The 42690-nt window shown below is 61.9% G+C and carries 43 protein-coding genes and 2 pseudogenes (1 of these 45 cut by a window edge); 23 read left to right on the top strand and 22 right to left on the bottom strand.

What is annotated here, in order from left to right:
- The 4 genes and pseudogenes from CRO75_RS19970 to CRO75_RS19955 form a co-directional block, all read left to right on the top strand.
- Window positions 1-141, top strand: a pseudogene (locus CRO75_RS19970) (IS5/IS1182 family transposase); the annotation flags it as partial.
- A gap of 341 nt (window positions 142-482) precedes the next feature.
- On the top strand, window positions 483-1109 hold the full coding sequence (locus CRO75_RS19965; protein WP_007931447.1) for a response regulator transcription factor: 627 nt from the start codon (window positions 483-485) through the stop codon (window positions 1107-1109).
- A gap of 107 nt (window positions 1110-1216) precedes the next feature.
- Window positions 1217-3322 carry an ATP-binding protein gene (locus CRO75_RS19960; protein ID WP_239990614.1) on the top strand — a complete coding sequence of 702 codons (2106 nt, stop codon included), beginning with the start codon at window positions 1217-1219 and terminating at the stop codon, window positions 3320-3322.
- A 206-nt stretch (window positions 3323-3528) separates the two neighbouring features.
- Window positions 3529-6477, top strand: a complete 2949-nt coding sequence (locus CRO75_RS19955; protein WP_097137645.1) for an HD domain-containing phosphohydrolase — start codon at window positions 3529-3531, stop codon at window positions 6475-6477.
- A gap of 6 nt (window positions 6478-6483) precedes the next feature.
- Here the strand turns inward: CRO75_RS19955 and CRO75_RS19950 are convergent, their stop codons facing one another.
- Both CRO75_RS19950 and CRO75_RS19945 read right to left on the bottom strand, forming a co-directional pair.
- Window positions 6484-6966, bottom strand: coding sequence for a GAF domain-containing protein (locus CRO75_RS19950; protein ID WP_085531688.1), 483 nt, complete (start codon window positions 6964-6966; stop codon window positions 6484-6486).
- Window positions 6963-7853, bottom strand: coding sequence for an ATP-binding protein (locus CRO75_RS19945; protein ID WP_097137643.1), 891 nt, complete (start codon window positions 7851-7853; stop codon window positions 6963-6965). Before CRO75_RS19945 ends, CRO75_RS19950 begins: the two co-directional genes overlap by 4 nt.
- Before the next feature lie 164 nt (window positions 7854-8017).
- Here CRO75_RS19945 and CRO75_RS19940 point away from each other — a divergent pair, with 164 nt between their 5' ends.
- The gene (locus tag CRO75_RS19940; RefSeq protein WP_097137641.1) at window positions 8018-10339 is read left to right on the top strand and encodes a response regulator; all 2322 of its coding nucleotides are present in this window, start codon (window positions 8018-8020) and stop codon (window positions 10337-10339) included.
- Here the strand turns inward: CRO75_RS19940 and CRO75_RS19935 are convergent.
- From CRO75_RS19935 to msrB, 3 genes are all read right to left on the bottom strand, one after another.
- Window positions 10323-10784 (bottom strand): MarR family transcriptional regulator, encoded by a 462-nt coding sequence (locus tag CRO75_RS19935; RefSeq protein ID WP_097137638.1) that lies wholly within the window; start codon window positions 10782-10784, stop codon window positions 10323-10325. The two genes, CRO75_RS19940 and CRO75_RS19935, sit on opposite strands and share 17 nt — an antisense overlap.
- Window positions 10781-11266: a glutathione peroxidase gene (locus tag CRO75_RS19930; protein ID WP_097137636.1), complete on the bottom strand. Its 486-nt coding sequence runs from the start codon at window positions 11264-11266 to the stop codon at window positions 10781-10783. The genes CRO75_RS19935 and CRO75_RS19930 overlap by 4 nt, the downstream gene beginning before the upstream one ends.
- A gap of 113 nt (window positions 11267-11379) precedes the next feature.
- Window positions 11380-11772, bottom strand: coding sequence for a peptide-methionine (R)-S-oxide reductase MsrB (gene msrB / locus CRO75_RS19925; protein ID WP_007931439.1), 393 nt, complete (start codon window positions 11770-11772; stop codon window positions 11380-11382).
- Between the two features lie 224 nt (window positions 11773-11996).
- On the opposite strand from msrB, the gene CRO75_RS19920 reads away from it, so the two are divergent.
- Window positions 11997-13208: a pyridoxal phosphate-dependent aminotransferase gene (locus tag CRO75_RS19920; protein ID WP_025805478.1), complete on the top strand. Its 1212-nt coding sequence runs from the start codon at window positions 11997-11999 to the stop codon at window positions 13206-13208.
- A gap of 301 nt (window positions 13209-13509) precedes the next feature.
- On the top strand, window positions 13510-14400 hold the full coding sequence (htpX, locus tag CRO75_RS19915; protein WP_007931437.1) for a protease HtpX: 891 nt from the start codon (window positions 13510-13512) through the stop codon (window positions 14398-14400).
- A 69-nt stretch (window positions 14401-14469) separates the two neighbouring features.
- On the opposite strand, the gene CRO75_RS19910 is transcribed toward htpX, so the two are convergent.
- Complete coding sequence (locus CRO75_RS19910) at window positions 14470-15126, bottom strand: thiopurine S-methyltransferase (RefSeq protein WP_097137634.1); 657 nt, start codon at window positions 15124-15126, stop codon at window positions 14470-14472.
- A 100-nt stretch (window positions 15127-15226) separates the two neighbouring features.
- On the opposite strand from CRO75_RS19910, the gene CRO75_RS19905 reads away from it, so the two are divergent.
- The gene (locus tag CRO75_RS19905) at window positions 15227-15994 is read left to right on the top strand and encodes a class III extradiol ring-cleavage dioxygenase (RefSeq protein WP_009044945.1); all 768 of its coding nucleotides are present in this window, start codon (window positions 15227-15229) and stop codon (window positions 15992-15994) included.
- 113 nt (window positions 15995-16107) lie between these two features.
- On the opposite strand, the pseudogene CRO75_RS19900 reads toward CRO75_RS19905, so the two are convergent.
- Window positions 16108-17815: pseudogene (locus CRO75_RS19900) on the bottom strand (DEAD/DEAH box helicase).
- Window positions 17816-17900: 85 nt separating this feature from the next.
- Here CRO75_RS19900 and CRO75_RS33020 point away from each other — a divergent pair.
- Together CRO75_RS33020 and CRO75_RS19890 are read left to right on the top strand one after the other, a co-directional pair.
- Window positions 17901-18236 carry a hypothetical protein gene (locus CRO75_RS33020; RefSeq protein WP_164485843.1) on the top strand — a complete coding sequence of 112 codons (336 nt, stop codon included), beginning with the start codon at window positions 17901-17903 and terminating at the stop codon, window positions 18234-18236.
- A complete protein-coding gene (locus tag CRO75_RS19890) occupies window positions 18202-18993 on the top strand; it encodes a crotonase/enoyl-CoA hydratase family protein (protein WP_097137632.1) in 792 nt (263 codons plus the stop codon). Before CRO75_RS33020 ends, CRO75_RS19890 begins: the two co-directional genes overlap by 35 nt.
- A gap of 77 nt (window positions 18994-19070) precedes the next feature.
- Here CRO75_RS19890 and CRO75_RS19885 read toward each other — a convergent pair whose 3' ends face one another.
- A complete protein-coding gene (locus CRO75_RS19885) occupies window positions 19071-19826 on the bottom strand; it encodes a spermidine synthase (protein ID WP_007931432.1) in 756 nt (251 codons plus the stop codon).
- A 161-nt stretch (window positions 19827-19987) separates the two neighbouring features.
- On the opposite strand from CRO75_RS19885, the gene CRO75_RS19880 reads away from it, so the two are divergent.
- Window positions 19988-21334 (top strand): 3-deoxy-7-phosphoheptulonate synthase class II, encoded by a 1347-nt coding sequence (locus tag CRO75_RS19880; RefSeq protein WP_007931431.1) that lies wholly within the window; start codon window positions 19988-19990, stop codon window positions 21332-21334.
- Between the two features lie 46 nt (window positions 21335-21380).
- On the opposite strand, the gene CRO75_RS19875 is transcribed toward CRO75_RS19880, so the two are convergent.
- Together CRO75_RS19875 and CRO75_RS19870 are read right to left on the bottom strand one after the other, a co-directional pair.
- Window positions 21381-22592 (bottom strand): winged helix-turn-helix domain-containing protein, encoded by a 1212-nt coding sequence (locus CRO75_RS19875; RefSeq protein ID WP_097137630.1) that lies wholly within the window; start codon window positions 22590-22592, stop codon window positions 21381-21383.
- A gap of 64 nt (window positions 22593-22656) precedes the next feature.
- Entirely contained in the window at window positions 22657-22878 is a 222-nt protein-coding gene (locus tag CRO75_RS19870) for a DUF1127 domain-containing protein (protein ID WP_009044950.1), read from the bottom strand.
- A gap of 97 nt (window positions 22879-22975) precedes the next feature.
- On the opposite strand from CRO75_RS19870, the gene CRO75_RS19865 reads away from it, so the two are divergent.
- Window positions 22976-23830 carry a LysR substrate-binding domain-containing protein gene (locus CRO75_RS19865; protein ID WP_162136185.1) on the top strand — a complete coding sequence of 285 codons (855 nt, stop codon included), beginning with the start codon at window positions 22976-22978 and terminating at the stop codon, window positions 23828-23830.
- On the opposite strand, the gene CRO75_RS19860 is transcribed toward CRO75_RS19865, so the two are convergent.
- Window positions 23820-24569: a sulfite exporter TauE/SafE family protein gene (locus CRO75_RS19860; protein ID WP_009044951.1), complete on the bottom strand. Its 750-nt coding sequence runs from the start codon at window positions 24567-24569 to the stop codon at window positions 23820-23822. The genes CRO75_RS19865 and CRO75_RS19860 overlap by 11 nt on opposite strands.
- Window positions 24570-24676: 107 nt before the next feature.
- Here CRO75_RS19860 and CRO75_RS19855 point away from each other — a divergent pair, with 107 nt between their 5' ends.
- The 4 genes from CRO75_RS19855 (at window position 24677) to CRO75_RS19840 (ending at window position 27919) form a co-directional block, all read left to right on the top strand.
- Window positions 24677-25627 (top strand): LysR family transcriptional regulator, encoded by a 951-nt coding sequence (locus tag CRO75_RS19855; protein WP_053262160.1) that lies wholly within the window; start codon window positions 24677-24679, stop codon window positions 25625-25627.
- 75 nt (window positions 25628-25702) lie between these two features.
- Complete coding sequence (locus CRO75_RS19850) at window positions 25703-26164, top strand: MarR family transcriptional regulator (protein ID WP_062825082.1); 462 nt, start codon at window positions 25703-25705, stop codon at window positions 26162-26164.
- A 280-nt stretch (window positions 26165-26444) separates the two neighbouring features.
- The gene (locus CRO75_RS19845; protein WP_009044954.1) at window positions 26445-26864 is read left to right on the top strand and encodes an organic hydroperoxide resistance protein; all 420 of its coding nucleotides are present in this window, start codon (window positions 26445-26447) and stop codon (window positions 26862-26864) included.
- Between the two features lie 41 nt (window positions 26865-26905).
- Window positions 26906-27919 (top strand): alpha/beta hydrolase, encoded by a 1014-nt coding sequence (locus CRO75_RS19840; protein WP_097137628.1) that lies wholly within the window; start codon window positions 26906-26908, stop codon window positions 27917-27919.
- A gap of 81 nt (window positions 27920-28000) precedes the next feature.
- Here the strand turns inward: CRO75_RS19840 and CRO75_RS19835 are convergent, their stop codons facing one another.
- Both CRO75_RS19835 and earP read right to left on the bottom strand, forming a co-directional pair.
- Complete coding sequence (locus tag CRO75_RS19835; RefSeq protein ID WP_007931398.1) at window positions 28001-28573, bottom strand: elongation factor P; 573 nt, start codon at window positions 28571-28573, stop codon at window positions 28001-28003.
- 48 nt (window positions 28574-28621) lie between these two features.
- The gene (earP, locus tag CRO75_RS19830) at window positions 28622-29755 is read right to left on the bottom strand and encodes an elongation factor P maturation arginine rhamnosyltransferase EarP (protein ID WP_097137626.1); all 1134 of its coding nucleotides are present in this window, start codon (window positions 29753-29755) and stop codon (window positions 28622-28624) included.
- 122 nt (window positions 29756-29877) lie between these two features.
- Between earP and CRO75_RS19825 the strand changes: the two genes are divergently transcribed.
- Both CRO75_RS19825 and CRO75_RS19820 read left to right on the top strand, forming a co-directional pair.
- On the top strand, window positions 29878-30273 hold the full coding sequence (locus tag CRO75_RS19825; RefSeq protein WP_062825079.1) for a hypothetical protein: 396 nt from the start codon (window positions 29878-29880) through the stop codon (window positions 30271-30273).
- 2 nt (window positions 30274-30275) lie between these two features.
- Entirely contained in the window at window positions 30276-30758 is a 483-nt protein-coding gene (locus tag CRO75_RS19820; RefSeq protein ID WP_097137624.1) for a transcription elongation factor GreAB, read from the top strand.
- Between the two features lie 7 nt (window positions 30759-30765).
- Here CRO75_RS19820 and cysB read toward each other — a convergent pair whose 3' ends face one another.
- From cysB to CRO75_RS19795, 5 genes are all read right to left on the bottom strand, one after another.
- Window positions 30766-31740, bottom strand: coding sequence for an HTH-type transcriptional regulator CysB (gene cysB, locus CRO75_RS19815; RefSeq protein ID WP_007931387.1), 975 nt, complete (start codon window positions 31738-31740; stop codon window positions 30766-30768).
- 112 nt (window positions 31741-31852) lie between these two features.
- A complete protein-coding gene (locus tag CRO75_RS19810) occupies window positions 31853-32353 on the bottom strand; it encodes a universal stress protein (RefSeq protein WP_007931386.1) in 501 nt (166 codons plus the stop codon).
- Between the two features lie 93 nt (window positions 32354-32446).
- Window positions 32447-33352 carry a 5'-nucleotidase gene (locus tag CRO75_RS19805; RefSeq protein ID WP_007931385.1) on the bottom strand — a complete coding sequence of 302 codons (906 nt, stop codon included), beginning with the start codon at window positions 33350-33352 and terminating at the stop codon, window positions 32447-32449.
- 23 nt (window positions 33353-33375) lie between these two features.
- Window positions 33376-34332 carry a putative 2-dehydropantoate 2-reductase gene (locus CRO75_RS19800; RefSeq protein WP_097137622.1) on the bottom strand — a complete coding sequence of 319 codons (957 nt, stop codon included), beginning with the start codon at window positions 34330-34332 and terminating at the stop codon, window positions 33376-33378.
- On the bottom strand, window positions 34332-34718 hold the full coding sequence (locus tag CRO75_RS19795; protein WP_097137621.1) for a thioredoxin: 387 nt from the start codon (window positions 34716-34718) through the stop codon (window positions 34332-34334). The genes CRO75_RS19800 and CRO75_RS19795 overlap by 1 nt, the downstream gene beginning before the upstream one ends.
- Here CRO75_RS19795 and CRO75_RS19790 point away from each other — a divergent pair.
- Both CRO75_RS19790 and CRO75_RS19785 read left to right on the top strand, forming a co-directional pair.
- On the top strand, window positions 34717-35160 hold the full coding sequence (locus CRO75_RS19790) for a pilus assembly protein PilZ (RefSeq protein ID WP_009044962.1): 444 nt from the start codon (window positions 34717-34719) through the stop codon (window positions 35158-35160). The two genes, CRO75_RS19795 and CRO75_RS19790, sit on opposite strands and share 2 nt — an antisense overlap.
- Window positions 35161-35291: 131 nt before the next feature.
- Window positions 35292-36368, top strand: coding sequence for a 3-deoxy-7-phosphoheptulonate synthase (locus CRO75_RS19785; RefSeq protein ID WP_009044963.1), 1077 nt, complete (start codon window positions 35292-35294; stop codon window positions 36366-36368).
- 60 nt (window positions 36369-36428) lie between these two features.
- Here the strand turns inward: CRO75_RS19785 and CRO75_RS19780 are convergent, their stop codons facing one another.
- Window positions 36429-36710 (bottom strand): GNAT family N-acetyltransferase, encoded by a 282-nt coding sequence (locus CRO75_RS19780; protein WP_007931380.1) that lies wholly within the window; start codon window positions 36708-36710, stop codon window positions 36429-36431.
- A 676-nt stretch (window positions 36711-37386) separates the two neighbouring features.
- Between CRO75_RS19780 and oprI the strand changes: the two genes are divergently transcribed.
- Complete coding sequence (gene oprI, locus CRO75_RS19775) at window positions 37387-37638, top strand: outer membrane lipoprotei OprI (RefSeq protein ID WP_003448337.1); 252 nt, start codon at window positions 37387-37389, stop codon at window positions 37636-37638.
- 126 nt (window positions 37639-37764) lie between these two features.
- Here oprI and CRO75_RS19770 read toward each other — a convergent pair whose 3' ends face one another.
- The 3 genes from CRO75_RS19770 to CRO75_RS19760 form a co-directional block, all read right to left on the bottom strand.
- Complete coding sequence (locus CRO75_RS19770; RefSeq protein WP_097137619.1) at window positions 37765-38733, bottom strand: L,D-transpeptidase family protein; 969 nt, start codon at window positions 38731-38733, stop codon at window positions 37765-37767.
- Between the two features lie 115 nt (window positions 38734-38848).
- The gene (locus CRO75_RS19765; protein ID WP_007931378.1) at window positions 38849-39142 is read right to left on the bottom strand and encodes a hypothetical protein; all 294 of its coding nucleotides are present in this window, start codon (window positions 39140-39142) and stop codon (window positions 38849-38851) included.
- Between the two features lie 56 nt (window positions 39143-39198).
- On the bottom strand, window positions 39199-39804 hold the full coding sequence (locus CRO75_RS19760) for an arylesterase (RefSeq protein WP_009044965.1): 606 nt from the start codon (window positions 39802-39804) through the stop codon (window positions 39199-39201).
- 10 nt (window positions 39805-39814) lie between these two features.
- Here CRO75_RS19760 and CRO75_RS19755 point away from each other — a divergent pair, with 10 nt between their 5' ends.
- Complete coding sequence (locus CRO75_RS19755; protein ID WP_007931376.1) at window positions 39815-40498, top strand: ABC transporter ATP-binding protein; 684 nt, start codon at window positions 39815-39817, stop codon at window positions 40496-40498.
- Window positions 40498-42690, top strand: partial view of an ABC transporter permease gene (locus tag CRO75_RS19750; RefSeq protein ID WP_097137618.1) — the 5' portion only. The gene runs 312 nt beyond the window's last position; the window shows 2193 of its 2505 coding nt (coding positions 1-2193); its start codon is at window positions 40498-40500; its stop codon lies off the right edge, out of view. Before CRO75_RS19755 ends, CRO75_RS19750 begins: the two co-directional genes overlap by 1 nt.

Raw genomic sequence — 42690 nt, 5'->3', positions numbered from 1 at the left:
AAGCGCGAGTTTGGTTCTACCAAGGTGCGGTTCCGAGGCTTGGTCAAGAACACCGCGCAGATGGTGATGCTGTTCGCGCTATCGAACCTGTGGATGGCTCGTCGGCATTTGCTATCGAAGACAGGAGAGGTGCATCTGTAGTACGCGAAATGGTTGCTACGAGGTGCTCGCAACGGCGAAAAAATATGAAATAGACAGCAGATCTGATCGCATCTTGACCTGCTGCCGCTTTTGGCATCGAGGATGAAGAATTAGCCAGTAAATATTGGGCTACTTCAGACCATCCCTAAACCTCCAACATCTCCTTACCTTTTACATGGCTGGATACTCATTCCTACTTTCAACTGAAAAACCGCTGTAATCCGAAACCGTCTTTCATGTAAGAACTGCCTTATTGTCCCCAACCCCGCCTTAACCCGCATATATCCACTGTCCTGCCTGCGTTAAGGTCCAGACCTGTATTTATTTCCACGGGTTTGACCATGAGTTCTGTTTTCATCATCGACGACCATCCCGTTATCCGACTGGCCATCCGCATGTTGCTGGAACATGAGGGTTATAAAGTCGTCGGCGAAACCGATAACGGTGTCGATGCCCTGCAAATGGTTCGCGACAGCATGCCGGACCTGATCGTGCTCGATATCAGCATCCCCAAGCTCGACGGGCTGGAACTGCTGCTGCGTTTCGGCGCCCTGGACAAGTCCTTGCGGGTGCTGGTGCTGACGGCGCAGTCGCCGGCCCTGTTCGCCGCGCGCTGCATGCAGGCCGGGGCCTGCGGCTATGTGTGCAAGCAGGAAGACCTGAGCGAAGTGCTCAGCGCCATGAAGGCGGTGCTGTGCGGCTACAACTACTTTCCGAGCCATGCCCTGCAAACGCCGCGTCAGGATGAAACGGCAAACAACGAACTGAGCCGCTTGATGTTGCTCAGCGATCGGGAATTGATGGTGTTGCAACTTTTTGCCAAGGGCAGCACCAGTACGCAAATAGCCAACAGCATCTTTCTCAGTGGCAAGACCGTCAGTACCTATAAAAAAAGAATCATGCACAAACTTCGCGCGACTTCCATGGCGGAACTTATCGAGTTGGCACAACGTCACGAACTGGTGTGAGAAACAGGATGTTCAAACCCATTCTTTATTATTTAACCCTGACGGCCATGGCAGTTTCGCTGTTCCTGTTGTTTGGCCTGGTCGAGGCCGGGCAACCAGAGTTGGCAATGACTTCCCTCCCTCAGTGCCCTGACACGGCGCCTTGTCTTGAATCGGCCGCCGCCCCGCCTCTCGATAACGGCCATCGCGGGCTGCTCCTGCTCACAGGCCTGGGGCTCGGCGTGCCGTTGCTGGCGTCCCTGGGCTGGAATGCCTGGCTGCACCGGCGACTGACCCAGCAGCAACAGGCCACCCATGACGTCAGGCAGCAGCTCGCCTTCATGCAGGCCTGGATCGACGGCGTGCCGCATCCGACTTACGTGCGCAACCGCCAGGGCCTGCTGCAAAGCTGCAATGCCAGCTACCTGGAAAGCTTCGCCGCCCGGGGCGAAGAGGTCATCGGCAAAAGCCTGTTGCAGGGACTTTTGGACGATCCCGAGCAGGTCCGCGCCTATCACACCGACTACCAGCGCGTCATGGCGCAAGACAGCCCGCTGCTGCGTGACCGGCCACTGCGCCTGAACGGAGCGGAGCTGACCGTCCAGCACTGGCTCCTGCCCTACCGGGACGCGAACGGCGAGGTCCAGGGCATCATCGGCGGTTGGGTCGATATCAGCGAACGCCATCGGCTCAGCGACAGCCTCAAGGCCGCCCTACAACAGGCCGAAGCGGCCAGCCTGGCGAAAAGCGCTTTCCTGGCCAGTACCTGCCACGAACTGCGCCGCTCCATGAATGCCCTGATCGGTGCGCTGGAACTGCTGCGGCAGCGCTCCGACAGCCAGTCCCAGGATCGTCCGGTCATTAAAATGGCTTATCGCTCGGCCCGGGCAATGCAGGACCTGGTCGACGACACCCTCGATATCGCCCGCATCGAATCGGGGTGCCTGGACCTGGCGCCCGAATGGCTCGAGCCGCGCGCCCTTGTCGAATCCATCGTCAGGGAGTTCGACAGCCAGGCCCGGGAGAAACACCTCAAGCTGCTACCGACCTTCCACTCCAGCGTCGAGCCGGTCGATGTGCTACTCGACCCACTGCGTTTCAAGCAGATCCTGGGCAACCTGCTGCACAACGCGATCAAGTTCACCGAACAGGGTCAGGTCAAAATCCATCTCGACCTGCAAGCGGCCGCGCAGCCGCAACAGGCGCGGCTGATGCTGCAAGTGACGGACAGCGGCATCGGCATCGACGAGCAAGATCAGCACAAGCTGTTCGAACCCTTCTTCCAGGCCCAGGCTCGCACCCCACCCAGACCTGACGGCGCAGGGCTGGGCCTGACCATTTGCCGCCACCTCTGCGAGCTCATGCAGGGCACGCTGCAACTGACCAGCCAGCCGGGCATAGGCACGGAAGTCCGGGTCCTGTTGCCGCTGGCCTGTCAGCCAGCGCGAAAACCCGCGCCCCTCGTCGAGCCACTCATTGCCCCTGCCACCCGGGCCCTGAACGTACTGGTGATCGATGACCATGCGGCGGACCGCCTGCTGCTGAGCGAACAACTGCACTTTCTCGGGCACCGTTGCCGCACCGCCGAAGACGTCGAGCAAGGCTTCGAGCGCTGGTGCAAGGGGTTCTTCGACTTGCTCATCGTCGATTGCAACATGCCGGGCATGCACGGCTACGACCTGGTCCGCGCCATCCGCGAGCATGAACGCCTGGAGCCCCGCGCGGCTTGCCGGGTATTGGGGGTGACCGCCAGCCCCAGGCCACGAGAGAGGCAGCAGTGCGAACAGGCCGGCATCGACGACTGCCTGTTCAAGCCTGTCGGCCTGGCGACCCTCGGCCATAAACTGGCGGGCCTGCAACCGCGGCCCTGGAATGGCGTGTTCAGCCTGAAGGCGCTGCGCACCCTGTCCCGCGGCAAACCGCAGTTCGCCCTGCGCATCCTTACCGAACTGCTGCATTGCAGCTACCGGGACCGCCAGCAACTGATGGCCCTGCCCTGCGAGCCCCCGCCCCAGGCACTGGCGGAACTCGCCCACAAGATCAAGGGCTCGGCCCTGATGGTGCAGGCCAAAGACCTTGAAGCGCAGTGCGAAGCCCTTGAGCAGGCTGTTTTGCAAGACGCGGACAGGCAAACCCTGATGCAGCGCAGAACCGCCCTGGAACAGGCCATGCTCAAGCTCGAACGGGCCCTGCTGTGGCAAATCGATCAACAGCAGAGTCCGGCCACGACCTGATCCCCATCACCAGCGCAGCAACTTGTGGTGCGGATAGTTGCCAGACAAATATCAAAAAGCCACTATCCTGTCAGTCGGCCCCAAACACCTCATAGCAATGCAATTCGCAACGCCCCCCGGAGCTGCCTCACCTGAGCGCAATGCACCTGCCTTAACTATGCTCAAACGTTGAGTTGCGCATCACGCGCCCCCTGGAGAGAGCTGCAATGCCAAGCACGCTGTCGTTCGATAAACGCCGATTTCCTCTCCATGTGCATATCAGCGTGATGTTCACCTGCCTGCTTCTGCTGACCGGCGTGGTGCTGGGATTTTTCAATTACCAGCAGACCACTCGCATCATCCTTTCCAGCAGTGAAAAACTGTTCCAGCGCATCGAACAGGACGTGCAACTGGACCTGAAAGCGACCTACGAACCGATTCGCCATCTGCTCAGCCTGCTGGTGGGCAATCCGGCCGTCCAGGCCGGCGATCTCGAGCAACGCCTGGCGCTGCTCGGGCCTTTCAGCCAATCGCTCAAGGACAATCCCGACCTGGCCTCACTCTATGTGGGTTATGCCGATGGGGATTTTTTCATGGTCCGGCCCTTGCGCACCCAGGCTTTGAAACAAGCTCGCCAGGCCCCTGAAGCCGCGGCCTACGAAGTCTGGAGCATCGAGCGTGACCGCCACACCGGGCAACTGCATTCGCAGTCGCTGTTCTACAACACCGACCTCGCCCTGGTCAGCCGCCGGGACAATTCCCAGGAAGCCTACGACCCGAGCAGCCGCAACTGGTTTGCCAACGCCAAGGACGACACCGATCAGATCACCACCGAGCCCTACGTCTTTTTCTCGACCCGCAACGTCGGCACCACCCTCGCCCGCCGCAGCGGTAACCATGCGGTGATCGGGGCCGACCTGACCCTGGAACAACTCTCGGCGACCCTGGCCAAACATCGGGTCACGCCCAGCACCGAAATCGCCCTGGTGGATGGCAATGGCCATGCCGTGGCCTACCCGGACAGCCGTCGCCTGATCGTCGAAGAACAGAGTGCCCGGCTGATCCGCGCCAACGACCTGAACCCGGCCCTCGACGCGCTGCTGCAAGGCAAGGCCCAGGGCAACCGCCTGCGGCTCGGGGATCGCCAATGGATAGTTGCCAGCCGGCACCTGCAGGAAGGTGGACCCGGTGGGTTGCAGCTGGCACTGCTGGTGCCCGAGGACGAGTTGCTGGCGGACGCCTATCGCATGCGCTGGCAAGGCGCATTCATCACCTTGGGCATTCTGCTGTTGTGCCTGCCGCTCGGCTGGTTGACATCGCGCGTGCTGGTCAGGCCGCTGCGCGCCCTGGTGCAGGAAGCCGATGCCATCCGCAGCTTCGATTTCGATTACCCGCTGACGCGCCGCTCACCGGTACTGGAAGTCGACCAGTTGAGCGTGTCGATGGCCCGCATGAAGGACACCCTCGCCAGCTTTTTCGAGATCACTGCCAGCCTTTCCGCGGAAACCCGCTTCGACCCGCTGCTGCAACGGGTGCTGGTTGAAACCATGAAGATCGGCCAGGCCCAGGCCGGGCTGATCTACCTGCGCGAAAACGATGGCATGAACCTCAAGCCCCACGGCCTGATCATCGCCGGTGTTGTCCAGGAGTTGCAGGCGTTCGATGTACGCAGCCAGGACATCCAGCACGAGGCAAGCCCCGCATGGCTGCGGCAACTGGCGAACGGCGAGAGCCTGGTCACGACCCTGGGGTTCGAGCAGGCGGCCGACCTGCAAGGCGTGCTGCTGGCGATGAACTGCCCCAGCGTGCACCTGATCGGTATCCGCCTGCACAATCGCCACAACGAAACCGTCGGTATCCTTGTGCTACTGCTGGCCGACAGCGGCCAGGAAGCCGACCTGGAAAAACTCGGCCCGGACCGCGTCGCGTTCCTGCAGGCGGTTTCCGGCGCCGCGGCGGTCAGCATCGACAGCCAGCGCCTGCAGAACCGGCAAAAACAATTGCTCGACGCCTTCATCCAACTGCTGGCCGGGGCGATCGACGCCAAGAGCCCTTACACCGGCGGGCATTGCCAGCGGGTGCCGGCGCTGACCCTGATGCTGGCCCAGGCCGCCGCGGCCAGCCAGCAGCCGGCGTTCAGCGCCTACCAGCCCAGCGAAGATGAGTGGGAGGCCTTGCATATCGCCGCCTGGTTGCACGATTGCGGCAAGATCACCACCCCCGAGTACGTGGTCGACAAGGCCACCAAGCTGGAAACCCTGAACGACCGCATCCATGAAATCCGCACCCGCGTCGAGGTGCTCAAGCGCGATGCCTGGATCGACTACTGGCAGGCCCGCGCCCAGGGTGGCGATGAGGTTTCCCTGGCGGCGATCCGCGATGCCGGCCTGGCAGAACTGGACGACGACTTTGCCTTTATCGCCCGCTGCAACCTCGGTAACGAAGCCATGGCCGAAGCCGATCTGCAACGGCTGGAAAGCATTGCCCGGCGCACCTGGAGCCGCACCCTGGACGACCGCCTGGGCGTGTCATGGGAAGAAAACCACCGCCAGCAACGCACACCGGCGCCGACCCTGCCGGTCACCGAACAGTTGCTGGCCGACAAGCCCGAGCAGCTGATCGAACGCAACCCCGCCGAGCTGATCCCGGCGGACAATCCCTGGGGCTTCAAGCTCGATGTGCCGCCCTACAAGTACAACCGTGGCGAGCTGTACAACCTGAAAATCGGCAAAGGCACGCTGACCCGGGAAGAGCGCTACGTGATCAATCACCATATGGTGCAGACCATCCTGATGCTCAACCACCTGCCCTTCCCCAGTCACTTGAGCAGCATTCCCGAGATCGCCGGCGGCCATCACGAGAAAATGGATGGCAGCGGTTATCCCAAGCAACTGAAACGGGAGCAGATGAGCCTGCCGGCGCGGATGATGGCGATCGCCGATATCTTCGAAGCGCTAACGGCAGCGGATCGCCCCTACAAGAAGGGCAAGACCCTGAGCGAAGCGCTGGGCATCATGGCAACCATGTGCCGCACTGCCCATATCGATCCGGAACTGTTCGAGCTGTTCATCCAGACCGGGATCTACCAACAGTACGCCGACCGCTTCATGGAACCGCAGCAAATCGACGGGGTAGACCCCGAGGCCGTGCTGGACAAGGCCGGACTCAGGGGCTGACGAGGCTCAGCAGTCGGTCAGGCGCAGGAAGATCGCCGCCAGGCGTTCGATGCCGGCCTGGTCCTCGAGGGTGAAGCGGGCGATTTTCGGGCTGTCCAGGTCCAGCACGCCGATCAACCGCCCTTCTTTGACCAGGGGCACCACCAGTTCACTGTTGGAAGCGCTGTCGCAGGCGATATGCCCGGGGAACGCGTGCACATCCTCGACCCGCTGGGTCTGCAGGCTCGCCGCGGCCGCGCCGCACACACCGCGACCGAAGGGAATGCGCACACAGGCGATCTGGCCCTGGAACGGGCCGAGCACCAGTTCCTCGTTGCGGTTGAGGTAGAACCCGGCCCAGTTCAAGTCGTCCAGCTGGTTGAACAGAAACGCCGAGAATTGCGCGGCGTTGGCGATGAAATCGCGCTCGTCGGCCAGCAACGATTCCAGCTGGGCGCACAGCAAGGCATAGCCGTCCAGGCCTTTGCCGGTGTTCTGCAGATCGATCATGCTTTTTGCTCCAACAACTTCAAACCTACCCAGTAGCGCGCGAACTGATACGCGCAGCGACCATTGCGATTGCCACGGCCGGTGGCCCAGCGCACGGCGAGGATGTCCAGGGCTTCGTCACGCTGCCATTGCAGGCCGGCCTTGCTTCCCAACTCGCCGATCCAGTGCTCGACCACGTTCAGGTAGTGCTCCTGAGTGAAGGGGTAGAACGACAACCACAGGCCAAAACGGTCCGACAAGGCAATCTTGTCTTCCACCGCTTCGCTCGGGTGCAACTCGCCATCGACGCGCTTCCAGTTCTCGTTGTCGCTTTCCTTCTCCGGAACCAGGTGCCGGCGGTTGGAGGTGGCGTACAGCAGCACATTGTCCGGAGCCTGTTCCAGCGAGCCGTCGAGCACGCTCTTGAGTACCCGGTAGTCGCCCTCGCCCGACTCGAACGACAGGTCGTCGCAGAACAGCACGAAACGCTGCGGCAGCTTGACCAGTTGCTCCACCACCCGCGGCAAGTCAGCCAGGTGATCGCGCTCGATCTCGATCAGGCGCAGGCCGTGCTGGGCATGCTCGGCCAGCAGCGCGCGGACCAGCGACGATTTACCGGTGCCGCGCGAGCCCCACAGCAAGGCGTGGTTGGCCGGCAGGCCGTCGAGAAACTGCCGGGTATTGCGCCCCAACTGGTCGCGCTGGTTATCGACCCCGATCAGGTCGGACAGGCGCATGTCCAGGCTGACCTCCAGCGGCAGCAGGAAACCGCTGCGGCCTTCACGCTGCCAGCGCGCGGCCAGGCATTGGGTCCAGTCGATGGCTTGTCGCGGCGCGGGCAACAGCGGCTCGATACGCGCCAGAACCGCATCGGCGCGCTCAAGAAAAGCATTCAATCGAGATTCCACGACTTCTCCTCGGGCAGGTTCCCAGTAATGATGTGGCACGCAGACGCAACGACCTTGCGCATGCCTGGTCTACCGCAGGCGAACGGCGCCGGGCCCTGCCGGCACACACTGACGATCAGCTATGCTTGCCCAGCGAAGGGAAACGGAAATTGGTTCAACACCCCATGGACATCAAGTTCACCAACCGCCTGTCTTACAAGCAAGCCAGGCTCACTGTGCTGGTCGGGTTTGTCCTGGGGACGGCGCTCAGTCTGCTGCAGATCGGCATCGATTATGCCAGTGAAGATGCCTCCATCAACCGGGAAATCAACGCCCTTCTGGAAATCAGCCACAATCCGGCCTCGCGTATCGCCTATAACATCGACGCCGAGCTCGCCCAGGAGCTGACCCTCGGCCTGCTGCGCTCGCCGGCGATCATCCGCGCCCGGCTGATCGACAACAACGACACTTTGCTGGCCAACGTCACCCGGCCGGCCCAGCAAAGCCCCTACCGGATGCTCAGCGACTTCCTGTTCGGCGCCAAGCGCGAGTTCCAGGACCGCCTGTACCTCGATCACCTGCCCTCGGAATCCCTCGGCGTCCTGCACCTGGAAGTCGACACCTACTCGTTCGGCAGCCGCTTCCTGCGCCGTGCGGAAATCACCCTGATCAACGGTTTCGTGCGCAGCCTGATCCTCACCGGGCTGCTGCTGGCGCTGTTCTACGTGATGCTGACCAAACCCCTGGTCGGCGTCATTCGCGAACTCAGCGGGCGCGACCCGCGCAGCCCCGACCAGACCCGGCTGGACTTCCCGCCCAGCCACGAACAGGACGAGATCGGCGTGCTGGTCAAGGTCGCCAACCAGCAGTTCGACAACATGGCCACCGAGATCCAGCAACGGCGCAATGCCGAAAACCGCCTGACCGACTATCTCGGGCAGCTGGAAAACATCGTCTCGGCGCGCACCACCGAGCTCAAGGCGATCAACGACCGGTTGAGCCAGTCCAACGAAGAACTGGAAGTCGCCCGTAGCACCGCCCTCGACATGGCCCAGGCGCGTGCCGCCTTCCTGGCCAACATGAGCCATGAAATCCGCACGCCGCTCAACGGCCTGCTGGGCATGATCGCCCTGTCGCTGGACAGCCCGCTGAACGCCGAACAACGCCAGCAACTGTCGATCGCCCACGACTCCGGCAAAGTGCTGGTGGAGTTGCTCAACGATATTCTCGACATGTCCAAGTTCGACGCCGGCCAGCTGGAGCTGGAGCGCATCCCCTTCGATCTCGGGGTACTGGTGGAAGACACCGCCAACCTGCTGTCGCAGAACGCCGCGCCGAGCGTCGAGCTGGCCTGCCTGATCGAGCCGGAGTTTCCGGCCCTGGTCCTCGGCGACCCCACGCGCGTGCGGCAGATCGTCAGCAACCTGCTGTCCAACGCCCTCAAGTTCACCCGCTTCGGCCGTGTCGATGTGCGCCTGCGTACGTTCGAGGACGGGGTCAGGATCGAAGTCTGCGACACCGGCATCGGGATCGCCCGCGAGGCCCAGGTGAAGATCTTCCAGCCCTATACCCAGGCCGGTGCCGGGATCACCCGGCAATACGGCGGCACCGGCCTGGGCCTGGCCCTGACCTACAACCTCTGCGAAGCCATGCAGGGGCGCCTGAGCATCAGCTCGGAAGTGGGTTTCGGCAGCCAGTTCTGTGCCGACCTGCCGCTGCCCTGCCACACGCCAGCCAGCCCACCGCCGCCGCTGCACGGCCAGATACTGGCCATTACCTCCGAAGGCAGCGGCCTGGCCGAGTTGTTGAGCGTGCAGTTGCCGTTCTGGGGGCTGGAGTATCGGCGCTGCGATCTCGATGAGTCACTGCTCGGGCAGAAGCCGGACCTGTTGATCACCGACTGCCCGGAATGCCTGTTCGGCCTGCGCCCGAGTATCAGCGCACCCATTCTGCTGGTCACCGCCTACGGCAGTTTCCTGCCCAGCGAAGAAGCCAGCGCCCTGGCGCCGTTGCAACAACAGGCGCGGCCATTGGCGCGCAACGCCCTGTATCAGACCCTGCGCCGGGCCCTGCTGGCCGAAACCGCGGTGATCAATGAAACCCAGCTGGAAACCCTGGCGCCCCTGCGCCGCGCCTTCATCCTGCTGGTGGAGGACAACCCGGTGAACCAACTGGTGGCCAAAGGCATGTTGAGCAAGCTCGGCTGCGAGGTGACGGTCGCCTCTCAGGGTGCCGAGGCCCTGGACGTGCTGGAGCACCAGCATTTCGACCTGGTGCTGATGGACTGCAACATGCCGGTGATGGATGGCTACGAGGCCAGCCGGCAGATCCGCCGCAGCGGCCGCTGGCCGGACCTGCCGATCGTCGCCCTGACCGCCAATGCCATGCCCGAGGAGCGCGAGCGCTGCCGAGCGGCGGGCATGAGCGACTACCTGTCCAAGCCCTTCCGCCGTGAAGAGCTGATTGCCCTGCTGGACCTCTGGGTGCCGACTACGACAGCGCTTTGACCTGGGCCAGCAGCCGGTCCAGGCCATGGCGCAATTCGCTCAGGCCGTCGAGGTCGACCCCGCTGTCGCATAACAGCGCGGCCTTGAGCGGCGGCACCTGATCGCGCAGCGCCAGGCCGGCCGCGCTCAGGCTCAGGTGTACTTCGCGCTCGTCGCGGGGCGAACGCTGGCGTTGCACCAGTTGCAACTGCTCCAGGCGTTTGAGCAACGGCGTCAGGGTCCCGGAATCCAGCGCCAGGCGCTCCCCCAGCGCCTTGACCGTCGGCAGCTCGGGGGGCGTGGCCTGCCATTCCCAGAGCACCAGCATCACCAGGTACTGCGGGTAGGTCAGCCCCAACTGGTCGAGCATCGGCTTGTAGCCCCGCACCACGGCCCGCGAGGCGGCGTACAGCTTGAAGCACAGCTGGCTGTCGAGTTTCAGCGAATCGGCGAACAGGTCGGTCATTTGAGCAGGGCTTCGATCTCGTCGGTCAGGTCCTGGGGCTTGGTGGCCGGGGCGAAACGCTTGACCAGCGCGCCGTCCTTGCCGATCAGGAACTTGGTGAAGTTCCACTTGATGCCCTGGGAACCCAATACCCCCGGCGCGCGTTTTTTCAACTGCACGAACAGCGGATGCGCCTCGGCGCCATTGACGTCGATCTTCTTGAACAGCGGAAAGCTGACGCCGTAGTTCAGCTCGCAGAACTCGGAAATGGCCCCTTCGTTGCCCGGCTCCTGCTTGCCGAACTGGTTGCAGGGAAAGCCCAGCACCACCAGGCCCCGGTCCTTGTAGATCTGCCACAGTTCTTCCAGGCCCTTGTACTGCGGGGTGAAACCGCACTTGCTCGCAGTGTTGACCACCAGCACGGCCTTGCCGGCGAAGTCGGCCAGGGTCTTTTGCTCACCCTTGATGGTGGTGCACGGAATGTTCAGCAATGTGTCACTCATGGCGCGGACTCCGAAAAATGAAAGGTCCGATAAAAGTAGTACTCAATTAAATTGTGTGCAATTTAATAAATCGAAAAGCGATTCCGAAAAATCGCCTTGGCCGCTCGCTCCGGTCAGCGTGGAACCAGGTCCAGGCACACCGAGTTGATGCAGTAGCGCAGGCCGGTCGGCGGCGGACCGTCCGGGAACACATGCCCCAGGTGCGCATCGCATTTGGCGCAGACCACTTCGGTACGGATCATGCCGTGGCTCAGGTCACGGATCTCGACCATGGCGCTCTCGCCGATCGGCTCGTAAAAGCTCGGCCAGCCGCAACCGGAATCGAATTTGGCCCTGGAGTCGAACAACGGCGCATTGCAACAGATGCAGTGATACACACCGTCGGTCTTGGTGGCGTTGTACTTGCCCGAGAACGGTCGTTCGGTGCCTTTGAGGCGACAGACGTTGTACTGCTCCGGATCGAGCATGGCACGCCATTCTTCAAGGGTTTTTTCCAGCTTTTCCATGGTCCTTCCTCTGCAACTGAAAAAGCCCGATCTGTATCTTTTCCACGGATCGGGCGGCACGTATGATTGCGCCTCGTTAGACGCCAGTCTGGCAGCCGTGTTACACGGGTTCAAACGGATTTTGCCGCCGCGAACCCAGGCTTCAGGCCTGTGTGCAAACGCAGGATTCCCAGTACGGTAGCTCACTCACCGTCTGGATCGTTCATTTTCGGGAACACATCGCCATGCAGGTCAGCAAATCGAACAAGCTCGCCAACGTCTGTTATGACATTCGCGGCCCAGTGCTCAAGCACGCCAAACGCCTGGAAGAGGAAGGCCATCGCATCCTCAAGCTGAACATCGGCAACCCGGCGCCTTTTGGTTTCGAAGCGCCGGACGAAATCCTCCAGGACGTGATCCGCAACCTGCCGACCGCACAGGGCTACAGCGACTCCAAGGGTCTGTTCAGCGCGCGCAAGGCCGTCATGCAGTACTACCAGCAAAAGCAGGTGGAAGGCGTCGGCATCGAAGACATCTACCTGGGCAACGGCGTTTCCGAACTGATCGTCATGGCCATGCAGGCCCTGCTCAACAACGGTGACGAAGTGCTGGTCCCGGCCCCGGACTATCCGCTGTGGACCGCGGCCGTGAGCCTGGCCGGCGGCAACCCGGTGCACTACCTGTGCGACGAGCAGGCCAACTGGTGGCCGGACATCGCCGACATCAAGGCCAAGATCACCCCGAACACCAAGGCCCTGGTGATCATCAACCCGAACAACCCGACCGGCGCGGTGTACCCCAAGGAAGTATTGCTGGACATGCTCGAACTGGCACGCCAGCACAACCTGGTGGTGTTCTCCGACGAGATCTACGACAAGATCCTCTACGATGATGCCGTGCACGTCTGCACCGCCTCCCTGGCGCCTGACCTGCTGTGCCTGACCTTCAACGGCCTGTCCAAGTCCTACCGGGTGGCCGGTTTCCGTTCCGGCTGGGTGGCCATTTCCGGTCCCAAGCACCACGCCCAGAGCTACATCGAAGGCATCGACATGCTGGCCAACATGCGCCTGTGCGCCAACGTGCCGAGCCAGCACGCCATTCAAACGGCGCTGGGTGGCTATCAGAGCATCAACGACCTGGTGCTGCCACCGGGCCGTTTGCTGGAACAGCGCAACCGCACCTGGGAACTGCTCAACGACATCCCCGGCGTCAGTTGCGTCAAGCCCATGGGCGCGCTGTACGCCTTCCCGAAAATCGACCCGAAAGTCTGCCCGATCCACAACGACGAGAAGTTCGTCCTGGACCTGCTGCTCTCGGAGAAATTGCTGGTGGTTCAGGGCACCGCCTTCAACTGGCCATGGCCGGACCACTTCCGCGTCGTGACCCTGCCGCGGGTCGATGACCTGGAACAGGCGATCGGCCGTATCGGCAGCTTCCTCAAGTCGTATCGCCAGTAAGCCTTGCGACGCAGTGCGGCCGCCCCGGTCGCACTGCGATTAATTCAGCAACACTTCTGTACTCCCTGCTACGCCTACCCTTCTGTATCTTTGCCTTGCGCCTTGTGCCCAGTGGTTGCATGCCTCTGAAGTGCGGCTCGGCTTCCGGTGGCTGCCCAACTGCGACAGAAAGCTCATGCAAGCGTCTAAAATCAGCCTGCAGGACACAGTTTGAAATAGTCACCCGGTTGAATAGGCCGGTGCCGCACCTTATATACCCCGCAGAACGCTACATCTTTAGCATGAGGAGATTTCTACAACCATGATGCGCATCCTGCTGTTCTTGGCCACTAACCTGGCGGTCGTGCTGATTGCCAGCATCACCCTGAGCCTTTTCGGCTTCAACGGGTTCATGGCGGCCAATGGGGTTGATCTCAACCTCAATCAGCTGCTGGTTTTCTGTGCGGTCTTTGGTTTCGCCGGTTCCCTGTTCTCGCTGTTCATCTCCAAGTGGATGGCGAAAATGAGCACCAGCACCCAGATCATTACCCAGCCTCGTACTCGTCATGAGCAATGGCTGCTGCAAACCGTCGAGCAACTGTCCCGCGAAGCCGGGATCAAGATGCCCGAAGTCGGTATTTTCCCGGCCTACGAGGCCAACGCCTTCGCCACCGGCTGGAACAAGAACGACGCGCTGGTTGCGGTCAGCCAGGGCCTGCTCGAGCGTTTCTCGCCCGATGAAGTGAAAGCCGTGCTGGCCCACGAAATCGGTCACGTGGCCAACGGCGACATGGTCACCCTGGCGCTGATCCAGGGTGTGGTGAACACCTTCGTGATGTTCTTCGCGCGCATCATCGGCAACTTCGTCGACAAGGTGATCTTCAAGAACGAAGAAGGCCAGGGTATTGCCTACTACATCGCGACCATCTTCGCCGAGCTGGTCCTGGGCATCCTGGCCAGCGCCATCGTCATGTGGTTCTCGCGCAAGCGCGAATTCCGTGCCGACGAAGCCGGTGCGCAACTGGCCGGTACCGCGGCAATGATCGGCGCCCTGCAACGCCTGCGCTCGGAACAGGGCCTGCCGGTGCACATGCCCGACACCCTGAATGCCTTCGGCATCAACGGTGGCCTCAAACAAGGCCTGGCTCGCATGTTCATGAGCCACCCTCCGCTGGAAGAGCGTATCGACGCCCTGAGCCGTCGTCGCGGCTGATAACGCTGGCAAACACAAAAAAGGGCGACGCAAGTCGCCCTTTTTCATGGCCTGGAAAAAGGCCGGGGCTCAGCGCGCCAGCAAGCGATAGACCCGTTCTTCGAGGCGGGTCACGCCGCCCTGGAGAAACTTCCAGCTCTCGCCAAGAATGTCCCGCACCTCCTCGACCCGCAGCTGCCAGCGCTTACCGAGCAAGGCCTTGACCTCGTCATCGAGCACGGCGAAAGGCGGCCCCGCCATCAGCGCCTGGTCGTAGTCCAGGGTGATCAGCAGCCCCTGGCAGCTCTGGGGCAGGATGGACTGCAGATGCGCCGCATACCGCTCACGCATCTGTGGCGGCAAGGCGATCAACGCCGCGCGGTCGTACAAGGCCTGGCAGTCGGCGACATCCGTGGCCTGCAGGGCAAAAAAGTCGCCGCACCAGAGCTGGATCGGACCGTACTCATAGACCTTGAATCCACCTCGAAGGCTGACCTGCGGCTGCACCTGCTGCTCGCTGAAAAAGTCCTGGATGGCCTTCTCCGACAACTCGATACCCAGCACCTGATGACCCTGGCTGGCCAGCCAGCTCAGGTCCAGGCTCTTGCCGCACAGCGGCACCAGCACCCGCGAACCCGACGCCAGCTCCAGCTGGGGCCAGTAGCGTTGCAGGTAAGGATTAACCTCGGACAAATGGAAGCCGATCTGATTCTGTTCCCACCGTTTGTGCCAAAACTCCGGCTGCATAAATCACCCTGAAATTCGATCAAAAACCACAAAAACTTATATTAGATTTAGATCAATGTCTGATTGAAGATGGTGCATCTTAACGCTCAGGACCTTATTCATGCTCCCTAGCCTGTTCATCTCCCACGGATCACCGATGCTCGCCCTGGAACCCGGCGCCAGCGGCCCGGCCCTCGCCCGCCTGGCCGCCGAGCTGCCGCGCCCCAAGGCCATAGTGGTGGTGTCGGCCCACTGGGAAAGCCAGGATCTGCGGGTCAGCAGCAACCCGCGACCGCAAACCTGGCATGACTTCGGCGGCTTTCCCGCCGCGCTGTTCGCCGTGCAGTACCCGGCCCCCGGCCAGCCTGAACTGGCGGAACAGGTGGCGCAGCTGCTCAGGGCCGACGGCCTGCCGGCGCAGCTCGACGACCAGCGCCCGTTCGACCATGGGGTCTGGGTGCCGCTGTCGCTGATGTACCCACAGGCGGATATTCCGGTGGTTCAGGTTTCCCTGCCCAGCCGAATGGGCCCGGCCTTGCAGACCCAGGTCGGCCATGCCCTGTCCAGCCTGCGGCAACAGGGGGTGTTGTTGATCGGCTCGGGCAGCATTACCCACAACCTGCGCGAACTGGATTGGCACGCCGGCCCGGAAAGCATCGAGCCGTGGGCCAAGGCGTTCCGCGACTGGATGATCGAGAAGCTCGCCGCCAACGACGAAGCCGCGCTGCACGACTACCGTCGCCAGGCGCCGAATGCCGTGCGCAGCCACCCCAGCGATGAACACCTGCTGCCGCTGTACTTCGCCAGAGGCGCCGGTGGCGACTTCAGCATCGCCCATCAAGGCTTCACCATGGGCGCGCTGGGCATGGATATCTATCGCTTCGGCTGATGCCACTGCCGGGCCTGGCGCATCACGATGCGACAACTGATCCGCCCCCCAGGCAAAAAAAATCCCCGCACCAGGCGGGGATTTTTTCGTTCAACCAATCAGCTCAGCACTGATCAGTCTTCGCGATAGCGACGCAGCTTCAACTGCTTGCCGGCCACGCGAGTGTCCTTCAGCTTGGTCAGCAGACGCTCCAGACCGTCCTCCGGCAGCTCGACCAGGCTGAAGCTGTCACGCACCTGGATGCGACCGATGGCTTCGCGGGCCAGGCCGCCTTCGTTGAGGATGGCGCCCAGCAGGTTCTTGGCCGCGATACCGTCACGCGCGCCCAGCGCGGTACGGCAACGGGCACGACCTTCAGCCAGAGGCATCGGCGCGCGACGCTCACGCTCACCGCGATCAGGACGATCGCCGGAACGCTCAGGACGGTCGCCACGTGGCGCGCTGTTCGGCACCAGTGGACGTTCCTTCTCGATCGCTGCCAGATTCAGCGCCTGACCGTTGGTGGCCTTGCGCAGCAGGGCCGCGGCCAGGGCACGTGGGCTGCAACCGATATCGGCGGTCAGGCGATCCAGCAGATCACCGTGGGTCGATTCAGCGTCAGCGACCAGCGGCGACAGGCTGTTGGTCAGCTTCTTGATGCGCGCGTCGAGAACGGCTTGAGCGTCCGGCAGGCGAACCTCGGCAACCTTCTGACCGGTTACACGCTCGATCACTTGCAGCATGCGGCGCTCGCGTGGAGTCACCAGCAGCAGCGCACGACCTTCGCGACCGGCACGGCCGGTACGGCCGATACGGTGCACGTAGGATTCCGGGTCGTACGGCATGTCCACGTTGAATACGTGGGTGATGCGCGGTACGTCCAGGCCACGGGCAGCAACGTCGGTCGCCACAACGATGTCCAGGCGGCCATCCTTGAGGGAGTCGATCACGCGCTCACGCTGGTTCTGGGCGATGTCGCCGTTCAGCGCAGCGGCCTTGTAGCCTTTGGCTTCCAGGGCACTGGCCAGGTCCAGGGTCGCTTGCTTGGTGCGCACGAACATGATCAGGGCGTCGAAATCTTCCACTTCCAGCAGGCTGAGAACGGCAGAGGTCTTCTGGTCAGCGTGAACCAACAGGTGAGCCTGTTCGATCGCGGTGACGGTCTGAGTCTTGCTCTGGATCTTGACGTGTTTCGGGTCCTTCAGGTGACGCTCGGCGATCGCGCGGATCGACTGCGGCAGGGTGGCCGAGAACAGTACGGTCTGACGGGTTTCCGGCATGGCCTTGAAGATGACTTCCAGGTCATCCATGAAGCCCAGTTTCAGCATTTCGTCGGCTTCGTCGAGAACCAGGTGGTTCACGGTAGCCAGGACTTTTTCGTCGCGACGCAGGTGGTCGCACAGACGGCCCGGAGTGGCGACAACGATCTGTGCGCCATTACGGATTGCTTTCAGTTGTGGGCCCATCGGCGCGCCGCCGTAGACAGCCACAACAGTTACGCCCGGCATTTGCTTGGCGTAGGTTTCGAAAGCGGTTGCAACTTGCAGCGCCAACTCACGGGTTGGGGCCAGGATCAGAGCTTGCGGCTCGCGCTTGGACGGATCAATGCGGTGCAGGATAGGCAGGGCGAACGCGGCGGTCTTACCGGTACCGGTTTGCGCCTGACCAATCATATCGTGACCGGCGAGGATGATCGGGATCGACTGCTGCTGAATGGCCGAAGGCTCTTCATAGCCGGTAGCGACTACTGCAGCGACAATATTGGGATGAAGTTCAAGAGCGGCGAAGCCGCCGATTTCCTGGGTCATGGGTCTGCCTCTAAGTGCATCCGCAAAGACCCATGCTCCAAAGCTGCGCATGCCGTGTAAGACTCAAGAGTCACCCTGGCAGCTTTGTCGGCGGGGATTTGCGAAAACGATTGAAAGAAATGAACGTCAAGGATAGTCCGCGCAGCGGACAAGCAGCCGAAGCTGACTTCGGGGAATTGCATCACCTAAACGAGGCCCGGTTAAAGGCCGGCGCGCACTATACCGGAATTACTCAAAAAAGGGAGTTTTTTTTATCGGAAAAACCCGCTGAATGCCTAGTTGTCACAGGCTTTGCGGATAATCCGGCAAAGGTCTATTTTGCACAGGCCCACGCCTGTCGGGGGATGACGCTTAAACGGTTCATCTTGCTGGCCGATACCGTCGGTCCGAGACACTCTTTACCGTCCGAGGAAATGCCCCATGAGCCAGCCCAGTTGCAGTCGCGTCAGCCGTGAACAGCGTGGTCATCTCTTCCTCATCGGCCTGGACCGGGTCGCCAAGCGCAATGCCTTCGACCTGCAGTTGCTCGATCAACTCAGCCTGGCCTACGGCGAGTTCGAGGCCAGCAGCGAGGCCCGGGTCGCCGTGGTGTTCGGCCATGGCGAGCACTTCACCGCGGGGCTGGACCTGGCCAACGTCGGGGCGAAACTCGCCGAAGGCTGGCAGGCACCGGCCGGCGGTTGCGATCCCTGGGGTGTCTTCGCCGGGCCGCGGGTCAGCAAACCGGTGATAGTCGCGGTACAGGGCTACTGCCTGACCATAGGCATCGAGCTGATGCTGGCGGCGGATATCAACCTGTGCGCCAGCAATACCCGCTTCGCCCAGTTGGAAGTACAACGCGGCATTTTTCCCTTTGGCGGCGCCACCCTGCGCCTGCATCAGATCGCCGGCTGGGGCAATGCCATGCGCTGGTTGCTCACCGGCGACGAATTCGACGCCCATGAAGCCCTGCGCCTGGGGCTGGTGCAGGAAGTGATGGCCAGCGAAGACCTGCTGCCCCGCGCCCTGGCCCTCGCCGAACGGATCGCCTGTCAGGCGCCGCTGGGGGTTCAAGCCACCCTGATGTCGGCCCGACAAGCCCGGCTCGAAGGAGAAAGCGCGGCAGCGCAGGGGCTGCCGCCGCTGGTGAAGACACTGTTGAACAGCGAAGACGCCAAGGAAGGTGTGCGAGCGATGGTCGAGAAGCGCCCGGGGGTGTTCAAGGGATGTTGAGCGGTCTGAACCCGTGGTGAATGCGAGGCCCTATCGCAGGCAAGCCTCGCGCCTATAGATACGCTCGACCAGCCGACTCAGGTCGCCGGCCGGATGCACTTGATCAACGACTGCAACGAATAGCCCAGGCGTGGCGCCAGCGCCTCAGCCCGGGCGCTCAGGCCGTCCATGTCCAGCCCCTGCTCCAGGTCGGACGGCACGATCAGAATCACGTTGCCCTCCTTCACCGGCAGCTCCCAGTAATGCCGGTGGTAAAGCCCGCGCAGCAAGGCTGCACCGAGCGGCTTGCCATCGTCGGTGGCCCACTGGTTGATCACCAGCCAGCCGCCCGGGTTGAGGCGCTTCTGGCAGTTTTCCAGGAAACCCCAGGCCAGGTGCCCGACGCCCGGCCCGACATCGGTGTACAGGTCGACGAAAATCAGGTCCGCCGACTCGGCGCTGTCCAGCAGTTCGAGCGCATCGCCGACCCGGATATACAGACGCGGATCGTCATCCAGCCCCAGGTACTCGATAGCCAGGCGCGGCACGTCGGGGCGCAGCTCGATGGCCTCGACATCGTCCAGCGGCAGGAACTTGAGGCAGGCCTGAGTCAGGGTGCCGGCGCCCAGACCGAGAAACAGCGCGCTCTCGGGCTGCTCATGGCACAGCGCGCCGATCAGCATGGCGCGGGTGTAGTCGTACTCCAGCCAGCTCGGGTCGGCGGTAAACACGCAGCTCTGCTCGATGGCATCGCCAAATTCGAGGAAGCGGTAATCCGCCACTTCCAGTACCCGAATCATGCCGAACTCATCGTGCACTTCGGCGAGCAGGCGCTCGACGCGCTCCTCAGTCATCTCTTCTCCTAGCCGCGACGGGGCTCAACCTCGCCGTCGCGATAAACCGGCCGCTCGGCGCCGAGCGGGAAAGGCGCGATTGTCCGCGAACCGGCGGGAACAGGTCACGCACTAATTGCTGATAACATGCCTGTCCGACCTTAAAAACACCCGAGTCCGTGATGAGCCAACCCTGGAGCCCTGACAGCTGGCGCGCCCTGCCGATCCAGCAACAACCCGTCTACCCCGACGCCGCACACCTGTTGCAGGTCGAGCAGACCCTGGCCAGCTACCCGCCGCTGGTGTTTGCCGGTGAAGCCCGGGAGTTGCGCCGCCAGTTTGCCGAAGTGACCCAGGGCCGCGCCTTTCTGCTGCAGGGCGGCGATTGCGCCGAGAGCTTCGCCGAGTTCTCCGCGGCGAAGATCCGCGACACCTTCAAGGTCCTGCTGCAGATGGCGATCGTCATGACTTTCGCCGCCGGTTGCCCGGTGGTCAAGGTCGGGCGCATGGCCGGCCAGTTCGCCAAGCCGCGCTCGGCCAATGACGAAACCATCAATGGCGTGACCCTGCCGGCCTACCGCGGCGATATCGTCAACGGCATCGGTTTCGATGCGAAAAGCCGGGTGCCGGACCCGGACCGCCTGCTGCAGTCCTATCACCAGGCCACCGCCACCCTGAACCTGCTGCGCGCCTTTGCCCAGGGCGGTTTTGCCGACCTGCACCAAGTGCACAAATGGAACCTGGACTTCATCGCCAACTCCGCCCTGGCCGAGAAGTACAGCCAGCTGGCCGACCGCATCGACGAAACCCTGGCCTTCATGCGCGCCTGCGGCATGGACAGCTCGCCGCAACTGCGCGAGACCAGCTTCTTCACCGCCCACGAGGCGCTGTTGCTGAACTATGAGGAAGCCTTCGTCCGTCGCGACAGCCTGACCAACGACTATTACGACTGCTCGGCGCACATGCTGTGGATCGGCGATCGCACCCGCCAGCTCGACGGCGCCCACGTCGAATTCCTGCGCGGGGTGAATAACCCGATCGGGGTCAAGGTGGGCCCGAGCATGAACACCGAGGAGCTGATCCGCCTGATCGACATCCTCAACCCGGACAACGATCCGGGCCGCCTGAACCTGATCGTGCGCATGGGTGTGAACAAGGTCGGCGACCACCTGCCGCAGCTGATCCGCGCGGTGGAAGGCGAAGGCAAGAAGGTGCTGTGGAGTTCCGACCCGATGCATGGCAACACCATCAAGGCCAGCAGCGGTTACAAGACCCGCGATTTCGCGCAGATCCTCAATGAGGTGAAGCAGTTCTTCCAGGTCCACGAAGCCGAGGGCAGTTATGCCGGCGGTATCCACATCGAGATGACCGGGCAGAACGTCACCGAGTGCATCGGTGGCGCGCGGCCGATTACCGAAGATGCTTTGTCGGATCGTTACCACACCCATTGCGACCCACGGATGAACGCCGATCAGTCGCTGGAGCTGGCTTTCCTGATTGCCGAGACCTTGAAACAGGTCAAGCGTTGAACCCCTAGCATCGATCATCCAGGGGAAACTGGATGATCGATGCTCGTCAAAGAAACACGCGCAAGCGCTGGGCGCTGGCCCTTGGGCAATTGAGCTGGACGTCGGCCAGCCCCAGCCAGTCGGCCATGCTCCGCAAGCTGCTCGCCAGCGCCTGCATCCCCTGCTCGTCCAGCCCCTGATCCTCCTCATGCACGGCATGCACCGCCAGGCGCCCCTGCGCCCTTTCTGCCCGCAGGTCGACCCGCGCGGCGATCCGTTCGTGGTGCAGAAACGGCAGCACGTAATAGCCGTACACCCGTTTGTGCTGTGGGGTGTAGATCTCCAGGCGATAGCGGAAATCGAACAGGCGCTCGGTACGACTGCGTTCCCAGATCAGCGAATCGAAGGGAGAAAGCAAGGCGCTGGCCGGCACGCTGCGCGGTACCTTGGCCTCTGGCAGGCAATACGCCGCTTGCTTCCAGCCCGCCACCTCGCAGGCCAGCAGTTCGCCGCCTTCCAGCAATTCCGCCAGGCGCGCCCGGCTGTCTGCCGGCTCCAGGCGAAAGTAGTCGCGTAGATCCTTCTCGGTGGCCACGCCCAGGGCGCTGGCGGCATGCAGCAGCAAACCGCGCTGGGCGTCGGCCTCGCCGAGCGGCGAATGCTGCAGGATGCTCGAAGGAATCACCCGCTCCGGCAAGTCGTACAAGCGCTCGAACCCACGCCGGCCAGCGACCGTCACCTCACCGGCGGCGAACAGCCATTCCAGCGCATGCTTCTCCGCACTCCAGTCCCACCAGGGACCGGCGCGCTCCTCGCGGGTCGACAGGCTGCCCGCCCCGAGGGCACCCTGTTCCTCGACCGCGGCCAGCACCCGGCGGATAGTCGCCTGCTGCTCCTGGCCAAAACGCGCCAACTGCTGGTAGATCCCCTGTCCCTGGCTGGCCCGCTGCATGCGCCAGCGCATCAGCGGGTACAGCGACAGCGGCAGCAACGAGGCTTCGTGGCCCCAGTATTCGAACAGCGTGCGTTGCCGGCCCTGGCTCCAGGCAGCCTGGTCCAGCAGTTGCGCGGGATAGTCACCAAGGCGGGAAAACAGCGGCAGGTAGTGCGAGCGCACCAGGGCGTTGACCGAATCGATCTGCAGGATACCCAGGCGCGCGATCAGGCGATTGAGCTGTGCCGGCCTGATCGTCGCAGGCAGCGGCCGCCCGGAAAAACCCTGGGCGGCCAGCGCCAGACGCCGAGCCTGCTTGAGGGAAAAGGACAGTTCTGCGGGCATGGCAATCTCCTTGTCTGCCCGCAAACTACCTCAGTGAGAAGTGGCTTGTGTAGCGCTTTGACATTCACTTGTGCATCGGATCGTCCCAGAACGGCCGCACGGTCTCCCGCTCCACATCCGCGCGACTGAGACCGATATCCTTCAGCGCCTCGTCACTCATGCCGGCCAGCATGTTGCGTTCACGGTGCAGCTCATGCCAGCGGACAATCCTCTGCAGCAGGTGCCGCAAGGAAACGCCATGCCATGCCAACCTGTGAGCCAATACAAAACCTTTTTGACCTTTCATCGTCTTGCCCTCCAGTGGGGATGACTCAAGTCTCCACCCAGGGCTAAGATCAATCCAACGAATGTTTCTTATGCAATACATCTCGGAGTTTGATGAATTGTCCAGCTACCCAAGCATTGATACCGAGGTCCTGCGCACCTTCGTCGCCATCGCCGACCAGGGCGGTTTCACCAAGGCCGGGGAGCAGGTCAATCGCACCCAGTCCGCGGTGAGCATGCAGATGAAGCGGCTCGAGGAAGATGTGCTGCAGCGCCAATTGTTCCAGCGTGAGGGCCGGCAGGTACGCCTGACCGCCGAAGGCCAGGTGCTGCTGGGTTACGCACGGCGCATCCTGAAACTGCACAGCGAGGTGTTCAACACCCTGCGCGAGCCGCACATGGTCGGCACCGTGCGCATCGGTACGCCGGACGATTACGTGATGCGCTTTCTACCGGGGATCCTGTCGCGCTTTGCCCAGGCCTATCCCTTGATCCAGATCGAGGTGCATTGCGAGTCGTCCAAGCAACTGCTGCTGCGCCAGGATCTGGACCTGTCTATCGTCACCCGCGAGCCGGGCAGCGAAATCGGCCAGTTGCTGCGCAAGGAGCGTTTCGTCTGGGCCGAGGCCCAGGGGTTCTGCCCCCACGAACAGACGCCGCTGCCCCTGGCGATGTTCAACAGCGATTGCTTCTGCAGGCAGTGGGCCTGCAATGCGCTGGACGCCGCCGGCCGCGACTATCGCATCGCCTATAACAGCTCCAGCCTGTCGGCACTGATGGCCGTGGTCAGCGCCGGCCTGGCGATCACCGCGCAGCTTGAAAGCCTGATCACCCCGGACATGCGTATCCTGGGCGCCGCCGAAGACCTGCCCCTGCTGCCCGAGGCCAGCATCATGCTGGTGCGCAACCTCAACACGCCTTCGCCCATCACCGAATGCCTGGCCGAGCACATAGTCGAAGGCTTCAAACTTTAAAGGCGAGCATCACCGCGCAGATCACCAGGAAGCCGCAGAACAGCCCGCGCAGCATTCGCTCGGGCAGCGCGTGGGCGATTTTCACCCCCCAACTGATGCTCAGCAGCCCACCCGCCGCCAGCGGCAGGCCGATCATCCAGTCCACCTCCTGATGCACCCCGTAGGTCACCAGGGTCACCCCGGTGCTGGGCAGGGCCAGGGCCAGCGACAGCCCCTGGGCGACCACCTGGGTGGTGCCGAACACGCTGGTCAGCACCGGGGTGGCAACCACCGCGCCGCCGACGCCGAACAGCCCGCCCATGGCCCCGGAAGCCGCACCCAGCACACCGAGCCACGGCCAGGGATAGCGCATCTGCGCCGAAGCCGGGGCATTGGCCAGGAACATGCGCAACAGGTTGTAGGCCGACAAGGCCACCAGGAACGCAACGAAGCCAACCCGCATGACCTGGGCATCGATGCCCACCGCCCAGATCGAACCGAGCCAGGCAAAACAGAAACCCATCAGGGCCAACGGCAACGCATGCCGTGCCTCGATCCGGTTGCGCTGGTGATAACGCCACAACGCGAGCATCACGTTCGGCACCACCATCACCAACGCCGTGCCCTGGGCGATCTGCTGGTCCAGCCCGAACAGCACACCCAGCACCGGAATCGCAATCAGCCCTCCACCGATCCCGAACAAGCCGCCCACCGTGCCCAGCGCCGCGCCCAATACCACATACATCGCTAAATCGATCACCGCCGCTCTCCTCACTCAGGCCTTGCATGCTACGCAGTCGGCTCTGGTGCGGAAACGCACAGCAACGCACAATGGCTTTGCCAAATTCGCACAAGCAAATGCCCACCATGAACCCCAACGCCCTCACCGACCAGCTCGGCCTGTTCCTCGATGTGCTGGAAGCCGGGAGTTTTTCCGCCGCCGCGCGCCGGCATCCCTTGACCCCTTCGGCGGTGGCCCGGCGTATCGACAGCCTGGAAAGTGCCGTCGGCAGCAAGCTGTTCATGCGCACCACCCACGCGGTGGTGGCGACGGCGGCTGGCCAGGCCTTTGCCGAACGCGCCCGGCGCATCGTCGCCGAACTGCAACTGGCCCGGGCGGAAGCCGTGTCCTTGAGCCACGCGCCGGAAGGCCTGATCCGCATCGACGCTCCCGCGGCGTTCGGCCGGCGACACCTGGCGCCGGCGATCGCCGATTTCCTGATGCTCTATCCGGGGCTGGATGTGCAGTTGCACCTGATCGACAGCTTCGTCGACATGCAGGGCTCGCACCTGGGTAAGGTCGATCTGGTGCTGCGCGCCGGGCAAAGGGTCGATACCCGGATGGTGGCGACATCATTGGCGAGCATCGTGCGCATCGCCTGCGCCAGCCCGGCCTACCTCAAGCTGCGCGGCACCCCGGTGCATCCCGCCGAACTGAGCCAGCACGATGGCCTGGACTGGGACGGCCTGGCCCCACTGTTCGCCTGGCGCTTCGAACTGGACGGGCAGTTGCAGACTCATCGCCCACAACGCATCCGCATGAGCGCCAACAATGCCGAGGCCCTGCTATCCGGAGCCCTGGCCGGGCTGGGCATCGCCCACCTGCCAACCTGGCTGGCCAGCGAATACCTGCTGCGTGGGGAACTGTTGCCGCTGTTCTGCGAAACCGGCCTGCCCAAACCGGAAAGCGCCGGTATCTACGCCCTGCGCCTGGAACAGCACACCAACGCTCGCAGCCGCCTGTTGCTGGAATACCTGAAGACTCGCTTCAGTCCGATTCCGCCCTGGGATCTGGCCCTGCAGAGCGCCATGGGCTGAGCGCTCGTGAGAATTATCTGGCGCATTAAAGATTCGCCCGCTAGATTCAGGGCGAGTATCGATCAAGGCCCGACCATGAACACCAAAGGCTCCACCCCGGAAAAATGCGACGATCTGCTGCTGGATAACCAGTTGTGTTTCGCCCTTCACTCGACTTCGTTGCTGATGACCAAAGTCTATAAACCACTGCTGCAGGAGCTGGGCCTGACGTATCCCCAGTACCTGGCAATGATGGTGCTCTGGGAGCAGGACGGCCTGACCGTCGGCGAGATCAGTAGTCGCCTGCTGACCGATCCCGGTTCATTGACGCCCTTGCTCAAGCGCCTGGAAGCCGAGGGATTGCTGAGCCGGACCCGCAGCCGCGAAGACGAACGGGTGGTGATCATCGAGCTGACCGATCAAGGCCGGGCCCTGTATGACCGGGCGCGAGGCATTCCCCAATGCATCCTCGGCTCTAGCGGCCTGACCCTGGAGCAACTGCGCAAACTGCAGGCCGATCTGCTGAACCTGCGCGGCCATCTGCAAGACAGCCTTTAACGGCGCGCTCGCGAGCACGTCCTGCCCTTCTGCAGGAGCGCTTGCTCGCGATTCTCTCTGTTTCGTTGCCGCTAACAGCGTATCGACGAAAAAATTTATCGATAAAAATATTATTTAAATCATTCGCTTAGCCAAAAAATATGGACTGCTGGCAAGCATTTTCGAGTTTTTTTTCAAAAATTTATCTTGCGCACTAAATATTTGAGCGATACATTTACTTCGCACTTACTTAGCGCGCAAACATTTAGCACAAAAATTCGAAACCCAAGAGGCTCACACCATGCAAACTCTCTATACCGCAGTCGCAACCGCAACCGGTGGCCGTGATGGTCGCGCCGTCTCCAGCGACAACATCCTCGACGTCAAACTCTCCACCCCCAAAGAACTCGGTGGTGCCGGCGGCCAGGCGACCAACCCTGAGCAACTCTTCGCCGCCGGCTACTCCGCCTGCTTTATCGGCGCCCTGAAATTCGTCGCCAGCCAAAGCAAGCGCAAGATCCCGGACAACGCTTCAATCACTGCGCACGTCGGCATCGGCCAGATTCCTGGTGGCTTCGGCCTGGACATCGACCTGCATATCAGCCTGCCAGGTCTTGAACAGAGCGATGCGCAGTCCCTGGTCGAAGCGGCTCACCAGGTCTGCCCTTACTCCAACGCCACCCGCGGCAACGTCGACGTACGTCTGCACGTGACTGTCTAACCCAGCTGCGCGCCAGCGCCCGCACCGCCCAGGAGACGAACATGAACACTTTCAGCAAGGTCTTGACCGGCAGCCTTCTCGCCCTGTCCATCAACACGGCGTTCGCCGAAGGCGGGGTCGAACACAACACCCAGGCGTTCCTCGACGCCTTGAACGCCGGCGGCGGCAAGCCGATGGAACAGATGACACCCAAAGAGGCCCGGGCCGTGCTGGTCGGTGCCCAGACCGGGGTCAAGCTGACGCTGCCCAAGGCGGATATCAGCCAGAAGACCATCGACGTCGACGGCCAGGCCATCAGCCTGACCATCGTCAGGCCGGCCGGGGTGAAAGGCACGTTGCCGGTGTTCATGTTTTTCCACGGCGGCGGCTGGGTGCTGGGAGACTTCCCGACCCACGAACGGCTGGTGCGGGACCTGGTGGTGGGCTCCGGAGCGGCGGCGGTGTTCGTCAATTACACGCCGTCTCCGGAGGCGCGTTACCCGGTGGCGATCAATCAGGCTTACGCCGCCACTCGCTGGGTGGCCGAGCATGGCCGGGAAATCAACGTCGACGGCAAGCGCCTGGCGGTTGCCGGCAACAGCGTCGGCGGCAATATGGCAGCAGTGGTCAGCCTGATGGCCAAGGACAAGGGCACGCCGGCGATCCGGTTCCAGCTGTTGTTGTGGCCGGTAACCGACGCGAATTTCGAAACGGCGTCATACAACCAGTATGCCGAGGGACACTTCCTCAGCAAAAACATGATGAAGTGGTTCTGGGACAACTACACCACCGATGCCCAGCAGCGTAACGAGATCTACGCTTCACCGCTGCGCGCCACCAGCGCCCAGCTCAAGGGCCTGCCACCCGCGCTGATCCAGACGGCCGGCGCCGACGTACTGCGCGACGAAGGCGAAGCCTATGCCCGCAAGCTGGACGAAGCCGGCGTGACCGTGACCTCGGTGCGTTACAACGGGATGATCCACGACTACGGCCTGCTCAACGTGGTCAGCCAGGTACCCGCGGTGCGTTCGGCCCTGCTGCAGGCCAGCGAAGAGCTCAAGCAGCACCTGAAGTAAGTTTGCCACCCGGACCTTCGGCCACAAAAAAGCCCGACTCGCTGGTCGGGCTTTTTTGTGGCTAAGGATTCAAGCAGAAGCTTAAACCTTGGCGCGGCCTTTGTAGGAACCGCCTTCGCGAGTATCGATCTCGATCATGTCGCCGATTTCGATGAAGTCAGCAACCGACAGCTCGGTACCGTTCTTCAGTTTGGCAGGCTTCATCACCTTGCCGGAAGTGTCACCGCGAGCGGAACCTTCGGTGTAGTCAACCTGGCGCACGATGGTGGTCGGCAGGTCAACGGAAACCAGGCGGTCTTCGAAGAACACGGCTTCGCAAACGTCGGTCATGCCTTCTTCGATGAACGGCAGAACGGCTTCGATGTCTTCAGCGTTCAGCTCGTACATGGTGTAGTCGGTGGTGTCCATGAACGTGTAGGTGTCGCCGCTGATGAACGACAGGGTCGCTTCTTTGCGATCCAGGATCACGTCGTCCAGCTTGTCGTCCGCACCGTAAACGGTTTCGGTCTTGTAACCGGTCAGCAGGTTCTTCAGCTTGGTCTTCATGATCGCGCTGTTACGACCGGACTTGGTGAATTCAGCTTTCTGAACCAGCCAAGGATCGTTGTCGATACGGATCACGGTACCGGGTTTGAGTTCTTTACCAGTTTTCATTGCGAATATCCGAATTTGGATGGGATTTACAAAAATCTAGGCCGCGTATCATATCCAATTTAGGTAAAACTGCACCAGCGCCGCAGCAAGATCGGGCTGCGAGCCCTGTTCCAGACACCACTTTTCGGCGTGAGCAGCCACTTCCGGCCAGTGTTCGAGCAGCTTTTTCCAGCCTTGTGTCATCTCGCCTCCGGCATTCCAGGCCCGCCACAGGTCGATCAGCGCCGCCTTGGCCTCTGGTGACAGCCCCCGCGTATAAAGCTCGAGAAAGGCGTCGAGCTTATCCAGATGAATGTCTTCGTCCTGTTGATAAATGTGCCAGAGCATCGGCCGGCCGGCCCACTGCGCGCGCACGAACGAGTCCTCGCCGCGTACCGCGTTGAAATCGCAGGACCACAGGAGCTGGTCGTATTCCTCCTGTCGGACGAACGGCAGCACCTGTACCGTCAAGGCCTCACGGACCTGCACCGCACCCGCCGCCAGCGCCTCGACACCCAGCCAGCGTTGTACGTCACCGAGGATCCGCCCCTCGGGAACCAGTAGATGGGTAGCCCGCGAGTCGGCAGCCAGCGCGTGCAGCCAACTGGCCAGGCCGGCGTTCTCATAGGCGAACAGCGACATCAATCGCGCGCCAGGTGCAGCAAATACGCCGAGCCCTTCCAGGAAGCGTTGCCGGGCCAGGCGGTCCTGCTGAAATTCCCTGCGCCGCTCCAGCAATCCAGCCTCGCGTAGCAGCCCACCGGTGCCGGCTTGGAACCCGGGGAAAAAGAAGTACTTCTGCACGCCCTTGAACTTCACCGAGGGCAGGCCGTGGCAGCCGGTCACCCAGGCCTCGGCGCTGAGGTAATCGAGGTTCAGCCACAAAGGGGTATGTTCACGCTCGGCCATCGCCTCCATATAAGCCGTGGGCAACTGACAGGCAAAGGCCGCAATCACCACATCGGCGGTCGCCACCGGCGACCACTCGGCTGGCCAGTGACGTACATCGACACCTTCCTGCCATTGCTGAGGCAAGGCGATATCGATGGGCGGACACAAACGTTCGAAGGCCCGCAGGTCATCCACCCACAGCCGCACCGCGCACTGATGCTCGGCCACCAGTTGCCGGGCCAGCCGCCAGGTCACGCCGATATCGCCGTAGTTGTCGACGACGCTGCAGAAAATATCCCAGGAGGCTTTCATTCCGGGCTCCATTTGGCAAAGGCGCCGATTGTCCGCATAAATGGCCACAGACAGAAGAGCCAACGCCGACAATCTTCGTGCGACAATCGCAGCTTGCCGACACCGCCTGCCAGGAGGCTGCCATGCCCTATCGCCCGACACCCCGTCGATCATTACGTATCAGCGTAAACGCACTTCAACTCAGCGGCAGTATTGCCCTGGGATTGTGGCTGGGTTTTCTGGCGATCGCCCTGACCTGCTGGCTGGCCTGGCGTTTTCTGTTCGACCAGCCATTGGCGCCCGTCGCCCAGGCCGTGCAACAGCTGGCAAAACCGCCCAGTGCGGAATCGGCGGCGTCCAACCGCATGTTCGAGCAGTACCAGGAAAACCTGCGTAAAAACGAACAGCAGCAGGCCCTGGATAATGCACGCAGCAACCTGCGCAACCAGTCCAACCCGAAATGCCAGTTCTGGTTGCAACAGGACCAGACGGCGCCGAGCGAAAAGAGCCGGGCCAACGTCCTGCAATTCTGCGATTGATCATGAACAAGTCTACGGTCCACCAGCTGATTCTCGACAAACTCCGTGGCGATCTGGAGATCGCCCAGCGTGCGGCGCAGACCGCCTATGAGGCGGCGACCCACGAAGAGAACATTGCCGAAAACAAATACGACACCCTGGGGCTCGAGGCCTCCTATCTCGCCGCCGGCCAGGCCAGGCGCGTCGAGGAAATCCGGCAGGCGCTGGCGCTCTGCCAGAACCTGACCCTGCGCCCGTACGACGAGCAGGTCGGTATCCAGGTCGGCGTGCTGCTGGGCCTCGAAGACGAAAACGGCCACGAACAATGGCTGTTCCTGGCGCCGGATGGGGCGGGACTGAAGGTAGAGGTGGTGGGGCAACCGGTGACCGTCATCACCCCTCGTTCACCGCTGGGCAAAGGCCTGCTGGGCAAGTTCGAGGGGGATGAACTGGAGATCGTCGTCGCGGGCGCTCGGCAACAGTTCGCTGTCACCGAGGTCAAGTAAGCCCGACTTAGTGGACAGGCAGTTCGACGCCGTCGAACAGTTCTTCGAGCTCCTGCTTGTTGTGGCACTGAATGGCCTTGGCCATCACTTCGCGCGTCAGGTGCGGCGCGAACTTCTCGATGAAGTCGCACATGAAGCCACGCAGGAAAGTGCCACGACGGAACCCGATCTTGGTGATGCTCGACTCGAACAGTTCGCTGGCATCCAGTACCACCAGGTCACTGTCGAGCTTGGTATCGACCGCCATCTTGGCGACGATGCCCACACCCAGGCCCAGGCGTACGTAAGTCTTGATCACGTCGGCGTCGGCGGCGGTGAACACCACCTTCGGCGTCAGGCCGCGATGGCTGAAGGCTTCGTCGAGCTTGGAACGGCCGGTGAAACCGAACACGTAAGTCACGATCGGGTATTCGGCGAGGGTTTCCAGGGTCAGCTTCGGCAGCTTGGTCAGCGGGTGGCCCTGCGGTACTACCACGCAGCGATTCCAGCGGTAGCACGGCATCATCACCAGATCGCCGAACAGCTCCAACGCTTCGGTGGCGATGGCGAAGTCGACGGTGCCATCGGCGGCCATTTCGGCGATCTGCATCGGCGAGCCCTGATGCATGTGCAACGCCACATCCGGGTACTGCTTGATGAAGCTGCTGATCACCGGCGGCAAGGCATAACGGGCCTGAGTGTGGGTGGTGGCGATCGACAGGGTGCCCTTCTTCTCGTTGGAGAATTCCTGGGCGATCTGCTTGATGCTTTCAACCTTGCGCAGGATCTCGCCGGCGGTAGTGATGATGCGTTCGCCAGCCGGGGTGACGCGAGTCAGGTGCTTGCCGCTGCGAGCGAATACCTCGACCCCCAGCTCGTCCTCGAGCAGGCGGATCTGCTTGCTGATACCCGGCTGCGACGTATAAAGGCTTTGGGCTGTAGCGGAGACGTTGAGGTCGTGGTGCGCCACTTCCCAGATGTAGCGCAATTGTTGAAGCTTCATATGAATCCCTCAAAGCAGGTAGACGCCACGGGCATCAGCGACGGTATATAACTATATTAATGGTTCGAAGAATAAATCTAGAACTTTTATTAAGAAAATTCCAATAACCGCGTCAGATATCTCCGAGCCGCCGACGCTGTACCAAGGGCACCAGGTAAACCGGAACCTTGGCCAGTTGCAGTACCCTGGCTGCCGTCCTGCCCAATGGAGTTTCACCGCCCGCCCCATGGCTGTGACTTCCTACGATCAACAAATCCACAGAGAGTTTCGACGCCTGCTCGAGAATGACGTGCGAGGGGTCCCCCTGAAAGACCCTGACCGACTGAATCAGCGCGAGATCCTGCATGCCCTCCCCCAACTCTTCGCGAAAGCTGTCGAGCACCCGTTGCTCGATATTCGCCATCACCGTGCTCAGACCCTGACTGTGAAACTCATTCAGGGCCTGTTCGTCGAGATAACTCTGCAACACCGACTCGGCAAACAGTCCCATGGGCTCCACCGCATGAACCACGTGCAATTCGGCATTGAATGTTCGAGCCAGCTCCAGGGCATGTTGCATCACGTAGGGCGCATACAGACCGAGGTCAGTGGCATACAGCATCGAACGAATCATATGACCTCCTCGACTGCCAATATGGCGGAGATTGATTCAGCTTAGCAGTGCCAAGGCGACTACGACGTCCCGCGCAAGCCCGTGAACATTGAGCTAAACCTTGGTTTCGTTGCTGATACCGTGGGGTACGTGACCGGTGGCGACCACTTCGCGAGCCAGTTCGCAATGACCCGCCTGATCGTCGAAGAACACATCGGCGGCGAAGGCTTCGAGAAAAGCGGCCTTCTCCAGGCCGCCCAGGAACAACGATTCGTCCAGGCGGATATCCCATTCGCGCAGGGTGCGGATCACCCGCTCATGGGCCGGTGCCGAACGCGCCGTCACCAGGGCGGTGCGGATCGGACAACCATCGTCGGGGAATTCGCGCTGCAACAGATTGAGCGCGGCGAGGAAGCCTTTGAACGGCCCCCCACGCAACGGCTCGCGGGCGGACTCGCGCTCCTTGGCCTGAAAGGCTTCCAGGCCACCGAGCTGATAGACCCGTTCCGACTCATCGGAAAACAGCACGGCGTCACCGTCGAAAGCGATCCGCAGTTCGGCGCTGGCGGCGCGTCGGGCGCCACCGGAAAGAATGGTCGCCGCGGCGAACCCGGCGTCCAGTGCGCTGCGCACATCTTCGGCGTGGGTGGAAAGAAAAAGGTCGCAGCCAAAGGCCGCGAGGTAGGGATAAGGGCTGCGCCCACCAACAAACGCGGCCCGGGAAATATCCAGGCCGTAATGCTGAATCGAGTTGAAGACCCGCAGGCCCGTGTCGGCACTGTTACGCGAAACCAACACCACCTCGACCCGCGCCCGGCCGAGGCTGGCATTGAGGCTCAAGAGCTTTTTCACCAGGGGAAAAGCATCGCCCGGCTCGAGGGATTCCTCCTCGTGATCGATCTGATACTTGCGGTAGGCCTCGACCCCCTCGGCCAGATAGACCTTATGGCTCTCGCTGAGATCGAACAGGGCCCGCGATGAAATCGCCACCACCAGTTTACCGCCCAAGCCCTTTGCCATATCCCCTCCCCCCGATACTGCGATCAACCATTATGCCGGTCGATAAAACTCAACGCCTGATACAAGGCTTCCATTTTCGGCAGTTCGCACCCCGCCGCCTTGGCCGCGGCCAGTGGCGCAGCATAGATGGCCGACAGCTCCAGCGCTCGCTTGTGCTGATAGTCGTGGTACATGCTTGGCCAATAGTCCGGCATGCCTTCGGTCACCTTGAACAAGTGCTCAGCATAGCCGTCCGGCATGCTGTGACCACAGACCAGGGCACCTTGCACCACTTCACGCATCAAGGCCTGAATCAGCTCGCGGCTGTCGGCATCGGCCATCAGCGGCGTGGTGCTGGCGTTGAGCAATACCGACAAACCGTTATAGGGCACGTTCCACACCAGTTTCTGCCAGCGCGCCTGCTGCAGGTTGGCCATGGCCTGGGAGCCGATACCGGCCTTGCGGAACAGCGCAGCCCCCTCTTCCACTATCGCCTGGCGCTGCGAGTCGTCCTGCGCTGCCGGACCACTGTGATAACCCAGGTTCACCGCGCCCAGCGCCTGATGCTCGATCACCCCGGGGCCGGCACGGTGCACGCAGATAAAACACAGGCCGCCCAACAGATGCAGCGAGTCGGGAAGCAGGTCGCGCAGGCCGTCCTCCACATCCAGGCCATTCTGCAGCAACAGCACCTTGGCGCCGGGAGCCGCCGCGCGAAGCATCGCCGGAGCCAGTTCGACGTTGCTGGTGGTCTTGGCTCCCACCAGCAGCCAATCGCAGGGCGGCATGTCTTCGGCACTGGCATAGGCCTGGACCGGGTTCAGGGTCAGCTCGCCATGCACCGCGCTATGCAGTTGCAACCCCCGCTCGGTGACCGCGGCGAATTCGCTGCGCAGCAGGAAATGCACATCCAGGCCGGCTCGCGCCAGCAGCATCCCGTAGAAACCACCGATCGCTCCGGTACCGATAATGCCGATTCGCGGCGTGTGGACTGCTTCCATCAAGGCAACTCCTCTGGAATTCGGTTCTGCGCCTGTGCCAGGCGCTCGCTGAGCTCGCCAGGTGTCAGGCGCGACTGCAAGGCCCCATAAAACTCACCGTCGCGCACCACGAACAGTGCCGGCAAGTGAAACACCTGATAACGCTCGACCGCGCCGCCATTGTTCCCCGCATCGATCCAGCACAACCGCTCGATCGGCAGATCGAAACCGGGCAACTGCTGCCGGGCCCAGCGACAACTGGCGCAGCCGGCGCTGGTGAATATCACCAGTGAAACACCACTCATCGCCAACAACCGCTGATCGATATCGAAATCAGTCAGCTCCAATTCGACCACTATACTGGGGGAAACAATGTCACATAGCCGACACTCGGAGTCTGCGTTCATGGGACGTTTCATTCCTCATCCTGACGATGTTCCGGTTGAGATGACCTTACGCGAGCACGCATGCATTTCGCGTCAACGGTTGCACACTATCAGCCTCGGCGGCATGGCCTGCAATTATCACCGCGCCTGGCGTTGCGGCACCGCACTGGAAATCTGCATCCCCACTCTGGGTGAAAACGCCCGCTACAACGGCTATGTGGCCTGGTGCCTGCGACGCAAGCATGGCTATCTGGTGGGGATTGCCTTCATCGACGAACAGACCCTGTTCCATGCCCGAATGAGTGAGCAGGTGTGCCAGATCGCCCACTACTGCCACCTGCATGAGCCCCAGGCTGAGCAACGACAGATTGAAACCCTGGCCCAGCAATGGGTCGAACAGCACGCCGCCGAATTCTCCCATGACCGGGTTCACCAGGCTTTTATGCAGCCAGCGCTGGATTAAACCAGCCTCTGCCCATTGTCGAGCCCCGGTGTAACGCGCTAAGGTTCGGCTCCCCGACGCGCTTAAATCCGCTGTGCACCGCCGCGCGGGGATCGCTGGCGGCCGGCACCCGTGACCTGACGAGTAACACGATGGCTGATTTACCGATCAACGACCTTAACGTCGCCTCCAACGAAACCCTGATCACTCCCGACCAGCTCAAGCGTGACATCCCGCTGAGCGACGCCGCCCTGCGCACCGTGACCAAGGGTCGCGAAGTGATCCGCAATATTCTCGACGGCACCGACCACCGTCTGTTCGTCGTCATCGGCCCGTGCTCGATCCACGACATCAAGGCTGCTCACGAGTATGCCGAGCGCCTGAAAGTCCTGGCCGCCGAAGTCTCCGACACCCTTTATCTGGTGATGCGCGTGTACTTCGAGAAACCACGGACCACCGTTGGCTGGAAAGGCTTGATCAACGACCCGTACCTGGACGACTCGTTCAAGATCCAGGACGGTCTGCACATCGGTCGCCAGCTGCTGCTGGACCTGGCCGAGATGGGCCTGCCGACCGCCACCGAAGCGCTGGACCCGATCTCCCCGCAATATCTGCAGGACCTGATCAGCTGGTCGGCGATTGGTGCGCGTACCACCGAATCCCAGACCCACCGCGAGATGGCTTCCGGCCTGTCCTCGGCGGTAGGTTTCAAGAACGGCACCGACGGCGGCCTGACCGTTGCCATCAACGCCCTGCAATCGGTTTCTAGCCCTCACCGCTTCCTCGGCATCAACCAGGAAGGCGGTGTATCCATCGTCACCACCAAGGGTAATGCCTACGGTCACGTGGTTCTGCGCGGCGGCAATGGCAAGCCGAACTATGATTCGGTCAGCGTCGCCCTCTGCGAGCAGGCGCTGAACAAGGCGAAGATCAAGCCGAACATCATGGTCGACTGCAGTCACGCCAACTCCAACAAGGACCCAGCCTTGCAGCCGCTGGTGATGGAGAACGTGGCCAACCAGATTCTCGAAGGCAACCAGTCGATCATCGGCCTGATGGTCGAAAGCCATCTGAACTGGGGCTGCCAGGCCATTCCCAAGGACCTGGCCGAACTGCAGTACGGCGTGTCGATCACCGATGCCTGCATCGATTGGGAAAGCACCGAAAAAACCTTGCGCAGCATGCATGCCAAGCTCAAGGATGTCCTGCCAAAACGGGTTCGTACCTGACCCCGTATCGCAGACACAAAAACGCCGGGCCAAGCCCGGCGTTTTTTTTGGTGTCCCCGCTCAGAGTTTCGCGGCGTGGCGCTGATGGCGCTCCATATAGCGCTCCACATATGAGCACGACGGAATTACCGTGTAACCCATGCGGTCAGCATATTCCAACGCCTGCTCGGTCAGTGCCGCAGCAATACCACGGCCGCGCAGCGCGTTAGGCACGAACGTCCGATAAATATCCAGGGTCTGCTTACCCAGGTCCATATAGGTCAGGTAGGCACGATGACCGTCCACATTGGTCTCGAATTGATGACCAGCCTGGTCATGGTGGATGGACAACGCCTCGCTCATCACTACTCCTCGCGGGTCTTGGATTCTGACCCCTACCTTACCGATGTTTTTCCGGCGAAGGAACAACTACGCCACCCCGTGCCTGTCTGGACACCGAGAGGAGAGCTTGCCGCTCTCGCATGACCGAGCACGTTTCAAATAGTAGGCACCATTGGCATCAATGCTCAAGGGACGCTTGTGTTCAAGCTACTGGCATCAGGCCAGTTTGCTGTCGATGCGTCCCCGGACCTGTTCCCAGCTACATGCAAAACGCTCGATCAAACCGTCTGATGATCAACAACCTGAACATCGCCGGATGTTGAGATTTAAGACGAGCCCATCCATTTAAAGTCACCTCAACATGGACAAAGATGCGTGAGGCGCCCCGCAGATTCTGCACAAAAGTGTAGACGAGTCGATATAGATAGACTTTAGCCTACATTCCGCAAGCGCCGTGCAAAGGGGCTCTACGGCAGATACGGTTAACAAGCGCAACCTCCCGACAGGGTGACAAGGTTGCGTATTTTTTATACAGATCGATAAAAAGTTGCTCGAAAAAGATTCAACGCCTAGAATTTTTTTTGCTTCTTGCGCTACGTCAGTTTACTTACTACAAGTAATGGGTAGTATGTACGCCGGCCATTTCATCACTCGGATGAGATAGCTACTTAATAGAAAGTCCTTGAAGGGGAACACGATGAACAACGTTCTGAAATTCTCTGCTCTGGCTCTGGCCGCAGTTCTGGCTACCGGTTGCAGCAGCGTATCCAAAGAAACCGAAGCTCGTCTGACTGCAACTGAAGACGCAGCAGCTCGTGCCCAGGCTCGTGCAGACGAAGCCTACCGTAAAGCTGATGAAGCTCTGGCTGCTGCTCAAAAAGCACAACAGACTGCTGACGAAGCTAACGAGCGCGCTCTGCGTATGCTGGAAAAAGCTAGCCGCAAGTAATAATCCCTCGGGATTGTTATCGAGCCGACCCATTTATTGGGTCGGCTTTTTTATTGCCCGGGTTTTCTTGCGGCAATAAAAAACCCGTCGACGCCCGAAAGCATCGACGGGTTGCTGTTCCAGCCGTTACTGCTGCATATCGATAGGCAGCGCCGATACTACGGGCGCGGTGGTCGGTACGGCGATCTCTACCGGTAAACCATCTTCGGCCGCCACCACGTCGCGCACCACATCCCAGTTCATCCGCAAGTTATTGGCCAGGTCTTCACGCTTGAGCAAGGCGTTGATCACCGCGGTGTGTTTGTCCACGACCGACGGATTGCCCTTGTCATCAAGCGGCGTATGAGCCTCCAGATAAACTTTGCCAGCGCTGATACCGAACTTGTACGGATCGTTGAGGATGCGCACCGATGTCCCCACCGGCACCATGCTCGCCATTTCCAGGACGTTGTTGTTGAACATCCGGAAGCAGCCGTGGCTGGTGCGCATGCCGATCCCGAACTTCTTGTTCGAACCGTGGATCAGGTAGCCCGGCGTGCCCAGGGTGAACTTGAATGGCCCCAACGGATTGTCCGGCCCCGCCGGCACCACGTTTGGCAGCGGGTCACCGTCGGCGGCGTGCTCGGCCTTGATCGAGGCTGGCGGAGTCCAGGTCGGGTTCGGCGTCTTCGCGACAATGCTGGTATGGGCGATCGGCGACCCCCAGCCTTCCCGCCCGATACCCAGGGGGAAGGTGTACACCACGTTCCGCCCTTTCGGGTAGTAGTACAGGCGATATTCAGCCAGGTTGATCACGATGCCTTCACGAGGTCCCGGCGGCAGGATGAAACGCATCGGCAACACCACTTCGGTGCCCGCGCCCGGCAACCAGGGATCCACTCCCGGGTTGGCCGCGACCATCTCGTAATAGCCCAGGTCGTAGGTCGTGCCCAGGTCGGCAAAGGTGTCTTCGTACTTGGCCTTGATCACCTGTACCTGACCGACGATATCTTCGCCCGGTGGAGGTAGAGGCAGTTCCAATGCGGCAACGGGGCCGGCCACACAGAAGGCGGCAAGCGTCAGGCAACGGGTGACGACAGGAAAGCGCGGCAACATCCGGAAAATCCTTCGCATGATCAACGAGTAAAAAAAGTGATTGTACACCCGCCCCCGTGGCTGCGGGAGCGACAGCTGCATCAGCAAGGAGGGAGCCGGGCGAGAACTTGCTGCCTTACAGTTCGAAACGCAACTCTGGCCAGATCGGTGGCGTGCCGCGCTTTTGCGATTCGAGGATCGCCCGGCACAACGGACACAGGCGCTGGTCCTGGAAAATGGTCCGGTCGACACTCGACCAGCGCGGTTGCGCGGGCAGCAAGGTACCGCACAAGGTACGATCGGCAGAGCCGCCCAGCTCCAGTTGACGCGTCACCAGATGGACCCGAACTTCCTGGCAGGCGAACAGGTCGAGCTGCTCGTCAGGCTCGATCAGTTGGTAGGCAAACAGGGACCAGGCGGGACGCGGCATCGGGGGCTCCAAATCGGGGGCGCCACATTAGCCGAAACACTGCCGGTAGAAAAGCGTCAAAGCAGCGGTTTTAGCGTCGGCCAGACATTTTCCAGCAACTTGCCCTGAGCGGTGACCGCAGGGTGGATACCATCGGCCTGCATCAGCTCGGGATTGCCGCCGACCCCTTCCAGAAAAAATGGCACCAGCGCTACGTTTTTTTCATTCGCGAGCTTGCTGTACACCTCAGCAAACGCCTGGGTATAACGCACGCCGTAATTGGGTGGCAGCTGCATGCCAAGCAACAGCACCTTGGCACCACTGGCCTTGGAGCTGTCGATCATCGAAGCAAGATTTTGTTGCAATTGCGTGGGCTGTTGCCCACGCAGGCCATCGTTGCCGCCCAGTTCGAGAATCACCAGCTCCGGCTTGTGCTCTGCAAGCAGCGCCGGCAGCCGCGCCTGGCCACCTGCGCTGGTGTCTCCACTGATGGAAGCATTGACCACCTTATCGTTGAAACCTTCGCTCTTGAGCCGTTGCTCGAGCAGTGCCACCCACCCCTGCCGGGTATCCAGGCCGAAAGCCGCGCTGATACTATCGCCAACGATCAGGACTGTACCCGCCGCTGCGTTCTGGGCCATGCACATCAAGGCCAGGCCAGCACTCAAAAACCACACACGCATCGGATTCTCCATGGGCGCAAGCATTCTCACTGCGCGGAACCTTAGCAAAGTGGTTCCCAGCGCGGAAGGTGAACTGACCATCCTGCACGAACTCAGCCTGGAACTGAACAAAGGCGACAGCCTGGCCATCGTCGGCAGTTCCGGCTCCGGAAAATCCACCCTGCTCGGCCTGCTGGCCGGGCTCGACCTGCCCAGCAGCGGCGAGGTCACCCTGGCCGGTCGCAGCCTCGGCACATTGGACGAAGACCAGCGCGCCCGAATCCGCGCCGAGCATGTGGGCTTCGTCTTCCAGTCGTTCCAACTGCTCGACAGCCTCAATGCCCTGGAGAACGTCATGTTGCCCATGGAGCTGGACGGCCGCCGGGATGCCCGCGAGCGTGCGACCGAACTGCTCCAGCGCGTCGGGCTCGGGCAACGCCTGAGTCACTCGCCTCGCCAGCTCTCCGGCGGCGAACAACAGCGGGTGGCCATCGCCCGCGCCTTCGCCGCCGAACCTGACGTGCTGTTTGCCGACGAGCCGACCGGCAACCTCGACAGCCATACCGGCGAGCGCATCAGCGACCTGCTGTTCGACCTGAACAAGGAAAGCGGCACGACGCTGGTCCTGGTCACTCACGATGAACGCCTGGCCCATCGTTGCCGGCGCCTGATCCGCCTCGAAGCCGGCCTGCTGGTCGCCCCCCTGGAGCCTTGATGGCACGCCTGCCGCTGTTGCGCTTGTTCAGCCTTGCCGTTCGCCAACTTCTGCGCGACGCCCGCGCCGGAGAACTGCGGGTATTGTTCTTCGCCCTGGTGGTGGCCGTAGCCGCCAGCACTGCCATCGGCTATTTCGGTGCGCGCCTCAACGGCGCGATGCTGTTACGCGCCACGGAGTTTCTCGGCGCGGACCTGTTGCTTGAAAGCAGCTCTCCGGCACAGCCCGAACAGATACAGAGCGGTCGGGAACTGGGCCTGCAGCATGCGCAGGTGGTGGAGTTCTCCAGTGTGATCGCCACCGATAATGGCATCCAGCTTTCCAGCATCAAGGCCGCGGACGACGCCTACCCGCTGCGCGGCGAACTGAAAAGCGCCCCGGCCCCTTACGCGACGGAAGAAACCGGTGGTGGTCCGCAACCGGGTGAAGCCTGGGTCGAAGCCCGACTGTTGACCGCGCTGGACCTGAAAATCGGCGACAGCATCGACGTCGGGATGAAAACCCTGCGCCTGAGCCGGGTACTGACTTACGAACCGGACCGCGCCGGCAACTTCTATAGCCTGACCCCCAGGGTGCTGATCAACCTGAGCGACCTGAACGCCACCGGCGTGGTGCAACCGGGCAGCCGGGTCAGTTACAAAGAACTCTGGCGCGGTCCGGGAAGCGCCCTGGAAACCTATCGCCAATTGATCAAGCCTGGCCTGGCGGCCAATCAGCGCTTGCAGGATGCCCGAGATGGCAACCGCCAGATCGGCGGAGCCCTGGGCAAGGCCGAACGCTACTTGAACATGGCCAGCCTGGTGGCGGTGCTGCTGGCAGGCGTGGCGGTTGCCCTGTCCGCTGCGCGCTTCGCTTCCCGCCGTTTCGACGCCAGCGCGCTGCTGCGCTGCCTGGGCTTGTCTCGCCGGGAAACCATGCTGCTGTTCACCCTGCAACTGGCCCTGCTCGGCATCCTGGCCAGCATCGTCGGCGCACTGCTCGGCTGGCTCGCCCAGCTTGGGCTGTTTTACCTGCTGCATGACCTGCTACCCACCGATGTGCCTCCTGGTGGGCTGCTTCCCGCTGTCGCCGGTATCGGCACCGGCCTGGTGGCACTTGGCGGTTTCGCCTTGCCGCCACTGGCGGCGCTGGGGCGTGTCCCACCCTTGCGGGTGTTGCGCCGTGACCTGCTGCCGATCCCCCCAAGCACCTGGATGGTGTATGGCGCCGCGTTGCTGGCCCTGGGCCTGATCATGTGGCGCCTGAGCCTGGATCTGCTGCTGACCTTCGCCTTGCTCGGCGGCGGCGTCATTGCCGCCCTGGTTCTGGGCGGATTACTGCTACTGGCCCTGCAGAGTCTGCGTCGCTTGCTGGCCAAGGCGTCGCTGCCATGGCGCCTGGGGTTGGGCCAGTTGCTGCGGCATCCTTTGGCCGCTGCCGGGCAATCCCTGGCCTTCGGCTTGATTCTGCTGTCGATGGCCTTGATTGCGCTGTTACGTGGAGAGTTGCTCGACACCTGGCAAAACCAGTTGCCCAAGAACGCACCGAACTATTTCGCGCTGAATATCCTGCCCGCGGACAAACAAGCTTTCATCGACAAGCTGGTGGCGCTTTCCGCCCCTTCCGCGCCGCTGTATCCGGTAGTGCCAGGGCGGCTGATCAGCATCAACGGCGAACCGGTCCGGGAAATCGTCAGCAAGGACTCCAGTGGCGATCGCGCCGTGCAGCGCGATTTGAGTCTGACCTGGGCCGCGGATCTGCCAGCGGGCAATAAGATCACCAGCGGTTCGTGGTGGGTACAACAACCCGAAGGGGATTTGCCTGGCGTCTCGGTCGAGGCCCAGGTGGCCGAAAGCCTGAAACTCAAACTCGGCGACCAGATGACATTCAGCGTCGCAGGGGTCAATCGCGAGGCCAGGGTGACCAGCCTGCGGGAAATCAACTGGGACAACTTCCAGCCCAACTTCTTCATGATCTTTCAGCCGGGCACGCTGCAGGATCTGCCCGCCACTTACCTGACCAGCTTCTATCTGGCTACGGGTCATGACCAGCAGGTGGTCGAGTTGTCCAGGGCGTTTCCGGCAGTGACCATCCTGCAAGTGGAGGCTCTGCTTGAACAACTGCGCAGTATCCTGGCCCAGGTCACCCTGGCCGTGGAATATGTGCTGCTGTTTGTACTCGCCGCCGGCATGGCCGTGCTGTTTTCCGGACTG

The organism is Pseudomonas sp. LAMO17WK12:I10 (genome assembly GCF_900215185.1).
GTDB lineage: Bacteria > Pseudomonadota > Gammaproteobacteria > Pseudomonadales > Pseudomonadaceae > Aquipseudomonas > Aquipseudomonas chlororaphis.
The sequence above is the reverse complement of the archived record's forward strand: the minus strand, read 5'-3'. Positions and strand labels throughout refer to the sequence as shown.

Excerpts from the sequence above, each read along its gene's own strand:
- htpX (WP_007931437.1), top strand. The coding sequence starts at position 13,510 with ATGATGCGCATCCTGCTGTTCTTGGCCACTAACCTGGCGGTCGTGCTG.
- CRO75_RS19780 (WP_007931380.1), bottom strand. The coding sequence starts at position 36,710 with ATGAGCGAGGCGTTGTCCATCCACCATGACCAGGCTGGTCATCAATTC.
- CRO75_RS19805 (WP_007931385.1), bottom strand. The coding sequence starts at position 33,352 with ATGGCAAAGGGCTTGGGCGGTAAACTGGTGGTGGCGATTTCATCGCGG.
- CRO75_RS19920 (WP_025805478.1), top strand. The coding sequence starts at position 11,997 with ATGCAGGTCAGCAAATCGAACAAGCTCGCCAACGTCTGTTATGACATT.
- CRO75_RS19965 (WP_007931447.1), top strand. The coding sequence starts at position 483 with ATGAGTTCTGTTTTCATCATCGACGACCATCCCGTTATCCGACTGGCC.
- msrB (WP_007931439.1), bottom strand. The coding sequence starts at position 11,772 with ATGGAAAAGCTGGAAAAAACCCTTGAAGAATGGCGTGCCATGCTCGAT.
- CRO75_RS19870 (WP_009044950.1), bottom strand. The coding sequence starts at position 22,878 with ATGAAAGGTCAAAAAGGTTTTGTATTGGCTCACAGGTTGGCATGGCAT.
- CRO75_RS19890 (WP_097137632.1), top strand. The coding sequence starts at position 18,202 with ATGAGCCAGCCCAGTTGCAGTCGCGTCAGCCGTGAACAGCGTGGTCAT.
- CRO75_RS19855 (WP_053262160.1), top strand. The coding sequence starts at position 24,677 with ATGAACCCCAACGCCCTCACCGACCAGCTCGGCCTGTTCCTCGATGTG.
- cysB (WP_007931387.1), bottom strand. The coding sequence starts at position 31,740 with ATGAAGCTTCAACAATTGCGCTACATCTGGGAAGTGGCGCACCACGAC.
- CRO75_RS19880 (WP_007931431.1), top strand. The coding sequence starts at position 19,988 with ATGAGCCAACCCTGGAGCCCTGACAGCTGGCGCGCCCTGCCGATCCAG.
- CRO75_RS19950 (WP_085531688.1), bottom strand. The coding sequence starts at position 6,966 with ATGATCGATCTGCAGAACACCGGCAAAGGCCTGGACGGCTATGCCTTG.
- CRO75_RS19755 (WP_007931376.1), top strand. The coding sequence starts at position 39,815 with ATGGGCGCAAGCATTCTCACTGCGCGGAACCTTAGCAAAGTGGTTCCC.
- CRO75_RS19875 (WP_097137630.1), bottom strand. The coding sequence starts at position 22,592 with ATGCCCGCAGAACTGTCCTTTTCCCTCAAGCAGGCTCGGCGTCTGGCG.
- CRO75_RS19835 (WP_007931398.1), bottom strand. The coding sequence starts at position 28,573 with ATGAAAACTGGTAAAGAACTCAAACCCGGTACCGTGATCCGTATCGAC.
- CRO75_RS19910 (WP_097137634.1), bottom strand. The coding sequence starts at position 15,126 with ATGCAGCCGGAGTTTTGGCACAAACGGTGGGAACAGAATCAGATCGGC.
- CRO75_RS19960 (WP_239990614.1), top strand. The coding sequence starts at position 1,217 with ATGACTTCCCTCCCTCAGTGCCCTGACACGGCGCCTTGTCTTGAATCG.
- CRO75_RS19935 (WP_097137638.1), bottom strand. The coding sequence starts at position 10,784 with ATGACCGACCTGTTCGCCGATTCGCTGAAACTCGACAGCCAGCTGTGC.
- CRO75_RS19905 (WP_009044945.1), top strand. The coding sequence starts at position 15,227 with ATGCTCCCTAGCCTGTTCATCTCCCACGGATCACCGATGCTCGCCCTG.
- CRO75_RS19940 (WP_097137641.1), top strand. The coding sequence starts at position 8,018 with ATGGACATCAAGTTCACCAACCGCCTGTCTTACAAGCAAGCCAGGCTC.
- CRO75_RS19785 (WP_009044963.1), top strand. The coding sequence starts at position 35,292 with ATGGCTGATTTACCGATCAACGACCTTAACGTCGCCTCCAACGAAACC.
- CRO75_RS19955 (WP_097137645.1), top strand. The coding sequence starts at position 3,529 with ATGCCAAGCACGCTGTCGTTCGATAAACGCCGATTTCCTCTCCATGTG.
- CRO75_RS19820 (WP_097137624.1), top strand. The coding sequence starts at position 30,276 with ATGAACAAGTCTACGGTCCACCAGCTGATTCTCGACAAACTCCGTGGC.
- CRO75_RS19790 (WP_009044962.1), top strand. The coding sequence starts at position 34,717 with ATGGGACGTTTCATTCCTCATCCTGACGATGTTCCGGTTGAGATGACC.
- CRO75_RS19930 (WP_097137636.1), bottom strand. The coding sequence starts at position 11,266 with ATGAGTGACACATTGCTGAACATTCCGTGCACCACCATCAAGGGTGAG.
- CRO75_RS19770 (WP_097137619.1), bottom strand. The coding sequence starts at position 38,733 with ATGTTGCCGCGCTTTCCTGTCGTCACCCGTTGCCTGACGCTTGCCGCC.
- CRO75_RS19795 (WP_097137621.1), bottom strand. The coding sequence starts at position 34,718 with ATGAACGCAGACTCCGAGTGTCGGCTATGTGACATTGTTTCCCCCAGT.
- CRO75_RS19885 (WP_007931432.1), bottom strand. The coding sequence starts at position 19,826 with ATGACTGAGGAGCGCGTCGAGCGCCTGCTCGCCGAAGTGCACGATGAG.
- CRO75_RS33020 (WP_164485843.1), top strand. The coding sequence starts at position 17,901 with ATGAACGTCAAGGATAGTCCGCGCAGCGGACAAGCAGCCGAAGCTGAC.
- CRO75_RS19825 (WP_062825079.1), top strand. The coding sequence starts at position 29,878 with ATGCCCTATCGCCCGACACCCCGTCGATCATTACGTATCAGCGTAAAC.
- CRO75_RS19845 (WP_009044954.1), top strand. The coding sequence starts at position 26,445 with ATGCAAACTCTCTATACCGCAGTCGCAACCGCAACCGGTGGCCGTGAT.
- CRO75_RS19760 (WP_009044965.1), bottom strand. The coding sequence starts at position 39,804 with ATGCGTGTGTGGTTTTTGAGTGCTGGCCTGGCCTTGATGTGCATGGCC.
- CRO75_RS19810 (WP_007931386.1), bottom strand. The coding sequence starts at position 32,353 with ATGATTCGTTCGATGCTGTATGCCACTGACCTCGGTCTGTATGCGCCC.
- CRO75_RS19765 (WP_007931378.1), bottom strand. The coding sequence starts at position 39,142 with ATGCCGCGTCCCGCCTGGTCCCTGTTTGCCTACCAACTGATCGAGCCT.
- CRO75_RS19850 (WP_062825082.1), top strand. The coding sequence starts at position 25,703 with ATGAACACCAAAGGCTCCACCCCGGAAAAATGCGACGATCTGCTGCTG.
- oprI (WP_003448337.1), top strand. The coding sequence starts at position 37,387 with ATGAACAACGTTCTGAAATTCTCTGCTCTGGCTCTGGCCGCAGTTCTG.
- earP (WP_097137626.1), bottom strand. The coding sequence starts at position 29,755 with ATGAAAGCCTCCTGGGATATTTTCTGCAGCGTCGTCGACAACTACGGC.
- CRO75_RS19840 (WP_097137628.1), top strand. The coding sequence starts at position 26,906 with ATGAACACTTTCAGCAAGGTCTTGACCGGCAGCCTTCTCGCCCTGTCC.
- CRO75_RS19800 (WP_097137622.1), bottom strand. The coding sequence starts at position 34,332 with ATGGAAGCAGTCCACACGCCGCGAATCGGCATTATCGGTACCGGAGCG.